This window comes from Streptomyces sp. NPDC053673, from assembly GCF_055585225.1.
In genome coordinates this window covers 1-50592 of record NZ_JBVJKN010000022.1, presented here as the reverse complement: position 1 = coordinate 50592, position 50592 = coordinate 1, and the positions used below count along the sequence as shown (strand labels likewise).

Sequence of the window (50592 nt, the reverse complement as noted above, 5' to 3'; positions counted from 1 at the left end):
ACGTACTCAAAGCGCACTCTCCAAGTCCGGATCAGGTAGCTGACTACCTATTCAGTCTGGCGAACTTCGAGCATACGTTGGCTGTGCGGCTTTGGGCTGAACATCGTGACGGCGATGCCGTCCCCGTGGCACGCGCAGCAGTGAGTGACTACCAGCAAGCGGCAGCAGCCCCTGGCGCGAGGGTGCTGGCGATTGCAGACTTGTTGACCTCGATGTCCGGAACACTTGCTGCCAACAATCACCTCGCCAACGCGATCACTGCCGGCACTGAGTCCTTCAGCATCCACGCTGTGCATGGCGACGACTCGGGCCGAGCGGGCGCCCTATCGAACCTCGCCGCTCTGTATACGCGTGCTCCCGGACTACGGATCATGCGCGTGGTGATGGAGACAGCTGATACGCATCTCTTGTCGTCGGTGCTGATGGAGTTCCGGCAGGACATCCATGGTGAAGGTGGTGTGCAACTCGGTCCCGACGGGGTGGCCCGCGTTGAGTGTTACGTCACCAATGAGAAGCTCGACATTTTGCGCACGAGGGGCGTCGGCGTTGCGGTCACGGCCGATCAGACGGCCATAGATCTGGCTCGACGGGATGTGGTCGTGCAGGGCAACAGCCTTGCTGACGGCACGATTCCGTTTGGTGTTGGAGTGAGGACTTGAGACGGTTATGGACCGCTATCTGAACGTCGAAGAAGCGGAGACCGCGCTGTCCAATCTGGCCGAGAAGTTCCCGTCGCTGTGCGAACTAATCGAGTTGCCGGAGCGGACATTCGACCACCGGACCTGCCATGCCATCCGACTGAGGAGCGGGGCGGCCGACAATAGGCCGGCCATACTCTTCACGGGGTGCCTGCACGGACGCGAGTGGGGCAGTTGCGAGATATTGATCAATCTAGCAGTAGACCTCCTCGAATCGTTCACTAGAAACTCGGGTCTGACCTATGGGCGCATGATTTTCACGCCGTCTGACGTACAGGCGATTCTCAAGCGAATTGACATCCTGATTTTCCCCCTGGTCAATCCCGATGGACGTTTCTACAGTCAGGCCCATTACCCCGGTGACGACAAATTGTGGCGAAAGAATCGAAATCCAGCCCACCCGGATGGCCACCCTGAATGCGTCGGCGTTGACATCAATCGGAACTTCGATTTTCTTTTCGACTTTGAAAACAAATTCTCACCCCAATCGGGGGTGGGTAATTTCACGTCGACCGACCCGTGCGACTACGACACCTACCACGGCTCAGCACCATTCTCCGAACCGGAGACCCGCAATGTGAAATTCCTGTTCGACTCCAACGCGACAATCCGTTGGTTCGTTGATGTTCACTGCGCTAAGCAGGTCTTCCTCTTCAGCTGGGGTGATGACGACAGTCAAACGACCGATCCGGCAATGAGCTTCAATAATTCCGCCTTCGATGGAAAGCGTGGCGTCAAGAAGGATTCAGCGTACAGGGAATTTATCGAATCAGCCGATCTCGAGGCTTCGATATCCATCGCGGAGACTTTCGTAAGCAGTGTAAGCGCAGTGCGTCACATATCGTACAGCGCGATCCCATCGTTCCAGCTTTACCCAACTAGTGGCGAGAGTGCCGACTATGCCAGCGCTCGGCACTTCGTCGACCCGAACCGGGGCAAGATACTTTCCTTCGTGGTCGAATGGGGGAAGGAGTTTCAACCCCCGTGGGATGAGATGCGGCTCATCGTGGCCGATGTGACGGCCGGACTCATCGCCATCTGTCGTGATTCTGCGCTGAAAGTGCCGCCATTGCCCCAGTCCGCCGGTGCCCGTGGAGTCCCCGCACTCATCCAAAGCAACTTTGGGAATCGAGGCAACTTCGAATGCGTGACCCCCCTGGCTAGAGGGGGCATCGGGCATGCGTTCCAGGACAACGATGGCTCTCATTTCTGGATGTTTGGAGCGCAGTTCGCCTCGGAGGTCGGAATTGTCGACGCGGTCAGCCTGATTCAAAGCGCTTTCGGGCAAGGAAACTTCGAAGCCGTGGCCCGTATAGGTGACCAACTGGTGCACTTCTCCCGTGCACACACATCGCCTTTCCCATGGTTCGGCCCAACCCCAATCGGCTCAGGGGTTAGTGGAACTCCCGCGCTCATCCAAAGTACTTTCGGACCGGGAAATTTCGAAGTCGTAACGCCTATGGTCGATGGTGGGATTGCCCACTTTTCTCGTGCAGCTCCCAGCACTCCGTGGCTTGGTCCAGCACGATTCGCTGAAGACGTTGGTCGTGTCGAGGCTGTCAGCTTGATCCAGAGCAACTTCGGACCGGGAAACTTCGAAGTTGTGGCCCGCATCGGTGGTCGGCTCGCTCACTTCTCTCGTGCAGCTCCGGGCACCCCCTGGCTCGGGCCAACGTTCTTTGCGGATGGAGTCGTTGGGAATCCAGTCTTGCTGCAAAGCAACTTCGGGAATCAAGGGCATTTCGAACTTGTGGCGCCACTGTTGACTGGAGGTCTAGGTCACTTCTCTCGGGACAACGATGATCCTCTTCTACCCTGGCTCGGCCCGACTCCATTCGGCACACACCTGGGACGTGTCCACTCGGTCGCTATGACTAAGAGCAGCCTGGGGCCTTCTCCCTCGGTAGTGTTGGAAGTAATCGCTCGTGTCGGCAGCACATTGCACGAATTCACCCGCGATGCTGGACCCGCGTTTCACTGGACCTCGGTTCCAGCTCCGGGCTTTTGACTGCCCGAGCCGCCACCCGGGCTCGGTGACGATGCTGCTACTGAGGTTTTAGGATTGTCGTCTGGTGGTGACGGTTCATGATCTCTGCGGTATGCCGGTGGTATGCGTTATCCGGAGGGTGGGGGCCTGACCGCTGAGCGTCGGGCGTTTCGCGAGGGGGTCCGGCTTCAGGTCGGGATGGCCTGAATGGTTATGAGAATTGAAAGGGAGCTCGCACTGCCACAGCCTGAATGAGCCACCGGTCGAACTATGCCAAACGGGTGACGCTGTGTATTACGGGTTGGGACATCGGAACGAAGACTGGTGCTAGAAGATTGTTGTATGTGGGTTCAGCGAGTGATCGAACTGACCGGGTGGGAGCCGCTCGGGATCTCCGTCGACTGGGCGGCGATCGAGGGAGAGCTGGGGGTTCCGCTGCCAGCGGACTACAAGGAGCTCTACGAGGTGTTCGGCGGCGGCGTCTTCAGTGATTCCGTCTACTTTCTGGGGCGCGACGAGGGCGTCTCGTTCGACTTCCTCACGCAGTGGCGGGTCTCCCTGTCAGTCGACCAGGACAGCAAGCCCGGAGACGTCTCCGCCGTCGATCCCTATGCGATCTACGCGCCGGGCGGCAAGGGGCTGGTTGAGTGGGGCTCCACCGAATGGGCCGACGAGTACTTCTGGCTGATCGATGCCGAGCAGCCCGGCGACTACCCCGTCCTTGCGCGGTCCAATGACGGCGGCCCATGGCACCGGTACGACATGTCCACCTCTGAGTTCCTCTACCGCATCCTTGCCGATGCCGATTTCCAACCTTTCGGGATCGCGCAGTACAACCTCGGCACGACGTTCAAGCCCGGCTCCGGCGACCCCTTCGACGGCCAGCCACTCTGACGAGAGGCTGGCCGCCCAACGTTCGTGAACACGACAGTGCCGTCGTTTCTCATCGAGATCCGTGAGCCACGGTGATCACCAACTGCCTCCGGAACCGATCGCCAAACGCTGTTCCTGGAGATCAACGGAGCCACCGTACGAGGTGACGGGCTTCCGCGTTCCTGGTGTTATGCCTCGGCGTACACCGGAAGCAGTCGTTCACGCAGCGGCACCCGGCGCCCGCTTCCCACAGGCAGAACCACCAGGGCCGTCAGCGTACGGGCGACGTATGATCGACGCTCGGCGAGGGTGATCCCGTCTCGGTGCCACTCCTCAGCCATGTCGACGGGCTCACCCTCGTCGGCGAGCGTTTGGCGCCGCCACGCGTTGCGCTCCCTCTTCAGACGCTGCTCGTCAGCCTCGTACTCGGCAAGGTCGGCGTAGTAGCGCTCGGCACTGATCTTCCGTGCCCTGCGTGCAGCCTTGAGATCATCGATGTCCTCGCCAATGATCTTCAGTTCTGCTTCGTTCGGCCACTCCTGCGGCGCCTTCACAGCCTGTCGCTTGCTGGCCTCTTCCTCGTACTTCGCGATCACCAACTTGCGGATCAGCTCGTCCGTCTCCGGGCCCGGGATCTTGACCCCGCCGCATCCCCTGCCTGTGGTCTTCGCCGGGCACACGTAGTAGAAGTACCCTTCCGGCTTCCCCCGGCTCGGCGCGGCCTTCATCGCGCGTAGCAGGGAACCGCAGTCCTCTTTGCCGCAGCGCAGAGTGCCGCTGCCCAGATAGACGCGAGCATTGTGGCCGCCTCCGCGCATCGGGCCGTCACCGATGATCTCTTGGATTGCCTCCCACTCGGATACCTCCAAGATTGGCGTCCACTGCCCTTTCACGGGCTTGCCCTCGTCATCGTGAGCGATCGTCAGGTGCCGGATCTCTCGGCCCGACTCCGGATCGATCTCGATCACGACGTGTGATCGATACCCGCACAGGCGCGGATTGCGCATCATGTCCCTGAGCGCGATCCACGTCCATGGGTTGCCCTTCGACGTGGTGATCCCCTCGCGGTTCCAGTCGGCAACGACCGCGTGCCACTCCGCACCGAGGACGAGTCGCTTGGCCGCGTCGCGGATGTGCTTCGCCTCGGTCTGGTTCAGGGTGCGCTTGTCTTCCTGCCACCCGAAGGGGCGTGTCCCTCCTACTGGTATGCCCCGGTCTCGCCGTGCCTTGTGGTTGCGGCGTACCCGGCGGCATGTGTCGGCGGACTGTTTGTTGGCCATGGCGACGAGCACGCGGGCCATGGCGCGCCCGTTGTCGGTCAACAAGTCCAGAGTGCCCGTGATGTCGATGATCGGCCGGTGGTAGTGCTCCACCGTCTCGATCGCGTCTTCAAGGTGGCGGGGGTCACGGGTCAGACGGTCGATGTCGTAGACGATCAGGCCGTCGATGCGCTCGCCGTTCGGGGCTTTCGCCTGCTTCAGGTCCTCCAACGCGCCCTCGTACACGGGCCGTACGACGCGGTAGCCGATAGTTCCGTCGGGCAGACGTACGCGCCTGCGCTTCCATGCCGACGTGTCGGGCTCCATGTACGTGTACACGTACCGTCCGCCTCGGCTCTCGACGAACTGTCGGCCGTCCCTCTCCTGCTCCTCCGTGCTCTTGATGTCCCTGCCGGTCATGAACCGGGCTCGGGACTCATCTAACCTGTCGTCAGAAGACAGTTCACCCTCTGCCTCCTCGGTCGACAGACGGGCCAATCCGGCCCAGTTCTGCCCTTCGAGGTTCCCCCAGTGCGCTCGCTGTACCAAGTCGTCAACCATGCAAAGAGGTTACGTTCGTGAGGGTGCTGTGTCGTCATCCACGCGACGCCGAACACCTCGATCGCGACACCGCTGATGAACATGACCACGAACAGGGCACTGATCGGTACCGGGACGGCGAGTGCCGCCGAGGGCAGCGCCAGTGGGAACACGCAGAGCGTGCCCACGAGCAGCATCCGCCGGGGCTTCCACCGCATCATCAGCAGGGCGCCGCCGAGCGTGCCCGCGCCGAACGCCGCCAGCGCGAGCCCCCATGGCCGTGCACCGCCGAGCGACTCCTCGGCGACCAGCGGGCCGTAGACGGAGTCGGCCGCGCCGACGACCGCGACCACCACCGAGAACTGGGCGACGATCGACCACAGCCAGGGCCGGCCGATGAACTCCTGCCAGCCGTCGCGCAGATCGGCGAGGAGCCCGCCGCCCGCTGCCCGCTCCGGTATGTGACTGACGTCGAGGAACGCGCGGAGCGCGCCTGCCACCGCGAAGGCGGCGGCGTCGACGGCGAGCACCCAGCCGGGGCCGACCGCGGCGATCATCGCGCCGCCGAGCGCGGCGCCGCCGACACCCGCGCCGTGCACCGCCATCCGGAAGAGCGCGAAGGCCCGGCTCGCCTGCTCACCGCTGACGCTGGACATCAGCATGCCCTCGGCGGCCGGGTTGAAGAACGCCTGCCCGGTGCCGCACAGCGCGGTCAGCAGCATCATCTGCCACAGCTCGGGATCCCCAGCCAGGACCAGGGCGGCGAAGGCCGCCTGCGAGACGCAGTTGAGAACGTTGGCGGCCACCATGACGCGGTGCCGCGGCAGCCGGTCCGCGATCGCCCCGCCGATCAGCAGGAAGAGGACGAGCGGGAGGGTGCGGGCCGCCGCGACGAGACCCACGTCCCCGCCGTCCCCACCGGACTCCAGCACCGCGAACGCCGCCGCGATCAGCGCACCATGGGTTCCCAGATTGGTGACGATCGCGGCGGCGGTCAGCAGTGAGTAGTTGCGGCCGGCCCATTCGGGACGGCGGCGGGGCGTACGGCCTCGGGCGACGGCGGGATTGTTCACCCCGGAACTATCGCCGTCGCCGTCGGCCCGTGCCAAACCGATTACGAGGCGGGCGTGGAGGCCAGCCGAACGGTGCTGAGGATCTGCTGGATGGTCGCCTCGGGGACCTCGCCCGTGACGCCCGTGTTGGCGTAGAGGATCCAGGACGAGAAGTCACCGTTGGCGGTCTTGAAGGAGAAGGCGATCGACTTGCCGTCCGTGTCGCACTTGTCCTCCTTCTTCACGCCGAGGGCTGTCGCCGTCGCCACATGGCCGCTGAGGCCGGACTTCGTCGTGTACGGCTTCGCCTTGGTGACCTTGACGGTGCCCTTCGGCTCCGTCTGGGCGTAGGCGGCCCACACCCAGTTGCCCGCCTCGTTGTAGGCGGCCTCGGCGGTGTCCTTGGCGCCCTGGCCGCCCTTGGTCCCCGTCCCGGCGAGCCCGGAGTCCTCGGCGCGGCCGTCCAGGTCGGAGTCGACCGAGCACCACTTGCTCTTGAAGTACGCGGGGGCCGACATCATGACGGCGGCCGAACCGTCGCCCTTCTTCTCGTCCTCGAATCCGGACCCCACACCCGTGCCGGCCACCTCCCAGGTCGCGGGGACGTCGAACTGCGTCCCGTACTTGGGGTTGGTGACGACCTTCCAACCCGGGATCGTCGGCTTGGCCGCGCCCGAACCGTCGCGCGGGTTGTCGGTGGGGGAGGGCGCCACGGTCGGCTCCGTGGCGGTGGCCGTGGGCTTCTTGCCGTCGGCCTGGTCCGACTTCTTCTCGTCGCCGCCGTTCATCACCACGACTCCGGTGATGACGGCTGCGGCGACGACGGCGGTGGCCGCCGCGATCGCGACGACGACCGTCTTCTTCTTGTCCTGGGGCGTGCCGGGCCCACCGGGCTGCGGCGGTCCGGGAACGCTGTACTGCGGCACGGTCGGCTGCTGGTAGGGGTTCGGCTGCTGGTAACCCGGCTGCGGCGGATACCCGGGTTGCTGCTGGTATCCCGGCTGCTGATACGGGTTCGGCTGCTGGTAACCCGGCTGGGTGTACGGGTTCTGGTCCTGCGGGTTCTGCTCGCCCCCGGGCGGCTGCTGTCCTGGCCACATGGCCAGTAACCATAGAGGTGCCGGGTGACCGCTGCCACGGCGCCCCCGTGGGGATGGCCAAGGTTGAGCTACCTGTGGGTAACATCCAATTGGTGAGCGCAGATCCGATGTCCGTCGGTGAGATGCTCGCCGCCACAGTTCCCATGGTCAGGACCCTCAACCTGGAGTTCCTCGAGACTTCGGCCGAGCGTGCGGTGATCCGTATGCCGGACCAGAGCGAGTACCACAACCACGTGGGCGGGCCGCACGCGGGGGCGTGAGGACCGATAACCACACGCCGGTGTTCCGTGCCGAGCTGGTGGTTCCCGCGCCGGAGAGGGTGCGTGACCCGAGGGGCTTCTTTCGGACCGGGGGTGGGGTGCAGGGGGTGGTCAGCGTTGCTACTCGCCGGTAATATAGAACTCATGACAGTTGACAGCGCCTCGATGGGCGAAATGCTGGCCACCGCGGTCCCGATGGTGCGCACTTTGAATCTCGAGTTCATCGAGGTGACCCCCGAGCGCGCCGTGCTCCGGCTCCCGGACCAGCCGGACTACCACAATCACCTTGGCGGACCCCACGCGGGCGCCATGTTCACGTTGGCTGAATCCGCCAGCGGTGCCATCGTTCTCACAGCCTTCGGCGACCAGCTCTCTCGCGCGGTGCCGCTCGCGGTGCGGGCCGAAATCGACTACAAGAAGCTGGCCATGGGGCCGGTGACGGCCACGGCGACCCTGGGCCGCCCGGCGGCCGAGGTCATTGCGGAACTCGACGCGGGCGGGCGGCCGGAGTTCCCGGTCGGGATCGCCATACAGCGCGAGGATGGGGCCGTCACGGGCGAGATGACGGTGGTGTGGACCCTGCGGCTGAACGGTTGAGGGGCCCGGGAGCAGCTGACTGGGAACTTCTGTCGGGTCGGGTCGAGCCTTCGGGCCCGGCCCGTCTTCGACTGCAGGCCGTCTGGGCCGGCCGGGTGTACGGTCCGGCCTGCATGTCGGTCACCGGCATCGACGCGGTCACCGCCGACGGCGAGCGGATCCACACCGACGAAACCCGGAACGCCGACCTGCTCTGGGCCGCCCGCGGCGCGGGCCCCGGTTTCTTCGCCGTCGTCACCCGGTTCCACGTCAAGCTCTACCCGCGCAAGCGGATCACGATGAACAGCGGCTACTTCTGGCCCGCCTCGGCCGCGCGGGACGTCTACGGCTACGTGCACGAGATCGGCCGCCGGACGCCCACAGAGATCAACCACATGTGCTACCGCGACCCGATGACGAACGACGAGCCGCTCATCTCCCTCAACGCCACCGCCTCAACCGACACCGAGGAGGAGGCCAAGGAGCAGCTGTCGATCTACGAGTCCTGCCCGGCACGCGCGCAAGTGCTCACCACACGGCTCAACGAGGTGTCGGACACCGGCACCCTGAGCCGGCTCGGCACCGATCCGCACTACGACGAGACCAAGCGCTATCTCGCCGACAACATGTGGACCCACGCCTTCTTCGACGCCCTGTGGCCCAAATTCGAGACCATGCTGAAGACCTGGCCCCGCACCGGCGCACATGGTGGTCTGCAACTGGGGAGGATGCGAGGGACAGCCCGAACGCCCGTCGATGGCCTACTCGGTGGAGGACGAGCTGTACTACGGGCTGTACGCGGCCTGGATCGATCCGGCCGGCGCTCAGCGGTACACGGACTGGGTGACGGACCACATGCGTGCCTGGGAACCGTACTCCAGCGGCATCCAGCTGGCCGACGAGAACCCGATTAACCGCCCCACCGCTTCGTGACCGACGAGAACCTCCGACGCCTCGACGACCTCCGCGCCACCTGGGATCCCGATGGGCTGTTCGTCTCCTGGCTCGGCCGCCCCGAGCCGGGTACGGGTACCGCGGGGGCGTCGCCGGGGTAACCCGAAAAGGGACGATGGGACGATCTTGGAAAGCCAGGTCGGGCGAAACAGCCCGCCGGAGGGAGGCAGACGACGGCTGCGCACCCTGGGAGGTCCCGGGCGAGTGGGCGTCTCGGTCGCCGTGGGCCCTTTCCAGCGCGTTCGGGTCCTCGGTGGCAGTGGCGGTGGCGGTGGCGCCCGGCCTCTGCGCTGTGCCCTCGGTGAATCCCGGCGTCGCTACGTAACCGCTGCCGGACGCAACTGTGAGAGGGCGTGTCTCGAGTGGGCGGCCCGGGAGGTTCCTCCATGACGCTCCAGGCGACCGGGCCCAGCAGGTCGGCCAACCGCTGGAACACGTCTATGAGCATGTCGTCCACGGTCAGGACGCCCACGACCCGGTGTCCGTCCAGTACGGGCAGGCGACGGAACCCGGATCTGCGGAACACCCGGTAGGCCTTGTGGATGTCGTCGGTCACGTCCACTGTGATCACGGGCGAGGTCATCACCGTATCCACCATCTCGTCCGCGTCCAGACCCGTTGCCAGCGCGCGCACCGCGAGGTCGCGGTCGGTGACAATGCCGCGGAGTGTCCCGCCCTCCGTGACCATCACGGAGCCGACCCCGTGGTCAGCCATTTGACTGGCCACCTGTCCCAGCGGCGTCCGCGTCGGAACGGACACCGCCGGAGAACTCATTGGCTCGGAGACCCTCATCAGCCGACTCCTAAAGTCCTTGAGAGAGGAGGAGTTCGTGCGCCAGCCGTGCGCCGCGGGCGGCCTGCTTCTCCATCTCCGTGTCCTCCGAGGGGATTTCCTCCAGCCCTTCGGCAAGTGCTCGGACGGCCTGGGCCAGAACCTGCACCTGGGACTCAAGGACGCGCAACCTTTCGTGCTCGTTCGGGGCGACGTTCTCAGTCATCGTGGGCCCTCCTCACTCTGTACGGCCGGCGAGGAAGTCGGCGCTGTCGGACAACGTGGTAAGTCGCGGTGTGTCCTCATCGTCGATGCGGACACCGGTCCGTTCGCTGAGGATCTCGACGAAGCTGAGGATCCTGCCCACGTCCTCGCCCATGAGGAAGACGCGGTCGTCGGAGTGCAGTGCCTCCCGCAGGGCCTCACGTATCGCTTCCCGGTAGGTGGTCTTCCTCTCCTCCGGCTGGGCGGTGCCCATGGTCAGCTCACCTCCGCCGAAGCACTGGTGACATGGTGGAGCAGGTTCTCGATCGGCTCTTCGGGTGCCTGCTCAGCTGCTTCGACGGCGCGGTCGATTTCCCCCGTGACCTGCTGCTCGATCCGGGCGAGCTCTTTGTCGTCCAGCTCGCCGTTCGTGCGCATGTGCTCGATGAGCCGGTTGATCGGGTCCCGGCCTTTCCACTGTTCGACCTCTGCTTTGTCCCGGTAGCGGTCGGGGTCGTACATGGAGTGGGCGCGGAAGCGGTAGGTGCGCGCCTCCAGGAAGTGTGGTCCGGCTCCTGCCCGGATGCTTTCGGCGGCTCGGCGGGCGGCCTGTTCGACGGCTTCGACGTCCATGCCCTCCACGGCCCAGGCGACCATGCCGTACGAGGCGGCGCGCATGGCCAGGTCGGTTTGTGCCTCGTGGCGCTCCATAGCTGTGCCCATGGCGTAGAGGTTGTTCTCGCAGATGAGCAGCAGCGACAGATTCCACAGGGCTGCGAGGTTCGCCGTCTCGTGGAACTCGCCCTCGGCGAAGGCTCCGTCGCCGAAGAAGCAGCAGGTGACGCGGGGCTGCTCGCGCATCCGGTCGGCGAGGGCGAGACCGGCGGCCAGGGGAAGACCGCCGGCGACGATGGCGTTGCCGCCGTAGAAGCGGCGGCTCGCGTCGCACAGGTGCATGGAACCGCCCCGGCCCCCGCTGCAGCCGGTCGTCTTGCCGTACATCTCGGCCATGACGGCGTCCGCCGGGATGCCGCGGGCGAGCAGCTCACGTTCCAGCACGGGCGTCGGTTCCGTGCCGGGCTGCAGCGACACGAACGCCTTGACGATGTTCCCTGCGACGGGGTCCGGCCGTCCGATCACGCCGGCCTCCGCGACCGCCGGGTGCTCCTCCGAACGGACCTGGTCGTAGTCGGCGAGATTCGGTGTGACGCCCGGTGAGGTGTCCTTGTGGATCGTCTCCCAGTGCATGGGGCGGCTCCTCCCGACGCCTGCCTCTGCCTCCAGAGTTGCCGAGCCTGCCCCGTGCCGCATTGCGACTGGCCCATCCGGTTTCGAGACGGGGCTGTGAGGGTGCACAACAGCGCATCTGACGGGTGGGGTCTCTCGGCACGGAAGACCCGGTGGTCCAGCCCGGTCGGGTGGCGGCAGGCTCCCGGCATCGTCGAGCCGAGGGCTGCCACTCTCCGCTTCCCCGTGTCTGCCGGGGTGCCCTCGGCTCAGTTCCATAGCACCACTACTCGTAGGCGAGAAGCAGGGCCGATCGGTGCAGATCGAAGGGCCGACCAGCCCCGTTCCCGTAGCGGGCCTGGCTTCCAGGGGGATCGTCACAGCCAGCAGAAACCGATCAGCCGGCACAACTTGCCGAGGGCGCTCGGGCCTGGGCCTGGGCGCGTCACTCGCGGTGCAGTACGACCTTGAGGGCACCAGTGTTGGCGCCCTGGGAGAAGACCTCGTAGGCATCTCCGTCTGCTGAGGCCGAAGGTGTGGGTGACGAGCTGGGAGACGTGCAGGCATCCGGATGGCACCAGCTCGATCAGCCAGGGGGTGGAGGAAGTGTCGGCAGCAGACCTACGGCGAGCATCCCGGTATGTACGGCGAGGAGCCGTCCGAGCCTGCCGTCCACGCCGCCACAGTCTTCCGCACCGCCGGTGCCCGGGAGGTGCTGGAGCCGGGCACGGCCGTGACGCGCTGTACTTCGCCCGCGAGGGCTTCACCGTGGTGGCCACCGACTTCAGCCCGGTCGGCCTGAAGTAACCGCCCGAGGCCGCCAGTGTCCAAGGCGTGTCCGAGCGGGTCACCACAGCGGTGCACGGCGTGCGCGAGCCGCTGCCGCTCGCGGACGCCTCGGCGGTTGCGCCCTCCACTCTTCCCACACGGTCTGGTCGACGCACTCGCCGCGGGATGGAGCCTTCACGAGGTCCAGGCCTTCGAGGAGGGCGGCCTGCCGCAGCGGCTGTGGCGCGTCACCCAGACCGTCCGTGGTGAGCGCGGCCCCGCCGCGGGCTGACCCGCAGCCGGGTGTGTCGCCGCAGGAGTGGGCCAGGGCATCGGGCGCCGGAGCGAGGGCGCCGTTGAACAGCAACGTCCGCCCGCGGCTGTCATGGCCCGGAAGTGCCCCCGGCGATACGCTGAAGACTCTTCGGAGGTGCATCGCAGCCGGTGCACGAAGAGCCAATCGCGGGGCGGCGGTCGCCATGACGCAGCAGTACCTCATCGGCGAGACATCGGTACTCCTTGCCCAGCTGCAGAGCGCAGCCACCGATCAAACACACCTGCGCGAGGCAGCGCGGCTGCGCCGCGAGGCCGAGGCCACGTCGCCTGCCGCACTCGGACCCGTACTGGTTCGCGCGATGGCGCTGACCGACGAGCTGTGCTGGGACTCCCTGGACCGGGGCGATGTCGCGGCGTTCGCCCGCCAGTGCGACTGTGGGGCCGCGCTGCACGAATTCTGCGGCTGCGCGGGACTGCTCGCGGACGGTTAACGGCCGGGCCGGCGCCCCGCCGCCGCGGCCATTCCAGTGGGAGGTCGAACCCATGGCAGCAGAACCACAGCCGCAGCTTTCCGAGGCACAGATCGCTGTCCACTGGCGCGAAGAGGACTACTACCGGCCGCCGGCCGCGTTCGTCGCCCAGGCGAACGCTGGCGACCCGGCCATCATCGAGCGTTTCGGCGAGGAGCATTTTCCCGAGTGCTTCCGGGAGTACGCCGACCTGCTCACCTGGGAGAGGTACTGGCATACGACGCTGGACACCAGCCGACCGCCGTTCTGGAAGTGGTTCGTCGGCGGCCGCCTGAACGCCTGCTACAACTGCGTCGACCGGCACCTGGCCACCAGCCGGAACAAGGCCGCCTTCATCTGGGTGCCCGAGCCCGAGGAGCAGGACACCCGGACGATCACGTACCAGGAGCTGTACCGGCAGGTCAACGAATTCGCCGCCCTGCTGCGCGGCTTCTGCGGCGTGGACGCTGGCGACCGGGTCACCTTCCACCTGCCGATGGTCCCGGAGCTGCCGGTCTCCATGCTGGCCTGCGCCCGGCTGGGCGTCATCCACTCCGAGGTGTTCGGCGGGTTCAGCGGCACGGCCTGCGGCGACCGGATCGCCGACTCCGGTAGCCGGGTCCTGGTGACCATGGACGGCTACTACCGCGGCGGCACCCTGGTCGACCACAAAGCCAAGGCGGACGAAGCGGTGGCGGCCGCCCACCGGCTCGGCCAGGAGGTCGACAAGGTACTGGTCTGGCGGCGCCACCACGGCCAGTACGCGTCGAAGAGTCCGATGGTCGAAGGCCGCGACTTCTTCGTCGACGAGATCCTGGCCGACTACCGCGGCCACAGCGTCGAGCCCGTCTCGATGCCCGCCGAGGCGCCGCTGTTCCTGATGTACACCAGCGGCACCACCGGCCGCCCCAAGGGCTGCCAGCACTCCACCGGCGGCTACCTCGCGTACGTCGCAGGCACCTCGAAGTACTACCAGGACATCCACCCTGAGGACACCTACTGGTGCGCCGCCGACATCGGATGGATCACCGGACACTCGTACATCGTTTACGGCCCGCTTCTGCTCGGCACGAGCAGCGTGCTGTACGAGGGCGTGCCCACCTACCCGGACGCCGGCCGCTGCTGGCGCATCGCCGAACGGCTCGGGGTGAACATCTTCCACACAGCACCCACCACCATCCGGATGCTGCGCAAGGTCGGCCCGCAGGAGCCCTCGAAATACGACTATCACCTCAAGCACATGACCACGGTGGGCGAACCCATCGAGCCCGAGGTGTGGCGCTGGTACCACAACGAAGTCGGCAAGGGCGAGGCAGCCGTCGTCGACACCTGGTGGATGACCGAGACCGGTGGCTTCCTCGGCAGCACGCTGCCCGCCCTGCAGCCGATGAAGCCCGGCAGCTGCGGCCCGGGGGTGCTGGGGATCTACCCGGTGATCTACGACGAGGACGGCAACGTCGTAGAGGCCGGCAGCGGCAAAGCCGGCAACATCTGCATCCGCAACCCCTGGCCCGGCGTCCTGCAGACCGTCTGGGGCCAGCCCGACCGCTTCGTGGACATCTACTACCGCCGCTACTGCAAGGACCCGGACAGCACGGACTGGCACGACTGGCCGTTTCTGTGCGGCGACGGCGCCGTCCAGGCGGCCGACGGCTACTTCCGGATCCTCGGCCGCATCGACGACGTGATCAACGTCGCCGGCCACCGGCTCGGCACCAAGGAGCTCGAATCGGCGGCCCTCACCGCCGAGGAGGTCGCCGAGGCCGCCGCTGTCCCGGTCATGGACGAGATGCGTGGGCGGGTCGTGGAGATGTACGTCGCGCTCAACCCCGGCCTCGCGCCGAACCCGGAGATCGAGCACAAGGTGGCGGCCGCCATCGAGCGGGAGATCGGGAAGATCGCCCGGCCGCGGAACGTGTGGATCGTTCCCGACATGCCCAAGACCCGCTCGGGGAAGATCATGCGCCGGGTGATCGCCGGGATCTCCAACTTCGCCGACGTCGGCGACGTCACCACCCTGGCCAACCCCGAGATCGTCGACGACATCCGCCACCACGTCCAAAGCGCGAAACTCGGCCGTGGCGAGGTCCCTCGCGAACTGTCGGCGCAGGAGGCCCAGGAGATCCGGGACTTCGGCAAAGCCGAATAGCCGCATCTCAAGGACCAGGTGGCGCGCTTGGGGGATTCGTCATGGACCGCGTCCCCCTGTGGTGGCCGCCTTCTGATGGATCCCCGGACTGAGGGCCGACGACTTTCCCCCTGGCCGCGTCACAGGAGCGAACTCAGCCGTCGCCGCTTCATGTCCCGCATCCAGTTACACCGGGTGTGCGGAGCCGTCACCTGGCTACTCGATTCCGCAACGGCCCCCCGCGCACGTGACGACTGGCGGGCCCACTCCGGGTTCGACGGGCGTCGACCGGTCGAAGCCGTCGTGTCGGCGGCCGGATTCCCGGGCGCCGCTCTGGACGGCCTGGTGTCCAAGGAGCCGGCCGGCACCCTATGAGCCACCGTACAGCAGGCGACGTGTGACTGGTTCCCTTCTCTCTGCCCGGCCGAGCTGGTCGCTCCAGCTCAGTCGAGTGCCGCAAGCTGTAGTCGCAGCGCGCCCAGGGGACAGGATTGAAGGGCCGTGACCGAGAGCCTGTCGGAGGCCGGCATCCCGACACGGACGGCGTTCGCTGATGCGGTGCTGCTGGTGGTCGGCGAGCTGGTCACCAACGTGATGCGGCACGCTGCGCACACTCCGGTGACCGACTCGGGATCACAACCGGCGCAGGGCAGCTGGTGATCGGCGTCGCCGACGCCGATCCTCGCCTGCCGTGCCTGGAACGGGACGGGCCGGGCCAGGGCTTGCGTGTGGTGGCTGAGCTGGCTGCCGACTACGACGGATATGTGAGCGCGGAGCCCGCTGTGGGCCGTGACGGCGAGGTGATGCTTGTGCGGTTCCAGATTCCTTCGCAGAGGTCCGACGAGAGGTATGGCTGTGAGTGAGGACATGACGGAACAGGCGGCACGCGAAGGGCGCGAGCAGAAGGATGTGGAGCGGTGGAAGGAGCGTGGCGTGATGCTGCGCGTCTTCGTGTATGTCTTCGCGACGCATCTGTTTGCCGGCTTCGTGCGGCTGCTGTTCTACGTCGGTGAGCACGCACAGAAGTAGTGCGCTGACCAGCCTGCGGGGCGCCTTGCGCATGGGGCGCATGGTCCCCGGTGATGGGCCGTGCGGCCCTCGACCGCGGCGCCCGCGGTTGGGACCATCAGCGCAGTGGGCTGTGGGGGTCGCGCTTCGTTGGTTCTCGCGTGCAGTCGTCCATAGTCCTGCCCGCAGGGGTGGCAGGGGCGCCAGTACAGAAGAGTAGGGGGCAGCGTAGGTGATCGCGGTGGTGGGTCATCCTGATCTCACGGCGCTGACGCTGGCGGTGCTTGAGGCCGAGCTGAGGTCGCGGCTGTCCCGATTCGCGCAGGCGGGGAGGGCCAGGGTGGTGCGGGCTGGTCGAGGGCTTCCGGTCGCGTTCGGGCGGGCAGCTTGGGCAGCTCGGGCAGCCGGACTGGCTCTGGTGACCGTTCTGCCCGCGAAGGCGCGCTTTCCGGTTCCCCTTCGGGAGGGGGATCGAAGGGCGGCTGGGGAGCTTCTGCTCCTGTCGGATCAGGCGCGTTTGCTGGAGTACGACCCGGCCAGCCGCGCTTCGTGCATCGGCGCGGACGAGAAGCTGCTCCAAACATGTACGCGGGTTCTGGCGGTGTGGGACGGCTCGGCGTCGAGAGGCCGTGATGTGACGGCCCATATGGTGGCCTTCGCATGCGGGCGTCGTATCGAGGTCGATGTGCTCTGGCCCGCGGGCGCGCGGCGGATGCCAATGGACGGAGGTCGGCCGTGACCTCCGGCCTGCGGCCCGGTGCCCGTATGGTGCAACTGAGCCGGGAAGAGGCCCTGGATCTGCTGGGGAGTGTGTCTGTGGGGCGTGTCGCCTTCTCCGACCGGGCGCTGCCGGCCATCCGGCCGGTCAACCATCTCGTGGACGACGGGAGCATCGTGATCCGCACGCATGAGGGGTCCATGCTGCTGGGCAGCACCATGGCGCCGGAGGTCGTGGCGTACGAGGCCGATGAGCTCGACCCCGCCTCCCGCACGGGCTGGAGCGTGGTCGTCACCGGGATCGCGACGCGAGTGTCGGATCCGGCGGACATTGCCCGCTACCAGGAGCATTGAGGCGCAGGAGTTGTTCGCGTACGTGCTGGCGTGGGCGTTGAGGACGGAGTGACCGACGTTGCGGAGCATGCCGAGGCCGGCGACGTGGTTGTGGAGGCGCTCCAGTTCCAGGAGCAGGGCGCGGGCGCGCTGCGCCTCCGACTGGACGTCAGGACCTGACGTCCACCAGGACTTTGCCGACCGCGTGGCTCTCGACCGCTCGGTGCGCGTCGGCGGTGCGGTCGAGGGAAAAGCGGATCAGGGGCAGGCCGTGCTCCTCGCCGACTGGCAGCGCGTCGTCGCGTACTGCGGCGGCGACGTCCTGGGCGGCCGCGGCGCGTGCCTCCGGACCGGCCGTGTAGAGCACCAGGAACTGGAGGCGCGTGTTCAGCACCATGTTCTGCAGCACGTTCAGTTCGACCGGCTTGCCACCGTCGTTGGCGTAGGTCGAGATCGTGCCGCGGGTTCGCAGCACGGCCAGGTCCAGTGCGAGGTTCGTGCCCAGCGCCACCTCTGCGACGATGTCGACGCCGTCCGGGGCGATCTTGCGGATCTCGGCGGCCGGGTCGCCCTCGCGGTAGTTGATCACGTGGTGGGCTCCGGCGGAGGTGGCCAGCCGGGCTTTCTCCGGGCTGCTGATCGTGCTGATTACGGTAGCGCCGGCCCATCGGGCGAGCTGGATCACCGCGTGCCCGACCGCTCCGGCCCCGCCCGCGGCGAGCACTACCTTCCCGTCGAGTGCCCCGGGCCGCAGCCGACGCGGCCCGTCCTCGGCGACGGTGAGCGCGCGGTGCGCGGTCAACGCGGGGACTCCGAGTGCGGCGCCGACGTCGAAGCCGGCCTCATCGGGCAGCGGCACGGCCTGTTCGGCGGGCACGACGGTGAACTCGGCGGCGGTGCCGGTGGGCCGCCCGGCGGCGGCCATGAACAGCCAGACCCGCTGACCGACCCGGCTCTGGTCGACCCCCTCACCGATAGCATCGATCGTGCCGGCGCCGTCGAGGTGCGGGGTGATCTCGGAGAAGTGCTTGGGGTGGCCGGCGCCGGAGCGCGCCTGCCAGTCGGTCGGGTTGACCCCGGACACGGCGACCCGGACGCGAACCTCGCCGGGGCCGGGCGCCGGCAGGTCACGGTCGACTAACTGGAGAACGTCGGGGGCGCCGTTGTCGCGGTAGATGATGGCCTTCATGATCCGTCCTTGGAGCCTGGTAGAGCGGGGTTTCCCGGCGTGGCCTGGCGGTTCGTCAGGGTGTCCGGCGTGGGGTGTGGTCGCGGCCCGGGCCGCGTTGGTTCCAGTCAGCCGATCGGGACTTCGTTGGAGCGGGACTCGATGGCATCGAGGGTGGCGCGGGTCACGGCGTCGAAGGTGATCTCGCTGACCGCCATGTTGGCCTCCAAGTGGGCGGCGTTGGCGGTACCGGGGATGAGCAGCACGTTCGGGGCGTGGTGCAGCAGCCAGGCGAGGCCGACCTGGGAGGGCGTGACGCCCAGGGACTCGGCCACGGCGAGCACCGTCGGCTCGTCGGTGACCTTGGGCAGGCCGGGGAAGGCCCCGCCGAGCGGGAAGAACGGCACCCAGGCGATGCCCTCGGCCACGCACAGCTGCAGCATGTCCTCGTCATCGCGGGAGACGAGACTGTAGGCGTTCTGCACGCAGACGATGCCGGCCGGCAGGGCGCGGCGCAGGACGTCGACGGTGATGCTGCTCAGACCGATCGCGCCGATCTTGCCTTCGTCGCGCAGGGCGGTCATCACCGCTAGCTGGTCGTCGAGGTCGACGACCTGGTCGCCCTCGGGACGCAGCCCGGGGCCGGAGTCGAGGCGGCGCAGGTTGACGACCGCGAGCTGGTCGACGCCGAGGCTGCGCAGGTTGTCCTCGACGCTTGCGCGCAGCTGCTCGGGCCGCTGCGCCAGACGCAACGGCAGCTGCCCTCCCGGGTCGGGGTCGGCGCCGACCTTCGTGACGACCAGGACGCCGTCCTGGGGGCGCAGCACCTCGCGGATCACGCCGTTGGCGAAACCGAAGCCGTAGAACTGGGCGGTGTCCACGTGGTCGACGCCCAGCTCGACCGCGCGGCGCAGCAGCGCGACGGCCTCGCCGCGGCAGTCGTGCAGACGCTCGAGCTGCAACGCGCCGTAGCCGATCCTGAGAACGGTGCGGGCGGCGAACGAAGCAGTCGCGGTGGTCATGACGCTGTCTCCTCGGTCGGTGTTCGCAAGGCGGTGTACAGCAGTTCGGCCTGGTAGAGCGCCAAGACCCGGTGGGCAATCGGGACGGCGCGCTCCCGGGCCTCGGCCAGCTCGTGGTGCTCGACCTTGACCAGCCACGCCGTGACGCAGTCGCGCAGCATTGCGCGCATCCGGTCGGTCATGTCGACGACGATGCCGTGGATGGCCGGGTCGGTGGTCGCCTCACCCCAGGTCTGCACGCCGACCCGGGCCTCGGCGGGGTCGATCGCGGCGATCAGGCGAGAGAGCAGTTCGTCGGGGCCGGGTGGGGCGTCGGCCGCGGCGTACTCGCCGAGGACGTCGGCGCGCTTGGCGAGCACCTCGCGGGCGGCGGCCCGGACCAGGTCGGCTTTGTTGCGGTAGTGCGCATAGATCGAGCCGGCCGAGAGGCCGGACTCGGCGGTGATGTCGGCGATCGAGGTCCGCTCCAGCCCGTTGCGGCTGAAACAACGGACGGCGGCCTCGGCGATCTGAGTACGCCGGAGCTCCTTGCGCGCGTCGGTGAGCCGAGGCACAACACCTCCCACAAAAGGAATCCACATTCTTCTTGTGGAGGACACTAGCAGAATCGCCGTTCTGTATGCGGTAGTTGCATCTCGTACGAGCAGGCCCGGTCGTCGACCGGGCCTGCTCGCGATGGTGGTTTGTCAGACGGACGGCAGGCGGTCGGTGCACGTCGGCTCGGCCGTCGAACTCTTCTGATCCCGCTCCGCCCCTTGCCTGCCCACCGGCGTTGACTCAGGAACGGCCGCACCTGCGCATCCTGCCCACCGACTGAGCCTCGCTCGCACAGAACGGTCCGGCCCGGGGGCGCAGGTGGTGGCTCCGGGCCGGACCGCTGTTCACCGGTACGGGCCCGCGGCTACCTGTCCTCGCCGTCGTCCGTCTCGTCGTCGCTGTACGGGTCGCGCAGTTGCCGCAGGCCCGGCGCCGGCGGCCGCGTGACGGCGTACGGGCCCAGGAAGTTGATGTGGTCGTACTGGAGCGGGGAGAGCCGGGCAAGCAGCTCGCCGGTGACGGGGAAGCCGTCGGCGGCCAGCTGCTTGACGGCGGCGTCGATGTAGAGGCTGTTGAACAGCACCACGGCGTTGAGCGCCGGACCGAGGGCGCCGATCTGGTCCTCCATGCCCTCGAGGTAGTGCTGGCGCAGTTCGCCGCGCTGCCCGAAGAAGATCTTCCGGGCGAGGCGGTGGCGGGCCTCGGTGATGGCCTTGTCGACCACGCCGTGCGGCAGGCTGGGGTTGGCGAACACCGGCCGCCGCCAGGAGCCGGTCACCAGGTCGGAGGCAACCTCCTCCGCACCGACCTTCTTCCGGCCGATCAGGTCCGGCAGCCCCTTGAGCGCCTTCACGACCGGGGCGGCGGCCTCGACCGCGCCGAAGTCGATGACCTCGACCAGGAGTCCGTTGGGGTGAGGCTGAGGCCGGATATCCTGATGGGATGAATGAGATTCTTCCGCCCTGCCCGAAGTGCTCCTGTGAGTACACCTATGAGATGAACGCCCTCGTGGTGTGCCCGGAGTGCGGCCACGAATGGGTTCCCGCCGAGAGCGGTGCGGAGGGCGGCGACGCCGCCGGCGAGCGGGTCGTCAAGGACGCCGTCGGCAATGTGCTGCAGGACGGCGACTCCGTGGTTGTGGTCAAGGCGCTCAAGGTCAAGGGGAGCCCCTCGGGAATCAAGGCCGGCACCAAGGTGCGCAACATCCGGCTGGTCGACGGAGTCGACGGCCACGACATCGACTGCAAGATCGACGGTTTCGGAGCCATGCAGCTCAAGTCCAGTGTGGTCAAGAAGGCCTGATCTGTGCCCTGTGCCGTGACCGGATTGGTTCACCGCAGGGGCTTCCACGCCGTGGCGCCCGGTCGATGGATCTCGAAGACTCGCAGACAACAAGGGCCAGCCTTCAGAGAGCCGCTTGACCCCGGTTGAAGGACAACGACGGTCCGACTTCCGCCTTAGCCCGGCTCCATGTAGGGCTGGCGGAAGACCGGGGCTTGGCCGGTGCCGTACGGGCGTACGGCAGCCAGTGCCTGGAAGACCGCAGCCTCCAGGGAGCCGCTGGTGTCGACCATGACGGCCTCTGTCCACGGCGGCTCCTTCTCCGCACAGATGCTCGCGCAGCAGTGAGCCCAGGGCGATGGGCTCACGACCGAGCAGGGTTGGTCAGTGTCGGGTCGAAGGCGGCGGATTCGCCGGCGCGGCTGGCGAGCGAAGATGCCCAACAGCTGATCCCGCTTCGGCGAGGACGCCGTTGCTCACCGCTGCCTGGTCGACAGGTGCGGTGGTCCTCGTGATGGCAGGGCCTGGTCAGACGTGTGACAGGCCTGGCCCAGGTGGCCGGGTGTGGTTTGTGGCGCGGGACGTGAGGTGTTCCCAGTTACGGTGCGCGATGTCGGCCTTCTGCTCGTCGGTGAAGGGGGCGTCCTCCAGGAAGGACCGGGCGACGCCGGCGCTGGTGTCCACGAAGGGGAAGCCACCGGGGCGGAACCCATAGGTGAAGGGGTAGTCAGTGGAGTACAGCATCCGTTCGGTCCCCACGACTTCGGCTGTCCAGCGGAGGTAGCGGGGGCTGACGGTGCCGCTGCCGGCGACCCAGAAGTTCTGCCTGAAGTAGTCGGCGAGCGGGCGAGCCAGGCCACCGGCGTCGGCGAAGAACCCGGTGTGGTCGAGATAGAAGAGCACGACCTCTCCCCAGTGGCCGGCGATCACCTGGAGATCGGGGTACCGGTCGAAGACACCGGAGAAGATCATCCGTAGGTACTGCACGCCCAGGTCGTAGTACCAGCCGATCGCGGGCCCTGCCAGCGCGGTCCCGATGGGGCCGATGTCGGAGTAGTAGGCGTCCATCACCGCCTGCACAGGCATCTGCGGATGGAAGTGGAGGGGGACCTGCAGCCGCTCCGCAGCGGCGTACAGGTCGTCGTACTCGGGGTCGTCGGCGAGCTTGGATCCGGTGCGCCCGTAGAGCATGGCGCCCGGGAAGCCCAGCTCGGTGACCGCCCGCTCCAGCTCCGCGGCCGCGGCCGACGGTGACTGTGTCGGGATCGCCGCGAACGCCTGGAACCGGTCGGGGTTGGCGGCCACAATCTCCGCGAGCTGGTCGTTGGTGTCGCGGGCCGCGGCGACCGCATCCGAGGCGGGCAGGTTCTGCACGCCCGGTGACGAGATCGACAGCACCGCCACGTCGACTCCCTGGTCGTCCATGTGCGCAAGCCTCGTCTCCGCGGTGTCACGCAGTCGCTGGGCGACGGGGCTGTCGCCGAACCCCAGGTTCGGCAGCTCCGCCACCCCGGACCGCGACCACGCCTCCATGATCGCGGGCAGGACGACGTGCTCTTCCAGTGCAATGATCCGCAGTCGGTCGGACATGCGATGCTCCTCTGCGCCCAGTTTCCAGTGGAATCATTCCAAGCGTATCATCGATACTAACGATGGAACCACTAATGCGGTATCGTTGATACATGTCACCACGTCCACCTAGCGGGAGCAGCGCTTCCGACGCTGCGGCCATCGGTCGCGAACAGGCCCGACAGCGGGTCATCGAGGCCGCCATCGACCTGCTGACGCGAGGGGGTCGCGACGCGGTCACCACCCGCGCGGTCGCTGAAACGGCGGGCCTGCAGCCGCCGGCCATCTACCGGCTGTTCGGCGACAAGGACGGGCTGCTCGACGCGGTGGCCGAGCACGGCTTCGCCGCGTTTCTCGCCACCAAGCACGTCGACCCCGACCCGCGGGACCCCGTCGAGGACCTGAGAGCCGGCTGGGATGTCGCGGTTGAGTTCGGCCTGGCCAATCCCGCGCTGTACACACTGATGTACAGCGAGCCCACGAGGGCCACCTCGGCCGCCTTCAAGGCTGGCGTGGAGATCCTGATGGGCCGTATCCGGCGCCTCGCCGCCGGCGGCTGGCTCCGCGTCGACGAGGAACTCGCGGCCCAGATCATCCATGCCACAGCGCGCGGCGCAGTGCTCACCTGGCTGTCCCTGCCGGAGCACCGGCGCAACCCGGCCCTTCTGACCACTCTGCGGGAGTCCATGGTCGCCGCCGTAACCAATCAACGGCCGTCCGTGCAGGACGCGGGCCCGGCGGGTGCCGCCCGCGCCTTGCGCGCAGCGCTGCCCGAACAGACGACCCTCAGCAGCGCGGAGCAACATCTGCTGAGGGAGTGGCTGGGCCGCCTCGCCGCCGACGGTTGAGGCGTCGGCAGCTCGTGCGTTCTCGCCAGGGTGAGGCTCCGCATGAGTAATGGCCGACGGATTGTCGGCTATCCGGTGAGTGCCTGGGTGCCTATGACGGCGAGGAGCGCGAGGCGTTCGGCGTCCTGGCTGCCGGGTTCGGCTGTGTACATCATGATGCGCAGGTCGTTGCCGGCGACGACGAGAACGTCGCAGTCCAGCGTGAGAGCGCCGACGTGGGGGTGGTCGATGGTCTTGCGGGCGGACTGGTGCTGGCCGACGGCACCGGATTCCCAGAGTGCGTCGAACTCGGCGCTTTTGATACGCAGTTGGGAGATGAGGTGCTGCAGTTGCTGATCGGCCGGGTAGCGGCCTGCTGTTCTGCGCAGGTCGGCGACCTGCGCGGCACGTAGTGCGCCCCGGGATTCGGGGGTGTGACGTACGCGGGTGCCGGTGCCGAGGAAGTTGCGCCACACGGCGTTGAGGTCGTTGCCGTGCCATTCCCCCATCAGCGCCGTGTACAGGGGGTTGGCGAGCAGCTGGGTCCATGCGGCGTCGAAGACCACGACGGGTGTGCCGGTGAGCCGGTCCAGCATCCGCTGGACGTTGGGCGTGATGTACGCCGGGACCTTCTCCGGGCCCGGGGGAACGAGACCGGCGAGCTGGAAGAGATGGGCGCGCCCGCTGCTGGTGAGCCGCAGGGCCCGGGCGAGGGCTTCGACGACCTGCGCGGAGGGGCTGGTGGCCCGGCCCTGTTCGAGACGGGTGACGTAGTCGACGGAGATACCGGCCAGCTGGGCAAGCTCTTCGCGCCGCAGCCCCGCGGCGCGGCGGTGGCTGCCTGCGAGAAGGCCCGCCGTCTCGGGTGAGACCTGGTCACGCCATCGCCGCAGGGCTGCGCCGAGTTCTGTCGTTGCCATACCGAACAGTCTTGCCTATGTGCCAAAAGGCGCGCCTGGTACTGGCAGTCCTATGAAGGCGGGGCTACTGCCTGTCCCTGTGTTCTGTGCCCATCGTGGAGGCATGACAGCGACAGAAACATCTGCCGCCCCCGCAGTGGGCTGGATCGGACTGGGCGACCAGGGCCTGCCCATGGCGAGGGCCATCGCCGAAGCCGGTTTCCCCCTGCACGCCTGGGCCCGGCGGCCCGTTTCCCTGGACGGGCTGAGCGGTGTGCCGCACGTCCGCCACAACAACATCAAGGACCTGGCCACCGCGAGCGACATCGTCGCCCTGTGCGTCGGCACGGACGACGACGTTCTGCGGGTGGCCGAGCAGTTGCTGGACGGGCTGCGTCCGGGGGCGGTCGTCGTCAATCACGGTACGGGCCTGCCCAGCGCCGCCGTGCGGCTCACCGAGGTGTGCGCCACGGCCGGCGTCGAGGTCCTGGACGCCCCGGTCAGCGGCGGCCGGCCGGCCGCTGAAGAGCACCGGCTGACCACCTTGGTCGGCGGACCGCAGCCGGTGGCCGAGCGGTGCGAGAAGGTCTTCACCTCCTTCTCCCGCCACGTCGTCCACCTCGGCGCCGCAGGGGCCGGGCAGACGGCGAAGCTGTTCAACAACGCGCTGCTGATGCTGAACCAGGCCGCCGTCGTGGACATCGTCGACCTGGCCACCCAGCTGAAGCTGAACGTGCCCCAGCTGGTCGAGGTGCTGAAACTGGGCAGCGCCTCCAGCGCCGCCCTGACCCTGCTGAACACCATGGTCACCCGCGACACCGTCGAGCACCTCTCCGCCGTCGAAGCGCTGGACATGGAGCTGTTCGACCAGGCCATGGGCGAGGCGGGTATCGACTCCGCCGCTGTCACCGCACGGGGATTCACCGGCGCCCGCGGGCTGCCCGACCTGTTGGGCCGGCTCAACCCCTGAAATCCCTCTTCACGTCACCCGTCGGCAAAGGACAAAAAGGCCCGTCATGAGCGCAGAAGAACTCGCGCAGCTGGTACTGCGTGAGCGGCAGAGCCGGGATCGCGGCTGGTACGAGGAGATGGCGGCCTGCTTCGCCGAGGACTCGGTCGTGAACATGAGCTGGTTCTCCGGCAGTGGCACCGGCTTCGTCCGGGCGACCCGGGACATGGCCGGCCGCGGCGACCTTGCGGTCCACCGCCTGGGCCCGCCAACCGTGCGCATCGATCAGGACCGCGCGCTGGTGGAGCTGCCGCTGGTCATCGAGCGTCGTATCGATGTCGACGGGGTCGAGGCCGACATTGCTTCCGCCTGCCGCTCGCAGTACCGGGCCCGGTACGGGGCTGACGGGGTGTGGCGCATCGTGCGGATCACGTCGATCTACGAGAAGGACTCCCTCACCCCGGCCCTGCCCAACACCCGTCTGGACATCGACCCGCAGGTCCTGGCCGATTGCCGGCCCTCCTACCGGTGCCTGGCCTGGGACCTGAACCGCAAGGGCTACCAGGTCGGCGACGACCACCTCGGCGACGACCGGCCAGAGGCCGTCCAGGCCCAGTACCGGGACGAAATGACCTGGCTCCACGAGAGCCGCACCCCGGCCACCACGACCGGCGGCCGAATGGACCGATCCGCATGAGCAGGGAACAGCGCGTCCGGGTCGACGCGATGCTGAGGCAGCCCCGCCCCGGGGGCCCGCAGTCGGTCGAGGCGTTCCGAGACCGATTCAAGTCGATGATGGCCCAGATGATCGTGCCGGGCGGCATCCGCACCACGCGGACGACGCTCGGCGACCGACCCGCACTGCACGTCGCGCCGGACAACAACCCGCGCCGCGGGACGATCCTGTACTTCCACGGCGGCGGCTGGGTGGCCGGCTCCCCGGAGACCGCGCTGTCAATGACGGGACACGTCGTGGCCAAAACCGGGTTCACGTCGTACTCGCTGGACTACCGGCTTGCCCCCGAGCACCCGTTCCCGGCCGCGATCGACGACGCGCTGAGCGCCTACCGCGCCCTCCTCGACAGCGGGCAGGACCCTTCGGCCATCGCGTTCGCCGGGGACTCCGCCGGCGGCGCCCTCACCGTCACCACCTGCCTCGCCGCCCGCGGCGCAGGGCTCCCGCTGCCCGCCGCGATCGTGGCCTTCTCGCCCTCCCTGGACGCCACTGGGTCGGGCGAGAGCATGGACACCAAGGCGGGTATCGACCCGATCTTCACCCGCGAGTACCTCAAGAAAACCATCGCGCCCCTGTACCTCGCGGGTCAGGACCCACGCCAGCCGATGGTGAGCCCGGCCCTGTCCGCCGACCCGACCGGCTTCCCGCCGATGCTCCTCCAGGCGGGCACGAACGAGGTCCTCCTGGACGACTCGACCCGCATGGCCGCCCGCGCTCGCACCGCCGGCGTGAGTGTGATCCTCGACATCACCGCCGACGTGCCCCACGTGTTCCAGTCCTTCGCCGGCGTTCTCGACGAGGCCGACGAGGCACTGGAGCGCGCAGCCCTTTTCCTTACCCAGCACGTCCGCAGCACCGAACCGGCGGCGGTGTCAGCGCGGCAAGGCCCGAAGCCGCCCGGCCCTCCAGCGGGCGGGCTCCGCTCCGGGCTGCTTGATGGCCCGAACAGTTGTCAATGACCCAGTGAGCTGGGCGAGCAAGGAAGGAAGACAGATGATCACCACATCGCCCCCGGAGGTGCAGACATGACCGCGCCGCGGCCTCACGTCCTCGTCACCGGCGGGTCCGGCTTCATCGCCGGACACTGCATTCTCCAACTGCTGGAGCAGGGATACCGGGTGCGCACGACCGTGCGCACCCTCCGGCGCGAGTCCGAGGTCCGGACGCAGCTCAGCGATGCCGGGATGGTGAACGCCGGCGCGTTGAGTTTCGTGACAGCGGACCTCACCCGTGACGCAGGGTGGGCTGATGCCGTCGCCGGTTGCGACTTTGTCCTGCATGTGGCCTCTCCCGTGCACGTGGAGCATGTCGAGAACGAGGACGATGTCATCGTTCCGGCGCGTGAAGGCACTCTGCGCGTGCTGCGCGCAGCACGCGATGCCGGTGTCAAACGGGTTGTCCTCACCTCTGCGTTCCACGCGGTCGCCTACGGGTACCCGCACACCGACCACCAGTTCACCGAGGAGGACTGGAGCGTCCTCGACGGGCCAGGTGCCACCGCGTACACCAAGAGCAAGACGCTCTCCGAGCGCGCCGCGTGGGATTTCATCGACGCCGAGGGCGGTTCGACGGAACTCACCACGATCCTTCCCGTCGCAGTCATGGGACCCGTGATGGGCAAGGCAATCTCCGGATCGAACCACCTCATCCAGCGAAGCCTCGACGGGGCGATGCCTGGCTATCCCGATCTGTGGATCCCGATCGTCGACGTACGCGATGTGGCAAGCGCGCACCTGCTGGCCATGACCACCCCTGAAGCTGCTGGTCAGCGCTTCCTCACCGCCGGCGGACCAGCGATCTCGATGAAACAGATCGGCGCCATCCTCAGAACCAACCTCGGAGACGCAGCCAAGCACGTGCCGGCCCGGTCCATCCCCAATGCCGTGATACGCATTGTTTCCCTCTTCAACAAGGAGCTCCGTACGGTCGTGCCCGATCTCGGCTTCGCCAGGAAGATGACCAGCGCAAAGGCCCACCGCGTACTGGGATGGCAGCCCCGCAACAGTCCCGAGGCCGCCATCGTCGCAACCGCCGAGAGCCTGATCAGGAAAGAACTCGTGAAAGCGTGACCTGGCGGCACTTCACCATGAGACCGCCGGCCCCGTGCTGGCTCGGGGTAGTCACCTTCTCCCCGATGGAGCGTGGTCTTCTAGCCGGAGCCATCCGCAGTATCGACGATCTGGCCTCCGCCGGTGCTCGATGTGCGTTGCCACGATTCTCCCCGTACAACATCACGGCCGCTGGTCAGAACGCGCCAACTCGAGCACCCCGAAGGCCACACACGCCAGACCCGCGACCAGCAACTTCACGATGCACGTCGCTCATCGGGTCATGGCGAGGCGATCAGGCTTCCTTCGCGGGTTCGTGGTGGGTGCAGTCGGTCAGTCCGGCCGCAGTCAGAGTGAGGTGCTGAGCCAGTACCTCGGCCGCGGTGTTGGCGTCGCGGGCCAGCGCCGCTTCCTCCAGTCGGCGGTGCTCGCCAACGTGGTCCCGGTCGGGGACGCGGCGTGCCGACCAGCGGCGGGCCAGCTCGCTTGCGGTCCACATCCGGTCGAAGGTCTCCAGCAGGACGAGGTTGCCGCACCCCTCCAGCAGGGTGCGGTGGAAGAGCCGGTGGGCTTCGGACCATGCGCCGCTATAGTGCTCGCCCTCCTCGGGCACGTACGCCGGAGTGCGGGCCAGACGGTGGTGGGCGGCTCGTACGCGGGCCTCCCAGTCGACGTCGCCGCGCTCGACGGACATGCGCAGCACGACCGGTTCGATGGTCCTGCGGGCCTCCGTGATCTCCTGCCAGCGGCGGTCGGAGAAGGCCGGGACGGCGAAGCCGCGGTTGGGCAGTCGGTCGGCGAGGCCCTCGCCGACCAGCCGCACGAGCGCCTCACGCACGACGGCCAGGCTCACGCCCTGTTCCTTGGCGAGGTCCTGCGGTTTGAGGGCGTCACCGGGGGCGTAGTGCCCGCTCATGATCGCGTCCCGCAGGCGGGCGTAGATCTGCTCGGAGAGCATCTGCTTCCCCGACGAGGTCGAGGTGTGAGCCGTCTGGGTCATGCCTGCAGCATAGACGATCCAGCGAATAATCGATTATTCATGTTATCGTCGATCCAGCGGTTGGTGAGATGGCGACGACGGAGCGGCTACGCGACGCTGCGAGCTGCCCGTCGGCCACATCACCACCACCCCACAGCACGGCATGAAAGGAACGACGCAATGAGCGCCAACGACCCCTTCGCCCGCCTCCCCGAGGCGGCCTCCTTCACCGTCACCAGCGCCACCATCACCGACGGCGCCGCCTGGTCGCCCGAGCAGTTCTCCGGCATCTTCGGCGTCCCCGACGGCAAGGACGTCTCCCCGCAGCTGTCCTGGAGCGGCGCCCCCGACGGCACCAAGAGCTACGCCGTCACCGTCTACGACCCCGACGCCCCCACCGGGTCCGGGTTCTGGCACTGGGCGGTCGCCGACATCCCCGCCACCGTCACCGTGCTTCCCGAGGGCGCCGGCGACGACACCGGCTCCGGCCTCCCCGAGGGCGCCTTCCAGCTGCCCAACGACGCCCGCGCAGCCCGCTTCATCGGCGCCGCCCCGCCGGCCGGGCACGGCCCTCATCGCTACTTCATCGTGGTGCACGCCCTCGACGTCGCTTCCATCGGCGTCCCGGCCGACGCCACCCCGGCCGTCCTCGGCTTCACCATGGCCGGCCACGTCCTCGGCCGCGCGGTCCTGACCGCCACCGCCGAAACCCCCGCCTGACCAACGGCATGTCCCAACTCATCGACACTACCGAGATGTATCTCCGCACCATCCTGGAGCTCGAGGAGGAGGGCGTGGTCCCCATGCGCGCCCGCATCGCCGAGCGCCTGAACCAGAGCGGCCCCACCGTCAGCCAGACCGTCGCCCGCATGGAGCGCGACGGCCTGCTGCACGTCGCCGGCGACCGGCACCTGGAGCTTTCCAAGGAGGGCCGGCGGAACGCCATGCGCGTGATGCGCAAGCACCGGCTCGCGGAGTGCCTGCTCGTCGACGTGATCGGGCTGGAGTGGGAGCAGGTCCACGCCGAAGCCTGCCGCTGGGAGCACGTGATGAGCGAGGCCGTCGAACGCCGCCTCCTGAAGGTGCTGCGGCACCCGACCAAGTCGCCCTACGGCAACCCGATCCCGGGCCTGGAGGAACTCGGCGAGGAAAGCACCGCTGATCCCTTCCTCGACGAGAGCATGGTCAGCCTCAGCGACCTTGAGCCCGGGCCGAACGGCGCGAGCGTGGTCGTACGGCGCATCGGGGAGACGATCCAGACCGACCCCCAGCTGATGTACACCCTGCGGCACGCCGGGGTGCAGCCCGGCGCGGTCGTGAGCGTGAGGCCGTCGCCCGGCGGCGTGATGGTCGGCAGCGGCAAGGAGGCCGCCGAACTCCCCACGCAGAGTGCCGCGCACGTCTTCGTGGCCAAGCGCTGAACCCAGCTGATTGCTGCTCGTTGCCGTGGCCCGTGCGGGCACGAGGATGGCCCTGGAACACGATCGTGATCCAAGGCCATCCTCGTTGCGGCAACCCCACGATGTCACCGCGACCAGGGGCGCGACGCCCCGGATTCAGCGACGTCTGCGATATGACCAGGGCCTTTCACCGGAAGTACTCCAACGCTTCCGTGGCAAGTGCCCCAGTGACTTCATTGAAACAACTCATGAGCAAGGCCAGCTTCCCCGGGCGAAGAGGGCCTGTTCAGTCGATGACCGCGGTGGCTTCGATCTCGACCAGGTGCTCGGGTACGTCCAGCGCCGCAACGCCCAGCAAGGTGGCCAGGGGTGCCGGGGTGACGCCCAGTTTCGTGACCGCCGGGGTGATCCCCTCCATGAGCAGGGGCATCTTGTCAGGGGTCCGGTCGACGACGTAGACCGTCAGTTTCGCCACGTCGTCGAAGGAACCGCCGACTTCGGCCAGAGCGGTGCCGATGTTGAGGCAGCACCGTTCGACCTGAGCGGCGAGGTCACCCTCGCCGACCGTGACACTGTAGGCATCCCAAGCGACCTGGCTTGCGATGAAGACCAGCTTCGTCATGCTGCTGCCGCCTTGTCGTCGTCGCCGAGCATGCTGGAGTCGACGTCCAGGCGGGTGTCGTAGGCGTCGGGGGTGATGCCGAGCTCGTGGGTGGAGTACTCGCCGAACCGCTTGATGTGCTCGGTCAGGTACGGGGAGATCTGCGCGAGGTCGAGCGGGTCGACGACCGGGCTTTCGGCCTGCAGTTCGCGCACCACGTCGGCGATGTCCAGGGTGTTGTGGAAGATCACCAGGTTGGCCAGCAGGGAGGTGAACTTCACGTCCTTTTCGGCTCTTCGCAGTTGAGGGTGTAGCGCCGAGAATGTAGAGCTGTTGGACGGTTGGATGTGAGTCGTCAGGAGGTGCGAGAGTTGTAGCTCTCGCGGTTTGCGAGGACCTCGGCCATGTGCGTCTGCGCCCAGTTTCTGAGCCCGCGCGTCATGTGGTGGAGCGAGCGGCCGAGGTCGGTCAGCTCGTAGGAGACGGTGACGGGGACGGTTGGCGTCACGGTACGGGTGAGCAGACCATCGTGCTCCAGCGATCGTAGCGTTTGGGTCAGCATCTTCTGGCTGACGCCGGCCAGAAGACGAGCGATCTCGGAGTAACGCATCGCCTTCGGAGCGTCTGCGTGTGCTGCACCGGGCTGGCCAGGGCTGTTGTCGCCGCCCAGCGCACACAGGATCAGGACGACCCACTTGTCCGAGATTCGGTTGAGTAGCTGCCGGCTGGGGCACCCTGCCAGGAACGCGTTGTACTCCACCTTGGCCGTAGCCCGCTTCTGGGCTGCCTTCATCGTCGTCACTGATCGCACCTCTCACCGATGGGTGGGTTACGCACTCCCAAGTGCCTACTTCCCGACAGGAAGTTTCTCTCCAATGCTGATGCAGGGAGGCAGCAGGCGCCACCCCCAAGTGCACGACGAAAGGCAACACGATGAGCAGACCCTCCCTCTCCCTTCCCGGCGGCATCTGGACTCTGGGTGACCTGACCGTCACCCGGTTCGGCTACGGCGCCATGCAACTGGCCGGCCCGTGGGTCATGGGGCCGCCCGCCGATCGCGATGGTGCCCTGGCCGTTCTGCGTGAAGCGGCCGACGTCGGTATCACCCACATCGACACCAGCGACGCCTATGGGCCGCGCGTCACCAACGAGTTGATCCGCGAGGCACTGCACCCCTATCCCGAGTCGCTGCACATCGTGTCCAAGGTGGGCGCGACCCGCGACGAACAGGGCGGCTGGCCTACGGCCCGGCGACCCGAAGATCTGCGCCGCCAGGTCCACGACAACCTCACGTCCCTCCGGCTCGACGCACTCGACCTGGTCAACCTCCGACTCGGCAACGCCGAAGGGCCCCAGCCCGGCTCGCTCGCCGAGGCGTTCGAGACGCTCGTCGGACTCCAGCAGCAGGGCCTGATCCGCCACCTCGGGGTCAGCAACGCCACCGAGGAGCAGGTCACCGAGGCACAGAGCATCGCGCCGATCGTGTGCGTGCAGAACCTGTACAACCTCGCCCACCGCCGCGACGACAAGCTCGTCGACCGGCTCGCCACCGACGGCGTTGCGTACGTGCCCTTCTTCCCTCTCGGGGGCTTTACCCCGCTGCAGTCCTCGGCGCTCTCGGCGGTCGCCGCTCGACTGCAGGCGACACCGATGTCCGTCGCACTGGCCTGGCTGCTGCAGCGATCACCGAACATCCTGCTCATCCCCGGCACCTCATCGACGGCACACCTGCGCGAGAACATCGCCGGCGCGGGACTCTCCCTCTCGCATGAGGACTTGACCGAGCTGGACGACATCGGCCGCTGAACTCCCCAGAGCTGAACGGCTCACAAGCCAGGACCGAAGCCACCGTTCGACTTCCGGCCCCGGTCACCTTCGCTCGACCGGGGCCGAAGCAGGACGATTCGCCCTCACCTGGCTGATTTCAGATCATCAACCGTCAGGAACTTGTGTCCACCGGCGATGGCAGCTCACCGGCGGTGGCTGGGGTAGGCGTCGAGGTCTCCCGAGGACGGGGGTTCCTACACCAAGCCATCCGGAAGACCTCGACGTTGCACGACGCTACCCCTGAGGCGGGCTTCGCCCGCGCTGACATGAATACGTTCTGCCGCCTTGACGAGTTCGGGCTCGAAGCCACCGGTCAGCGACTCGCCCCGGATCGTGCGGTTCTCGCGTGCCGGGTCGTCGAGTCCGATCAGTGGTGCCGCCGCTGCGGTTGCGAAGGCACACCGCGTGGCACCGTGCCCCGGCGACTGGCGCACGAGCCCCTAGGCTGGCGGCCCACGATCCTTCACGTCACGATCCGACGGTATCGCTGCATCGGCTGTGGGCACGTGTGGCGGCAAGACACCACCAAGGCGGCTGAGCCGCGTGCGAAGCTCTCACGCCGCGGGCTGCGGTGGGCGCTTGAAGCCATCGACTGCCAGCACCTCACTGTCGCCCGAGTCGCCGAAGGGCTCGGGGTCGCCTGGAACACCGCCAACGACGCTGTCCTGGCCGAGGGGAGGCGCGTCCTCATCGACGACACCGGCCGGTTCGACGACGTCACCGCGATCGGCGTCGACGAGCACGTGTGGCGCCACACCAGGCGTGGCGACAAGTACGTCACCGTGATCATTGACCTGACCGGCAACCGCGACGGCTCCGGCCCTGCCCGGCTGGTCGGCATGGCCGAAGGCCGCTCCAAGCACGCTTTCAAGGCCTGGCTCGCCGAACGCGAAGAGTCCTGGCGCAACCGCGTCGAGGGCCGCGTGTACCGCTCCGGGCCGCCAGCCCGCGACCCCCGTCTCCGGACGTCAGGACGGGATTCCGGTACGCATCGTCGAACGCCTCGCCCGGTCGCCGTCACGGCGCGGCCACGCGTACCGCCGTGACCTTGTACTCGGGGCAGGACGTGACGGTGTCCGCGTGGTCGGAGGTGAGACGGTTCACCCCGCTCGCCGGGAAGTGGAAGGAGCAGAAGACCTGGCCGGGGGCAGTCTGCTCGCCGATCCGGGCGACGAGCGAGGCCCGGCCGTGCCGGCTCTCCACCGTGACCGGCTCGCCGTTGGCCAGGCCGTACTGGGCAGCGTCATTGGGGTGTAGGTCGAGGAAGTCGACGGGATCGAGGCCGAGGTTGCCGCCGCGGCGGGTCATGCTGCCGGAGTTGTAGTGCGCCCAGCGCCGCCCGGTGACCAGGACCAGCGGATAGTCGTCGTCAGGCTGCTCACCGGGCGGGAGATAAGGGGCGGCGGACAGATGGGCCCGCCCGTCCGGCGTGGCGAACCGCTCCCGGTACAGCTTGGCCTCTCCTGGCCGTTCCGGGTCCGGGCAGGGCCACGGCACAGCGCCCTCGCGGTCCAGCCGGTCGTGGGAGAGCCCGGCGAAGAGAGGCGCGAGTCGTCCGCACTCGGCCAGGGCGTCAGCCGGGGTCGGGCACCCGAGGTCGACGCCCATGGCCGCGGCGACCGCGTGCACGACCTCGAAGTCGCTACGGGCCTCGCCCGGCAGGGGGACGGCGGGCCGCACCCGCTGAAACCGGCGGTCGAAGTTGACGAAGCTGCCGTCCTTCTCCAACCAGGACGCGACCGGCAGCACGACGTCCGCATGACGGGCGGTCTCGGACAGGAACAGCTCGTTGCAGACGACGAGCGGACAGGCGTCCAGGGCCTGGGCCACCCGGTTCGCGTCGGGGTCGGTAGCACACACGTCCTCGCCGATGACCCACAGCGCCCGGAGACCCCCAGCCCGAGCGGCGGCGAACTGGCTCCAGGTGACCGTTGCGACGCAGCAGGGGCCGGGTGAGCCGTTCCGGGGAAGTGAGATATCCGTGGGCGAAACGGCCCTTCACGCACGCGTGCCCGCGGTTGACCGGGCCGTCCCGGGCGGGCAGCACCGCCGTCACCTCGCCGTCGCGGGTGGCGACATCGAGGGAGCAGCCGACTCCGCAGTAGCCGCAGGTGGTGCGCGTCCGGGCTGCCGCCGGGCGGGTCGTGGAGGTGAGCCCGCGCGCCGGACCGGGTTGGATGATCGCCCCCGTGGGGCAGGTGTCGACGCAGCCGCCGCAGGCCACGCAGTCGGACTCGGCCCAGGGCCCTCCGGTGCCGGGAGCGACGACGGTTTCGGAGCCCCGGCCGACCAGGGTGAGGGCGAAAGTGCCCTGTACCTCGGAGCACATGCGCACGCACCGGCCGCACGCGATGCACAGAACCCGGTCGAGGTGGACATACGGGTGGGACTCGTCCGTGCCCCGGCCGCCGGCACCCCGCGCCGCCTCGGGGCCGATCCCCAGTGATCGGCAGGCGGCCGCCAGCTCGCTGGGAGCGTCGGCGAGGGCACGGGGCGGCAGAGCGGAAACGATGACCTCCACCGCGTCCCGGCGCAGCTGCCGAAGATCCTCGGTTGCCGTTTCGACCCTCGCTCCGGAGGCGGCCGGGGTGACACAGGCCGCCACGATCCTCCCGTCGGCCCTTACAAGACACGCACGGCAGGAACCGGCGGGGCTGAGCCGGTCGTCGTCACACAGCGCGGGCAGCTCGACCCCGGCCTCACCCACCGCCGCGAGCAATGAGACGCCCTCGGGCACGTCGACGCCCGAGCCGTCGACCTCGATCCTCATCCCGGTCATGAGTCCCACCCCGCCAGCTGGTCTGCGTAGGCGCGGGCGAGGCTGCGCACCGCAGGAGGGATCCGCCGTCCGAAGGCACACAGGCTCGCCTCGGCCAGGAGACGCGACAGCCGCTCCCACTCCTCCCCGGGCGCCGTGCCCGCCGAGGCCATCTCCAGGCCCCGACGCGAGCCCACGCGGCAGGGCGAGCACGCGCCGCAACTCTCGGCGGCGGCGAACTCCCATACGTGCCGCAGAACATCCTCCGGTGCCACACGCCGGTCGAAGGCGACCAGCCCGGCGTGGCCAAGCGCGGCGCCGCGGGCCGTGAGGTCGGCCTCTGTCAGCGGTACGTCCAGCGCGGCGGCGGCGAGGAAGCCACCCAAGGGCCCGCCGACCTGGAGAGCAGCGAGCTCGGCGCCGTCCTTCAGGCCGCCGCCCAGCTCTGTGACGATCCGCTGCACCGGGGTGCCGAGCTCGACCTCGTACGCTCCTGGCCGGGCGAACCGCTCGGACAGGCAGACCAGCTTCGTCCCGGTTTCCTCGGTAGTCCCGCGCCGGGCGTACGCCTCGCCACCCCGGGAGACGATCCACGGGACGGCCGCCAGGGTCTCGACGTTGTTCACCACGGTCGGCGCATCCCACAGACCGCGCTCGGTCGGATACGGCGGGCGGGGCCTGGCACATCCCCGGCCGCCCTCCAGCCCAGCGATCAGCGCGGTCTCCTCACCGGCGACGTAGGAGCCGGCGCCTTCGACGACCTGGATGTCCAGGGCGGTGGCCGTTCCATGCACGGAGGGGCCGAGGTGATCGTCGGCGTACGCCTGCCGGACCGCCTCGCGCAGCTGGGCCAGCGCGCGGGGGTATTCGGAACGGACCAGCACCACACCCCGGCGGGCTCCGCAGGCGAAGCAGGCCAAGGCCAGGCCCTCCAACACCCGCGCCGGGTCGCCCTCCATCAGCAGCCGGTCGGCGTACGAGCCCGGATCACCCTCGTCACCGTTGGCGACGACCACGGTGTCGGGATGACGCCCTGCCGCCGCCCATTTCGCAGCCACCCGGAAACCCGCGCCGCCGCGCCCCCGCAACCCGGAGACTGCCACCTCCTGATGTACCTCGTCCGGAGTGCGCTCCGTCACCGTTTCCGGCCAGACCTGCCACGCGGGATCACCGCAGATCACGCCGCCCAGCAGAACCGGGTCACCGGTGTCATCGACCGCCGGGATCTCCGGAGCCTGCGGCGGCTCCCGACCAGCGAGCTGACCCGCCAGGGTCGCGCCCGTGCAGGGCGTGTCGCCGTCGAGCGCCGCAGGTCCCGTGTAGCAGTACCCCAGACAGCGGACGGCCTGCACCGACATCTCCCCGCCTGTTGCGGCGGTACCCGCGGTGACGCCCAGCTCGCGCTCCACATCGGTGAGGTGCCGCCCGGCCTGAGCGGCGAAGCATGCCGTCGCGGTGCAGACCCGGACGTGACGGTGGCCGTGCGGAGCTGCGAGGTCCGCATAGTAGGCAGCGGGTCCAAGCGCGGCGGCGGCAGGCAGTCCGACACGGGCGGCGGCAGGCGGCGCCCAGACCTCGGGGCTGTCCGCGGTCTCCGCCCTGGCCTCGGCCAGCGACTGCATCAACCGCTCTCCGGGCCGCCCACGCCGGTTGGCCAGGGCCCGAAACGCGTCGAAACGGTCGGCAGGACCGACGGGAGCCATGCCCTCATCGTGGAGGCAGCCAGAGGAGGCCGCAATCCCGCCGACACGCAGCAGGGCGTCCGCAGCCGTTCCGTCGTACGCGTGCCCGTTACTACCGACGGGCCCGGCAGGGGCACTGCTGTCTGCCCCGATCGTCACCTCGTCCGGGTACGGGACATGGGACACCTGGCTGCCAAAGTTACCCATTCATTCCGTTTCCATACGGTCCCCGCACGAGGGTGGCTTTGCGGGCTGCCTCGATGCCACCGCCTACCTCAGCGGTACCCAGGCAGTGCAGCAAGGGCCGAACGGCCCCGCTCCTTGTCCCCATGGCCTCTGGTGGCGCCCGGGGGCGCTGGGCAGCATCGCCCTCAGCTGCGGGCGCGTCGCACGGATGGCCGGGAAGGCACGCGCCAGCATCGTGAGCGAGCCGAAGAGCGGGGCAACCCGCCCTGGGAAGGAGAAGTTCCCTTGAGCCGCACTTCAACGCCACAGACAGGTGAGACGGCCGAATCCTCGCGGTCCACGCGGATGCTTGCTCTGGCCACGGTGGGGTTCATGCTGTGCTTCTGGGCGTGGGCTCTGCTGGCGCCGCTCGGCCCGACCCTCCGTGACGACCTGGACCTGACCTCCTTTCAGCAGTCCCTCGTCGTTGCAGTACCCGTGATTGTCGGCTCGCTCGGCCGGATCCCCGTGGGCGCCCTCGCCGACCGCGTCGGCGCCCGCCGGATGTTCCCGCTCATCGCGGGACTCACCGTCCTGCCCGTCCTCTACCTCGGCCACCTGGCCGACTCGCTGGCCGAAGTGCTCATCGGCGGGTTCTTCCTCGGTCTGGCTGGCACGGGGTTTGCTGTCGGTGTGCCCTTCGTCAATGCCTGGTACCCGCCCGAGCGGCGGGGACTGGCGCTGGGGATCTTCGGTATCGGCACGGGCGGCACCGCCCTGTCGTCCTTCACCACCGTGCAGCTGGCCGATGCCGTCGGGCGCGCTTTCCCCTTCGACCTGGTGGCCGGCCTCCTGGCCGTATACGCCGTCGCGGCCCGTCTCTTCCTTCGCGACAAACCTGGCCGTGCCGTGCCGGCCGGCTCCCTTCTCACACGCACCACAGCGACCTTGCGTATGCCTGCCACCGTGCAACTGGCCTTTCTCTACGCCGTGGCCTTCGGCGGATTCGTCGCCTTCAGCGTCTATCTGCCCACGTACCTCACCACCGCATACGCCCTCGGTCGGTCCGACGCCGCCCTGCGCACTGCTGGATTCGTCGTCCTCGCAGTCGCCATGCGCCCGTTCGGCGGATGGCTCTCCGATCGGCTGCACCCCGTGCCCGTGCTCATCGCCTCGTACGCGGCCGTGGGTGTGCTAGCCCTCCTGGCTTCCTTCGAGCTGCCGCTGATCCCGATCGGAACGCTCGCCTTCCTCGGCATGGCGGCTGCTCTTGGCGCGGGATCGGGTGCCGTGTTCGCGCTCGTCGCCCGACTCGTGCCCCCGGAGCAGGTCGGCTCGGTCACCGGTGTCGTCGGGGCGGCCGGAGGACTGGGCGGCTTCTTCCCGCCCCTGGTCATGGGCACCATCTACGGAGCCACCGACGACTACACGTGGGGATACGTGCTGCTGGCGGCCACGGCCGGGGTCACCGCGGCGTTCACCGCCACGACCGTGCGTCGCCAAGCTCGGTGAAGCACTGCGAGTGGCGTACTCGGGTCACGTAACAGCGGTGGGTCGGTCAGAGGCGGACAATGACCAGGGCGATGTCATCCGCGGGCGCGCTGCTGAGGCCGAGGCGGACAGTGCGTCGGCCAGGTGCTCAGGGCCGAATCGGCCGTAGCGGGACAGGGCGTCGGTCAGGCGGCTCAGGCCGACGTCGATGTCTTCGCCACGGCGTTCGATGAGCCAGTCGGTACAGAGCACCAGGGTGTCGTCTGGTCGGTACGTGATGCCGGCCCGGGGGCGGGTCAGGTGCTCGGGGCGGGCGCCCAGTGGCGGGTCGGTGGCCTGGTCCAGGAACTCATGTGTGCCGTCGGGATGCAGGAGGATGGGGGCAAGTGGCCGGCACTGCTGTAGGTGATCACATGACTGCTCGTGTCGATCAGCACCTTGACGGCGGTAGCGGCCAGTGCGCCAACGACGGAGCGCGCGTACAGCCCGAGAACCTCCAGCGCCTGGGCGGGGCTCTCGACGGCCCGTATGGCGGCAGACAGCCTAGGCGTCGACCGGGACTCCGAAGCCCTGGCCGAGGTCTTCGACGAACGCGACCCCGCCGTCACCCGGAGCATCGAGACCCTCATCACCAGAGCCCACGCCGTCGGCCGGCGGGTCGGCCTGTGCGGTCAACGTCCCAGTGGCGACCTGGAGTTCACTGAGTTCTTGGTCCGTGCCGGCATCGACTCGATCTCTGTCGCACCGGACGGTTTCGCCGCGGTGAAGCGCCGTTTGGCTGCCGCCGAACAGGAACTGACTGCACGTACGAGGGCCGGTTGGCCCCACGACGGGACTGAACGCCCCAAGACGGCGGCCGGGCGGGCGGGAGATGGTTGACAGGTAAGGACAACGATCCCGCGACGCCCCGGCGCCGGAGAGGAGACCACCGTGTCTGGATCGCACCACGCCGTACAGCGGAGGACCCTCCTGCCGGATCTGCTGGACTGGTTCGGCCCCGATTTCCCGGGGTTCCCGTTCCGGCGGGCGACTGCTGACGTTCATCCGATCGCGATCGAAGTGACCACGGAGGACGGGCAGTACGTCCTGCGTGCCGAACTGCCCGGCGTGGACCCCGAGCACGACATCGAGATCACCGTGGAGGGAGACGTGCTCACCGTACGCGCCGAGCACACCGAGAGCACACAGACCAAGCAGCACTCGGAGTTCCGCTACGGCTCGTTCCGGCGCGCCGTACGCCTGCCCGCCCCAATTCCGGAGGAGGGCGTCGAGGCCGACTATCAGGACGGGATCCTCACGGTCCGCGTCCCGTTCAGGAAGGAGGCCGACACAGCGGCTCGCAGTATCCCCGTGAAGCGCGCGCAGGGCGACGAGAAGCAGGACGCGTCATGACCACCAAGCGTGTGCTCGTCGCCTATGGCAGCAAGCACGGTGCCACCGCCGGCATCGCGGACGAGATCGGCCGGGTGCTCGGCGACGACGGGTATGAGACGGCCGTGCTCCCGGCGCGCGACGTCAGGGACGTCAGTGGCTACGACGCCGTGGTGCTCGGCAGCTCCCTCTACGCGGGACACTGGCACCGCGACGCCCGGCGCTGCGCCAAGCGCAACGCCGAAGCGTTGCGCCGGCGGCCCGTATGGCTATTCAGCAGCGGACCGGTGGACAGCTCGGCCGAGCAGCGGGACATCCCGCCGGTTCCCGGTGCGTCCAAGGTGATGGAAAGTCTGCACGCCCGGGAGCACGTCACGTTCGGCGGCAGCATCACCGCCACGACGCCCGGCTGGATCGCCCGGACCCTCGTGCGCCACGGCGAGGCCGGCGACTACCGCAATCCCGAACGCATCCAGCACTGGGCGCATCACATCGGCTCGGAACTCACCACAGCCCCGTGACACGAGGCCACGGCCCGGGCGGAGATGTCTCCATGTCTCACCACGACTCCTCGCAGCCTACGGGCCGCCCGTCGGACACCACACTGCGGCGGCATCTGCGACGCGCGCTGGGCCGTGACCCGAACTCGCTGATCGGGCGGGCCGACCGGTCCCGCAGCTGCGCGGTCCTCGCGCTCGTGGTGTCCCTGCTGTGTCCCTGGTCATCGGGTCGGCCATCTGGCTTTCCACGTGGGATCTCAGAGCCCTGAGGCCCGGAGCGCGGCACAGCACCGGCATTCGGTCAGCGCGACGACGGTGACCAAGGCCGTACGGGACGAGGCCGTGAATCGCACCGGGGTTCGGCGGTCGGACGACGCCGGGAGATCAGCGGAGTCGCGACGGGTACGGCGTTCTCGTCGTCGTTGTTCCACGACGCGGGGAACGGCGAACTGCCGCTTGGGCAGCAGACTGATGGCGATATTGTCCTCGTCCTTGCCAGTGGCGGCGATCAGTGTCCGCGCCGTCGGGCGACGGCGCAGTCCGGCGTCAAGGAAGGGTCTGCTCGGTCCAGATGGTCTTGCCTTGCTGGGTGTACCGGGTTCCCCAGTGCTCGGCGAGCTGGGCGACGATGAACAGGCCCCGGCCGCCTTCGTCGACGGTGCGGGCATGGCGGAGGTGGGGGGCGGCGGGGCTGGTGTCCGAGACCTCGCAGGTGAGGGTGTGGTCCTTGATGAGGCGTAGCTCTACCGGCGGTGCGCCGTGGCGGATGGCGTTGGTGACCAGTTCACTGACGATGATCTCCGTGGTGAGGGGATCGCCCGGGAGCTTCCAGTCGGCGAACTGCTGGACGGCACGGGCCCGCGCGGTGGCGACTGCTTCGGGATGGTCAGGGATGGGCCAGGTGGCGACCTGCTTCTCGTTGAGGATCCGAGTGCGGGCCAGGAGCAGGATGGCGTCGTCGCCGATGCGCGGGACGGGCTGAAGGGTGTAGACGGCGTCGTCGCGCAGGTCATCGAGCCGACGGTCATCACGGGACAGCACATGCCGAAGGCGCTCCAGTGTCGTTGCGGCGCCGGCGCGAGAGGCCTTGAGGAATCCGTCGGTGTACAGCGCGAGGATGCTGCCCGGCAGGAGCCGGAACCGTGCGGCGGCGAAGGGCGCCCCCTCGTCGCCCAGGGGCGGACCGGTGGGCACGTCGGGGATCTCGGTGGTGCCGTCCGGGTGGACGAGTACGGGGGATGGGTTTCCGGCCCTGGCGATGGCGCAGTCTCCGGTGAGCGGGTCGTAGACCGCGTACACGGAGGTGGCTCTCACGGGTTCGTCGCGCAGCGGATCGGCGGGCGGCAGGGCCGACCGTTCCCCGGCCAGGCGGACCACGGTGTCGTTGAGGTGGGCGAGCAGGTCATCGGGACCCAGGTCCAGTGCGGCCAGAGCGTTGATGGCGGTGCGCAGCTGGCCCATGGTGGTGGCGGTGTGGATGCCGTGTCCCGCCACATTGCCGACCACGAGAGCGATTCGGGCGCTGGAGAGTGGAATGGCGTCGAACCAGCCCCCGCCTGCTTCGGCGGGCAGGTGGCAGTGAGCGACTTCGGCGGCCATCTGAGAGCCGGGACCCTGAGGCAGGAGATGGCGCTGCAGGGTGAGGGCGATCGTGTGCTCGCGGGTGTAGCGGCGGGCATTGTCCAGGCACACGGCGGTGCGTGCTGCGAGTTCCAGGGCCAGAAGCAGATCGTCGGGGGTGAACGGATCGGGCCTGGCCGAGCGGTAGAAGCTGGTCATCCCCAGCACGGTTCCGCGCAGGACGAGTGGGGCCACGATCATGCTGTGGACCCCGCCGGTGTGGATCGCCTGTGCGCGTTCGGGGTCAGCGGCCAGCCACGGGGTGGTCTCGTCCACGGTGACAAGGCGAGGTTCGAGGTCGTGGAGGCTCTGCGTGTACGGGGTGGGGAAGGGGAACCTGCTGGTGCTTCCCAACGGGTATGCCTGCGGCTGTCCGGTTCCGGTCTTGAAGGCGGTGCGCCGCATGGGTTCATTGCCGAGGAGCGGCCCCGGCGGTGGTTCCTCCCCGCGTACCACCGTGTCCAAGATGTCCACCACCGCGGTGTCCGCGAATCCGGGTACCGCTACGTCCACCAGTTCACGGCACGTCGTGATCACATCCAGAGAACCACCGATTCCCTGGCGCGCGGCGTTGCGCACGGCTGCGCGTGCCCGCCCTCGCTCGCGTTCGGTGACATCCACCAGGGAGGCCGCCGCCCCCAGCACACGACCGCCGGCGTCCTGCAGGCGGAAGACGGAGACCGTGTAGGTGTGCTCGGGGCCGGAATCAGCGGGCGGGCGGCCGCGTACGAGCCGATCGAGAACTGGTACACCATTGTCGAGCACTGCGCTGACCATCGCCTTCACCCCGTCCGGGTCGGCCATGGCGAAGGCCTCGGTCACCGGGCGGCCGAGCAATTGCTCGATCGGTGCACCGCGCATGCCCTGGGAGGCGGTGTTGATACGCACGATGCGCAGGTCCGCGTCCACTACCAGAAGACCCACTGGTGACTGCGTGAACAGAGCATCCAGCAACGCCGAGCCCAGTTCGGCAGCTTCTGTGCCGCCCCCACGGGCCGGCCACACACCCCAGGCCACCGTGCCGTCCCTGCGCACTACCGGCTCGACGCGCAGATCGAGGCCCGCCGCCCCGCAGGACACCTGCGCGCCGCCCCACCCGGACCCCACGGAATCACCACCGGCACGCGCCGGTCCTTCGACCAGGGCCGTGGCAGGCAGCCCCACCGCCTCGTCGGCGGTGCGCCCCAGCAGGCGTTCGGCGTCCCGGCTCCACTCCGCCACCACACCGTGCGCGTCCACGATCACCAAGGGTTCTCGCTGCGCCATGGGTCGATCACCTCCGCTTCTTCGGCTCCTGTCCGCGGGTGGCTCTCCTGCGCAGCGCCGTCTCGCTGCCTCCACACGTCTGCTGCAATTGCTCGTGTAGTCGTGTGCGGAGCATCTCCTTCCAGCCTGCCCTTACCCTTGGTGACGCGCTAACGCGTCGCCGACTGGGCAAGGCATGCGGTTCACAGGGCCGCTCGGTACCCCGGCAGGGGACCGCTGGCCCCTCCGCCCACACCGAGGGGCGAACGGAACCCCATACCAGCCCCCCATCGTCGTTTCGAGGCCCCGGACACGTTTCGTGCCGTGATTGCTGTGCTGGATGAGCCGCCCGAGAGCGGGCGATCTGGGCGGCGCGGGAAGTACAGCGCTGCCGACTTGCACTGAGGCTCGTCCACGTCTGGGAGCGGCTCGCCCGCGGGGTGCGACAGCCGGAGATCGCATGTCCTGCGAACGGCCCCGTACGGCTGTGTCCGGAGCGGGCACCTCACCCGGGAAATCAGTGTGCGGTCCGTTCGCGCGGCGTCGGTGGGGCGTCGTCGCCGCGTGCGGTGAGGCGGTCTTTCACCGACACCACTCCGTCCAGCTGTTCCGTCAGCCGGAGCAGGACCGGGATCTCGCCGCGCTTGTCCAATTGCCCGTCGAGCGTGACCACTCCGTCGATGACATGGACGTCGACCGCGTCGGGTGCGAGCCCCAGCGTGTCCACGATGATCTCTCCGATGACCCGGTGGCGGATCTCCGGGTCCGGGCGCAGGAACACCTGGAGGAGATCGCGTCGGGTGACGATGCCGACGAGGCGGTCCTCGTCGTCGACGACCGGCAGCCGTTCCACACCGCGCCGGAGCATGGTCCTTGCGGCCTCGGCAACTGTGTCGTCGGTGTGCACCGTGACGGCGGGCGCGGACATGAGCTCAGCCGCGGTGGGGGCGGCCCACGTGTCGTGGCCCGGGCCGGAGCCGGCGGTGCCGTGCCTCGGCGGCTGCCGCACGTCCTCCGTTGGCCCTGCCGAGGCCTGCCGCGCCAGGAGATCGCTCTCGGAGATGACGCCGATCACCCTGTCGTCCTCGTCCAGTACGGGGAGGCCGCTGATGTCGTGTTCGGCGAGCTGTTTGGCGATGGCTTTGAACGGTGTCGACGGGACGACCGAGATCACCTCGCCCACCATCAGGTCTCCGACCTTCCTGTGCTTCATCTCCCACTCCTGTCGTCGCGGTCCGAGGGTCACGATCCATCGGTCTGCGGGACCGGTTCGAGGGCTGAACGGGTCCTGTGCCCGGGGCCTTGAGAGCCCCAGGCACTCATCGGGAGACCGGACGCGGCGGCTCCCCGGCGAACACGAGCCGGCCCTCGGGGACTCGGACCTTGCCGTCGAACTCCAGGCCCAGCAGGGACTCCACGTCCCGGACCGGTCGGTGGAGCACATCGGCGAACTCCCGGACATCCTCCGGACCGATACGGAAGCCGGACAGGTAGTCGAGAGCAGGTTCGAGCCCGGCGGCGACCAGGAAGCCCCGGTCAGGGGGCAGTTCCCGTACGAAGGGGCTGAACGTGGCTGGCCCACGCATCCCCTCACGCAGATGCGACATGGCCATCGTCACCTCGTACAGATCGGTGGTGGTCATGTCAGACATGGTGACCGCGGCCCTCTGTGACCGGGTCCGCCGACTCGTCGTCGTCGGCGTCCCACGCGTAGGTGAGCCGGTCAATGACATCCACGACGCCGTCGACACTTTCGCACAACCGCACGATGACCGGGATGAGGCTCCTGCGCTCCACGGTGCCGCTGAGAGTCACCCTGCCATCGTTGACATCGACCGTCAGGGCGGCCGGCGACAGCCGGAGTGTGCGGGTGAGGACGTCCTCCACGATCTCCTCCTGGATCGCCCGGTCGCGTCGCAGGAACAGCTGCAGCAGGTCACTGCGGCTGATCACACCGATCAGGCGGCCGTCGCCGTCCACTACCGGCAGCCGTTTGATTCTGTGCTTCTCCATCACCCTGGCCGCCCTGATCACACTCCATCCGGGCTGCGCCACCACAGCGGGGCTCGACATCAGCCCTTCGGCGGTGCCGGCGCCTCCCTTGGTCGTCTGTCTGCGCAGCAGGTCCGCTTCGGACACCACACCCACGGGCTGCTCGTCGTCATCGACCACCGGCACGGCGGTAATGCCGTACTCGTCGAGCACACGTGCGATCTCCTTGAACGTGGTGCCGCGCTGGACGGCCACGGCCTGGGGTGTCATCAGGTCGGCAACACTGCGGTGCCTCATCGCATGCCGGTTCCTTCCTGGCGTCCAGGGAACAACTGCCTTCGTTCACCAGCGTGGGACCGACGCGGCGCTGCCGCACAGGGCCGAGCGGCCCTGCAGGTGGTCCGGACGGGTCACAAGCGCAGGTGCCAGGGACCTTCGGGCCCAGCCGCGGGCCCCGGCGGCCCCTCACACGGGCCCGGGGGCAGTGGCACCGTGAGGGTTGATCTGCGCTGGGGACTCGGCGAGGAGGAGCCATGGAGAGCAGCGCGACGGGCGCCTCGGAACTCGGGACGGTCGTGGTGGGCGTGGACGGTTCGTCCCACGCGGCGGCCGCGGCACTGTGGGCCGCGGCCGAGGCGGACCGCCGCGAGCGGCCGCTGCACATCGTGTACGCCACGGACACCGACAGCCGGGGTCTGTACGCTCTGCCCGAGATCATCGAGCGGATACGGGACGAGGGCCGTGACCTGCTCCAGGACACCGCGGCCAGGGTGACGGAACGCTTCCCCGGGCTGCGCGTCACCACGGAGCTGAGCAGGCGGGAGCCGGTGGCGACCCTCCACACGGCGGCCGGTGTCAACGGCACCATCGTCGTCGGCAGCCGCGGCCTCGGTGGATTCAGCGCGCTCCTGCTCGGCTCGGTCGGCCTTCGCGTGGCGGCCGGTGCGAGAGTGCCCGTAGTCGTCGTGCGGGAAGCCGAGGAACGCGCGGAGACCGGGGTGGTGCTGGCCGCGGTCCGTGACGAAGCCGATCTCGACTGCGCCCGGCTCGCCGCACGCAGTGCAGAAATGCGCAAGGCGTCGTTGCGGCTTCTGAGCATCTGGAACCTGCTGGAGCGGGTGCGGAACGAGGACGACCTCCTGCTGGACCACGTCGATGAGCTGGTCCGGCGGCGTCAGCACGAGGTCGGGGGCGTCGCCGACCGGATCCGGGAGGAGTTTCCCGGCCTCCCGGTGACCGCGCACATCGACAGGGAAGCATCCGTCGCCGGAGCACTCGTCGAGGCCTCGCGCGACGCCGACCTGCTCGTCATGGGAGGGCGACGGCCGCCCAGGGTCCTCGGGGCCACGCTCGGCTGGGCGACCCATGCGGCGCTGCACCACGCTCACTGCCCCGTCGAGCTCGTACCGCGGGACGAGGAACGGACGCAGGCGGAACGATGACGGGTCCTGCCGATCGCCGAGATCTGCAGGTCGGCGTCGAGCCACAGGACGGGATGCCACCGTCGTCGGCTGGGGCGCGCCCTGCCGGACGAAGGGACGACGTGACGCCCCGTCCAGCGCAGACCACGCCGGCATCCATGCACGACGAGCCGTTCCCCTGCACGCGCGCGTAGCGGCCCAGTTGCGTGACCCGCTGATCATGGTCCTCCTCGGGGTCGTGGCATTGACCGTCGCGATCGGTGACCATGCTGACTCGGTCGACATCGTCCTCGTGATCATCGTGAACACCACCGTGGGAGTGGCCCAGGAGTTCAGGGCCGACAACGCAGTTGCCGCCCTGTCGGCGATGTTCGCCCCCCAGCGCACGGGCGCTGCGCGGTGGCTCCGAGAGGGAGGTGACCGCCGCGGAGGTCGTGCCGGGAGATGTGTTGCTGCTGGGCGAAGGAGACATCGTGCCCGCCGATTCCAGACTCGCGCAGGCGTCGGCGTTGCTCGTCGACGATCCGGATGAGGGAACGAGGCCTGCACGACAAGGCCCGTGCTGAAACCGCCGAGATTCTGATGACCGCCCCGGCCGTCACCGTGTTCCCCGGCTCGACGGTCGCGGAAGCGGCCTGGTTGGTGTCCTCGTCCCGCCTCAAGCGTCTGCCGGTGACGGACCGTGACGGCCGCCTGGTCGGTGTCGTGCACAGGAATGCACTGCTCAACGCCCTGATACGCGATGACGCCAGGATCCGCGAAGAGATCGGGTCGAGGATCCTCGCCGAGGACTTCCCCGCTGCCCGGAACACCGTCGAGATCACCGTGCGCAACGGCGTCGTGGACGTCAGCGGTCGGATGGCGGAAGCCGATGTCCCGCGGCTCCTCGCGGAGATCCAGGGCATCGATGACGTGACCGAAGTGGTCGATCACCTGGACGGTGTCACAGGGTGACGCCGGAATCCCGACTTCCCTCGGCAGGCACGCGATCCATGCTCCCGCTGTCCGGGCTCACGATCGACCGGCTACCCGAGCTGTTGCCCAGCATGATGGTGATCTCGGGAGGGACTTCGAGCGTGTTCTTGACGGTGCAGTGGGAGATCACCGCCTGGAACGCCCCGGCGCGGGACGGGGGCAGTTCCGGGACGTCCACGGAGATGGTCAGCGAAGCGACCCGCGCCGGGCGCTCGGAATCCATCGAGTAGTCGGCGGCGACGCGCAGTCCCTCGCGGGGGATGCCGTGCCGGTCGAGGAAGCGCCCGGCGTAGTGCGCGATGCACGACGTCACCGCGGCCACGAGCAGTTCCACCGGTGTGGGGGCGGTGTCATGGCCACCGTCCGACACGGGCTGATCGACCGTCAGTACGTGTCCTCGTACCGTGACTTCATACGCGTCGCCGGAGATGGGGGCGGCCTCGGCATGTCCCGGCACGCCCGGCTCCGGTGGCGCGACGGCCTCGGCCTGGAACAGCAGAAGACCGGCGATGCGCCTGGCCTCCTCGGGCGTCAAGGAGGCCCAGACCTCGCCTCGGTCAAAGGGCTCGCACACGGTGTCCAGCACCACGCGGCCCATCGCGGCGGGCAGCCCCTCGGATACGAATCTGGAGACGCTGATCGTGCGGCCACACCCCGTGTGCACGAATTCCGCCTGCGTAGCCTGCTGCTTCTCGGACACGATGTCACCATCCGGAACCGTGAGTTCTTGCCTTGTGCCGGTGGGCTTCAGCGCACCGGTAGCCCGACGTCGAGCTGCGTGTCCACGTCCACGACTCCCGGCACGGCGCGGGCCAGCCGGACGAGCACGTCGATCAGCGAGCCGTCGGGGACGGTGCCGGTCAGGGTGACGGCGCCGTCCTGGACGCGTATGTCGATGGCTGAGGAACCGGCCGGGATCAGATGAGCGACCAGTTCTGTGCGTACTTCCTCGGCGATGTCGGTGTCCGGGCGAAGATAGATCTTCAGCAGGTCGCCCCTGCTGACCACGCCCTTGAGGCGTCCCTCGGCGTCCACCACGGGGAGCCGCTTGAGATGGCCTCGGGCCATCAGACGTGCGGCGCCGGCGATCGTGGCGTCCGACGGAACCGTGACGGCCGGGACCGTCATCAGCTGGCCGGCCGTCACGGCGCGGGAGGCGTCCTCACCCTGCGCCTTGAGCAGCAGATCAGCTTCGGACACGACTCCGACGACGCGGCCTTCGGCCGAGAGAACGGGCAGGGCGCTGATCCGCCACTGCCGCATGGCCTCCACGATCTCGTTGAACGGCGCGTCGCGGCCGACTGCGATCACTGCGTGGGTCATCACGTCATCAACGGTCCGCAACTGCTTCATGACCACTCCTCACCGACGTGCATGTCTCCCAGTTCCGAGGGTGGCTGCCGAGTCAACCCGCAGACAGGGCCGAGCGGGGCTGACTGGGGACCGTTGGACCCTGGTCAGACCGCGCGCCGGGTGCGCATCAGCCGCGCGGTCGTGGCGGGGTCGAGCATCGACTGACCGGTCCCCACGGTGCGTACGGCGGAGACGAGATCGGTGCCCTTGATCTGCTTGAGTACGTATCCGGCGGCTCCGGCCATGATCGAGTCGAGCAGTGCGTGCTCGTCGTCGAAGGACGTCAGCATGAGGCAGGCGAGGTCCGGCACGTGGGAGCGCAGGTCCCGGCAGACGGTGATGCCGTCGCCGTCCGGGATCCGGATGTCGAGGACCGCGACATGGGGGCGCAGCGCGGGTCCCCGGGCCAGCGCCTGCTCGGCTGTCCCCGCCTCACCGACCACCTCGATGTCGGATTCGGCGTCGAGCAGGTCGTGCAGGCCCTCTTGCCCCGGCCGGCCGGAGCAAACACTCGGCCTTCGAGGCGGACCGGATCACGACGTGCGTGTTGCGGGGGAGTTCAGGTCCAGGCGGATGTCCACCACGCCCTCGACCGCACGGGCCGCCCTGGCCAGCAGGGGCACCAGAGTCCGGTCACGGAGATCCCCGCTCAGCGTCGCCACACCGTCCGTAACGGAGACTTCCATCTGCGCGGCGGGCGGCAGGTCCTCGATCACGGTGCGCCGGATCTCGTCGGCGATGTCCTCGTCGGTCCGCAGGAACACTTTCAGCAGGTCGCTGCGGCTGACGATGCCTTCCAGCATGCCGACGTCGTCGACGACGGGCAGGCGCTTCACCCGCCTGCGTGCCATGATCCGCGCGGCCTCGGCGAGGGTGGCGCTCGCGTGGACCGTGACAGCCGGGGCCGACATCAGTTCGCCGGCGGAGACCGCCCC

53 protein-coding genes and 7 pseudogenes are annotated in these 50592 nt (G+C 68.5%); 31 read left to right on the top strand and 29 right to left on the bottom strand.

Features of this window, described 5'->3' with window-relative positions; genetic code table 11:
- The 3 genes from ACZ6ZQ_RS26870 to ACZ6ZQ_RS26860 all read left to right on the top strand — a co-directional run.
- On the top strand, positions 1-659 hold a 659-nt coding region (locus tag ACZ6ZQ_RS26870; RefSeq protein ID WP_469771073.1), incomplete at its 5' end, for a hypothetical protein.
- Positions 660-666: 7 nt separating this feature from the next.
- Complete coding sequence (locus tag ACZ6ZQ_RS26865) at positions 667-2706, top strand: M14 family metallopeptidase (RefSeq protein ID WP_469771072.1); 2040 nt, start codon at positions 667-669, stop codon at positions 2704-2706.
- A gap of 321 nt (positions 2707-3027) precedes the next feature.
- The gene (locus tag ACZ6ZQ_RS26860) at positions 3028-3579 is read left to right on the top strand and encodes an SMI1/KNR4 family protein (RefSeq protein ID WP_469771071.1); all 552 of its coding nucleotides are present in this window, start codon (positions 3028-3030) and stop codon (positions 3577-3579) included.
- A gap of 167 nt (positions 3580-3746) precedes the next feature.
- Here the strand turns inward: ACZ6ZQ_RS26860 and ACZ6ZQ_RS26855 are convergent, their stop codons facing one another.
- The 3 genes and pseudogenes from ACZ6ZQ_RS26855 to ACZ6ZQ_RS26845 all read right to left on the bottom strand — a co-directional run bounded on the left by ACZ6ZQ_RS26855 (position 3747) and on the right by ACZ6ZQ_RS26845 (position 7509).
- Complete coding sequence (locus ACZ6ZQ_RS26855) at positions 3747-5378, bottom strand: recombinase family protein (RefSeq protein WP_469771070.1); 1632 nt, start codon at positions 5376-5378, stop codon at positions 3747-3749.
- Between the two features lie 23 nt (positions 5379-5401).
- Positions 5402-6430 (bottom strand): annotated as a pseudogene (locus ACZ6ZQ_RS26850) (MFS transporter); the annotation flags it as partial.
- A 41-nt stretch (positions 6431-6471) separates the two neighbouring features.
- The gene (locus ACZ6ZQ_RS26845; protein ID WP_469771069.1) at positions 6472-7509 is read right to left on the bottom strand and encodes a DUF8017 domain-containing protein; all 1038 of its coding nucleotides are present in this window, start codon (positions 7507-7509) and stop codon (positions 6472-6474) included.
- 92 nt (positions 7510-7601) lie between these two features.
- On the opposite strand from ACZ6ZQ_RS26845, the gene ACZ6ZQ_RS26840 reads away from it, so the two are divergent.
- From ACZ6ZQ_RS26840 to ACZ6ZQ_RS26825, 4 genes are all read left to right on the top strand, one after another.
- The gene (locus ACZ6ZQ_RS26840; RefSeq protein WP_469771068.1) at positions 7602-7769 is read left to right on the top strand and encodes a DUF4442 domain-containing protein; all 168 of its coding nucleotides are present in this window, start codon (positions 7602-7604) and stop codon (positions 7767-7769) included.
- 144 nt (positions 7770-7913) lie between these two features.
- Positions 7914-8366 (top strand): DUF4442 domain-containing protein, encoded by a 453-nt coding sequence (locus ACZ6ZQ_RS26835; protein WP_469771067.1) that lies wholly within the window; start codon positions 7914-7916, stop codon positions 8364-8366.
- Between the two features lie 113 nt (positions 8367-8479).
- Complete coding sequence (locus tag ACZ6ZQ_RS26830) at positions 8480-9259, top strand: hypothetical protein (protein WP_469771066.1); 780 nt, start codon at positions 8480-8482, stop codon at positions 9257-9259.
- Positions 9260-9274: 15 nt separating this feature from the next.
- Positions 9275-9400, top strand: coding sequence for a hypothetical protein (locus ACZ6ZQ_RS26825; protein WP_469771150.1), 126 nt, complete (start codon positions 9275-9277; stop codon positions 9398-9400).
- A 353-nt stretch (positions 9401-9753) separates the two neighbouring features.
- Here ACZ6ZQ_RS26825 and ACZ6ZQ_RS26820 read toward each other — a convergent pair.
- The 4 genes and pseudogenes from ACZ6ZQ_RS26820 to ACZ6ZQ_RS26805 form a co-directional block, all read right to left on the bottom strand.
- Positions 9754-10074: pseudogene (locus tag ACZ6ZQ_RS26820) on the bottom strand (CBS domain-containing protein); the annotation flags it as partial.
- Positions 10075-10102: 28 nt separating this feature from the next.
- The gene (locus ACZ6ZQ_RS26815) at positions 10103-10297 is read right to left on the bottom strand and encodes a hypothetical protein (protein WP_469771065.1); all 195 of its coding nucleotides are present in this window, start codon (positions 10295-10297) and stop codon (positions 10103-10105) included.
- A gap of 12 nt (positions 10298-10309) precedes the next feature.
- Positions 10310-10549 carry an acyl carrier protein gene (locus ACZ6ZQ_RS26810; protein WP_469771064.1) on the bottom strand — a complete coding sequence of 80 codons (240 nt, stop codon included), beginning with the start codon at positions 10547-10549 and terminating at the stop codon, positions 10310-10312.
- Between the two features lie 2 nt (positions 10550-10551).
- On the bottom strand, positions 10552-11523 hold the full coding sequence (locus ACZ6ZQ_RS26805) for a thiamine pyrophosphate-dependent enzyme (RefSeq protein ID WP_469771063.1): 972 nt from the start codon (positions 11521-11523) through the stop codon (positions 10552-10554).
- A gap of 883 nt (positions 11524-12406) precedes the next feature.
- Between ACZ6ZQ_RS26805 and ACZ6ZQ_RS26800 the strand changes: the two genes are divergently transcribed.
- The 7 genes from ACZ6ZQ_RS26800 (at position 12407) to ACZ6ZQ_RS26770 (ending at position 17262) form a co-directional block, all read left to right on the top strand.
- A complete protein-coding gene (locus ACZ6ZQ_RS26800) occupies positions 12407-12562 on the top strand; it encodes a hypothetical protein (protein ID WP_469771062.1) in 156 nt (51 codons plus the stop codon).
- 187 nt (positions 12563-12749) lie between these two features.
- Positions 12750-13037 (top strand): hypothetical protein, encoded by a 288-nt coding sequence (locus ACZ6ZQ_RS26795; protein ID WP_469771061.1) that lies wholly within the window; start codon positions 12750-12752, stop codon positions 13035-13037.
- Between the two features lie 52 nt (positions 13038-13089).
- Complete coding sequence (gene acs, locus ACZ6ZQ_RS26790) at positions 13090-15204, top strand: acetate--CoA ligase (RefSeq protein ID WP_469771060.1); 2115 nt, start codon at positions 13090-13092, stop codon at positions 15202-15204.
- Between the two features lie 480 nt (positions 15205-15684).
- Entirely contained in the window at positions 15685-15843 is a 159-nt protein-coding gene (locus tag ACZ6ZQ_RS26785) for a hypothetical protein (protein WP_469771059.1), read from the top strand.
- A gap of 207 nt (positions 15844-16050) precedes the next feature.
- Positions 16051-16212, top strand: a complete 162-nt coding sequence (locus ACZ6ZQ_RS26780) for a DUF6126 family protein (RefSeq protein WP_469771144.1) — start codon at positions 16051-16053, stop codon at positions 16210-16212.
- A gap of 211 nt (positions 16213-16423) precedes the next feature.
- The gene (locus ACZ6ZQ_RS26775) at positions 16424-16930 is read left to right on the top strand and encodes a hypothetical protein (RefSeq protein WP_469771058.1); all 507 of its coding nucleotides are present in this window, start codon (positions 16424-16426) and stop codon (positions 16928-16930) included.
- A complete protein-coding gene (locus ACZ6ZQ_RS26770) occupies positions 16927-17262 on the top strand; it encodes a pyridoxamine 5'-phosphate oxidase family protein (protein ID WP_469771057.1) in 336 nt (111 codons plus the stop codon). The genes ACZ6ZQ_RS26775 and ACZ6ZQ_RS26770 overlap by 4 nt, the downstream gene beginning before the upstream one ends.
- A gap of 148 nt (positions 17263-17410) precedes the next feature.
- Here ACZ6ZQ_RS26770 and ACZ6ZQ_RS26765 read toward each other — a convergent pair whose 3' ends face one another.
- From ACZ6ZQ_RS26765 to ACZ6ZQ_RS26750, 4 genes are all read right to left on the bottom strand, one after another.
- Positions 17411-18430 (bottom strand): NADPH:quinone reductase, encoded by a 1020-nt coding sequence (locus tag ACZ6ZQ_RS26765; protein ID WP_469771056.1) that lies wholly within the window; start codon positions 18428-18430, stop codon positions 17411-17413.
- 107 nt (positions 18431-18537) lie between these two features.
- Complete coding sequence (locus tag ACZ6ZQ_RS26760) at positions 18538-19431, bottom strand: aldo/keto reductase (RefSeq protein ID WP_469771055.1); 894 nt, start codon at positions 19429-19431, stop codon at positions 18538-18540.
- Positions 19428-19985 (bottom strand): TetR/AcrR family transcriptional regulator, encoded by a 558-nt coding sequence (locus ACZ6ZQ_RS26755; protein ID WP_469771054.1) that lies wholly within the window; start codon positions 19983-19985, stop codon positions 19428-19430. The genes ACZ6ZQ_RS26760 and ACZ6ZQ_RS26755 overlap by 4 nt, the downstream gene beginning before the upstream one ends.
- A 347-nt stretch (positions 19986-20332) precedes the next feature.
- Positions 20333-20821 (bottom strand): Tn3 family transposase, encoded by a 489-nt coding sequence (locus ACZ6ZQ_RS26750; protein WP_469771053.1) that lies wholly within the window; start codon positions 20819-20821, stop codon positions 20333-20335.
- 89 nt (positions 20822-20910) lie between these two features.
- Between ACZ6ZQ_RS26750 and ACZ6ZQ_RS26745 the strand changes: the two genes are divergently transcribed.
- Positions 20911-21270 (top strand): zinc ribbon domain-containing protein YjdM, encoded by a 360-nt coding sequence (locus ACZ6ZQ_RS26745; protein ID WP_469771052.1) that lies wholly within the window; start codon positions 20911-20913, stop codon positions 21268-21270.
- Positions 21271-21777: 507 nt separating this feature from the next.
- Here ACZ6ZQ_RS26745 and ACZ6ZQ_RS26740 read toward each other — a convergent pair.
- Entirely contained in the window at positions 21778-22839 is a 1062-nt protein-coding gene (locus ACZ6ZQ_RS26740; RefSeq protein WP_469771051.1) for an amidohydrolase family protein, read from the bottom strand.
- 92 nt (positions 22840-22931) lie between these two features.
- Here ACZ6ZQ_RS26740 and ACZ6ZQ_RS26735 point away from each other — a divergent pair, with 92 nt between their 5' ends.
- Complete coding sequence (locus tag ACZ6ZQ_RS26735; protein ID WP_469771050.1) at positions 22932-23666, top strand: TetR/AcrR family transcriptional regulator; 735 nt, start codon at positions 22932-22934, stop codon at positions 23664-23666.
- A gap of 68 nt (positions 23667-23734) precedes the next feature.
- On the opposite strand, the gene ACZ6ZQ_RS26730 is transcribed toward ACZ6ZQ_RS26735, so the two are convergent.
- Positions 23735-24565 carry a helix-turn-helix transcriptional regulator gene (locus tag ACZ6ZQ_RS26730; RefSeq protein WP_469771049.1) on the bottom strand — a complete coding sequence of 277 codons (831 nt, stop codon included), beginning with the start codon at positions 24563-24565 and terminating at the stop codon, positions 23735-23737.
- A gap of 103 nt (positions 24566-24668) precedes the next feature.
- On the opposite strand from ACZ6ZQ_RS26730, the gene ACZ6ZQ_RS26725 reads away from it, so the two are divergent.
- From ACZ6ZQ_RS26725 to ACZ6ZQ_RS26710, 4 genes are all read left to right on the top strand, one after another.
- Entirely contained in the window at positions 24669-25514 is an 846-nt protein-coding gene (locus tag ACZ6ZQ_RS26725; protein ID WP_469771048.1) for an NAD(P)-dependent oxidoreductase, read from the top strand.
- 46 nt (positions 25515-25560) lie between these two features.
- Complete coding sequence (locus tag ACZ6ZQ_RS26720) at positions 25561-26190, top strand: nuclear transport factor 2 family protein (protein ID WP_469771047.1); 630 nt, start codon at positions 25561-25563, stop codon at positions 26188-26190.
- Positions 26187-27188 carry an alpha/beta hydrolase gene (locus ACZ6ZQ_RS26715; protein ID WP_469771046.1) on the top strand — a complete coding sequence of 334 codons (1002 nt, stop codon included), beginning with the start codon at positions 26187-26189 and terminating at the stop codon, positions 27186-27188. The genes ACZ6ZQ_RS26720 and ACZ6ZQ_RS26715 overlap by 4 nt, the downstream gene beginning before the upstream one ends.
- Positions 27189-27254: 66 nt before the next feature.
- Complete coding sequence (locus ACZ6ZQ_RS26710; protein ID WP_469771045.1) at positions 27255-28298, top strand: SDR family oxidoreductase; 1044 nt, start codon at positions 27255-27257, stop codon at positions 28296-28298.
- Positions 28299-28572: 274 nt separating this feature from the next.
- On the opposite strand, the gene ACZ6ZQ_RS26705 is transcribed toward ACZ6ZQ_RS26710, so the two are convergent.
- Entirely contained in the window at positions 28573-29277 is a 705-nt protein-coding gene (locus ACZ6ZQ_RS26705; protein ID WP_469771044.1) for a GntR family transcriptional regulator, read from the bottom strand.
- A gap of 159 nt (positions 29278-29436) precedes the next feature.
- Here ACZ6ZQ_RS26705 and ACZ6ZQ_RS26700 point away from each other — a divergent pair, with 159 nt between their 5' ends.
- Together ACZ6ZQ_RS26700 and ACZ6ZQ_RS26695 are read left to right on the top strand one after the other, a co-directional pair.
- Positions 29437-29976, top strand: a complete 540-nt coding sequence (locus tag ACZ6ZQ_RS26700; RefSeq protein ID WP_469771043.1) for a YbhB/YbcL family Raf kinase inhibitor-like protein — start codon at positions 29437-29439, stop codon at positions 29974-29976.
- Positions 29977-29984: 8 nt separating this feature from the next.
- Positions 29985-30677, top strand: coding sequence for a metal-dependent transcriptional regulator (locus ACZ6ZQ_RS26695; RefSeq protein WP_469771042.1), 693 nt, complete (start codon positions 29985-29987; stop codon positions 30675-30677).
- 265 nt (positions 30678-30942) lie between these two features.
- Here the strand turns inward: ACZ6ZQ_RS26695 and ACZ6ZQ_RS26690 are convergent, their stop codons facing one another.
- From ACZ6ZQ_RS26690 to ACZ6ZQ_RS26680, 3 genes are read right to left on the bottom strand one after another with little or no spacing between them, the layout of a single operon-like run.
- Positions 30943-31278, bottom strand: coding sequence for a RidA family protein (locus ACZ6ZQ_RS26690; protein ID WP_469771041.1), 336 nt, complete (start codon positions 31276-31278; stop codon positions 30943-30945).
- Positions 31275-31559, bottom strand: coding sequence for a Tn3 family transposase (locus ACZ6ZQ_RS26685; RefSeq protein WP_469771143.1), 285 nt, complete (start codon positions 31557-31559; stop codon positions 31275-31277). Before ACZ6ZQ_RS26685 ends, ACZ6ZQ_RS26690 begins: the two co-directional genes overlap by 4 nt.
- A 53-nt stretch (positions 31560-31612) precedes the next feature.
- The gene (locus ACZ6ZQ_RS26680) at positions 31613-32050 is read right to left on the bottom strand and encodes a winged helix-turn-helix transcriptional regulator (protein ID WP_469771142.1); all 438 of its coding nucleotides are present in this window, start codon (positions 32048-32050) and stop codon (positions 31613-31615) included.
- A gap of 140 nt (positions 32051-32190) precedes the next feature.
- Between ACZ6ZQ_RS26680 and ACZ6ZQ_RS26675 the strand changes: the two genes are divergently transcribed.
- Positions 32191-33063 (top strand): aldo/keto reductase family oxidoreductase, encoded by an 873-nt coding sequence (locus ACZ6ZQ_RS26675; RefSeq protein WP_469771040.1) that lies wholly within the window; start codon positions 32191-32193, stop codon positions 33061-33063.
- 287 nt (positions 33064-33350) lie between these two features.
- Positions 33351-34001 (top strand): annotated as a pseudogene (locus ACZ6ZQ_RS26670) (transposase); the annotation flags it as partial.
- Between the two features lie 100 nt (positions 34002-34101).
- Here ACZ6ZQ_RS26670 and ACZ6ZQ_RS26665 read toward each other — a convergent pair.
- The 3 genes and pseudogenes from ACZ6ZQ_RS26665 to ACZ6ZQ_RS26655 all read right to left on the bottom strand — a co-directional run bounded on the left by ACZ6ZQ_RS26665 (position 34102) and on the right by ACZ6ZQ_RS26655 (position 37731).
- Positions 34102-34944, bottom strand: a complete 843-nt coding sequence (locus tag ACZ6ZQ_RS26665; protein ID WP_469771039.1) for a molybdopterin oxidoreductase family protein — start codon at positions 34942-34944, stop codon at positions 34102-34104.
- Between the two features lie 172 nt (positions 34945-35116).
- Positions 35117-35854, bottom strand: a pseudogene (locus ACZ6ZQ_RS26660) (2Fe-2S iron-sulfur cluster-binding protein); the annotation flags it as partial.
- A gap of 5 nt (positions 35855-35859) precedes the next feature.
- Positions 35860-37731 (bottom strand): NAD(P)H-dependent oxidoreductase subunit E, encoded by a 1872-nt coding sequence (locus ACZ6ZQ_RS26655; RefSeq protein ID WP_469771038.1) that lies wholly within the window; start codon positions 37729-37731, stop codon positions 35860-35862.
- 324 nt (positions 37732-38055) lie between these two features.
- Between ACZ6ZQ_RS26655 and ACZ6ZQ_RS26650 the strand changes: the two genes are divergently transcribed.
- Positions 38056-39201, top strand: coding sequence for an MFS transporter (locus ACZ6ZQ_RS26650; RefSeq protein WP_469771141.1), 1146 nt, complete (start codon positions 38056-38058; stop codon positions 39199-39201).
- 46 nt (positions 39202-39247) lie between these two features.
- Here the strand turns inward: ACZ6ZQ_RS26650 and ACZ6ZQ_RS26645 are convergent.
- Positions 39248-39722, bottom strand: a pseudogene (locus ACZ6ZQ_RS26645) (PP2C family protein-serine/threonine phosphatase); the annotation flags it as partial.
- Between ACZ6ZQ_RS26645 and ACZ6ZQ_RS26640 the strand changes: the two are divergent.
- The 3 genes from ACZ6ZQ_RS26640 to ACZ6ZQ_RS26630 are packed head-to-tail and all read left to right on the top strand — an operon-like array spanning position 39709 to position 41072.
- Complete coding sequence (locus ACZ6ZQ_RS26640; protein WP_469771037.1) at positions 39709-40059, top strand: putative PEP-binding protein; 351 nt, start codon at positions 39709-39711, stop codon at positions 40057-40059. The pseudogene ACZ6ZQ_RS26645 and the gene ACZ6ZQ_RS26640 overlap by 14 nt on opposite strands.
- Positions 40060-40110: 51 nt before the next feature.
- Complete coding sequence (locus ACZ6ZQ_RS26635; protein ID WP_469771036.1) at positions 40111-40572, top strand: Hsp20/alpha crystallin family protein; 462 nt, start codon at positions 40111-40113, stop codon at positions 40570-40572.
- Positions 40569-41072, top strand: coding sequence for a flavodoxin domain-containing protein (locus ACZ6ZQ_RS26630; protein WP_469771035.1), 504 nt, complete (start codon positions 40569-40571; stop codon positions 41070-41072). The genes ACZ6ZQ_RS26635 and ACZ6ZQ_RS26630 overlap by 4 nt, the downstream gene beginning before the upstream one ends.
- 525 nt (positions 41073-41597) lie before the next feature.
- On the opposite strand, the gene ACZ6ZQ_RS26625 is transcribed toward ACZ6ZQ_RS26630, so the two are convergent.
- From ACZ6ZQ_RS26625 to ACZ6ZQ_RS26610, 4 genes and pseudogenes are all read right to left on the bottom strand, one after another.
- Entirely contained in the window at positions 41598-43937 is a 2340-nt protein-coding gene (locus ACZ6ZQ_RS26625; protein WP_469771034.1) for a SpoIIE family protein phosphatase, read from the bottom strand.
- A 496-nt stretch (positions 43938-44433) separates the two neighbouring features.
- Positions 44434-45129 (bottom strand): CBS domain-containing protein, encoded by a 696-nt coding sequence (locus ACZ6ZQ_RS26620; protein WP_469771033.1) that lies wholly within the window; start codon positions 45127-45129, stop codon positions 44434-44436.
- A gap of 127 nt (positions 45130-45256) precedes the next feature.
- Positions 45257-45568 (bottom strand): annotated as a pseudogene (locus tag ACZ6ZQ_RS26615) (nicotinate phosphoribosyltransferase); the annotation flags it as partial.
- Positions 45561-46205, bottom strand: coding sequence for a CBS domain-containing protein (locus ACZ6ZQ_RS26610; RefSeq protein ID WP_469771032.1), 645 nt, complete (start codon positions 46203-46205; stop codon positions 45561-45563). The pseudogene ACZ6ZQ_RS26615 and the gene ACZ6ZQ_RS26610, both read right to left, overlap by 8 nt.
- Positions 46206-46441: 236 nt before the next feature.
- Here ACZ6ZQ_RS26610 and ACZ6ZQ_RS26605 point away from each other — a divergent pair, with 236 nt between their 5' ends.
- The 3 genes from ACZ6ZQ_RS26605 (at position 46442) to ACZ6ZQ_RS26595 (ending at position 48283) form a co-directional block, all read left to right on the top strand.
- On the top strand, positions 46442-47350 hold the full coding sequence (locus ACZ6ZQ_RS26605; protein ID WP_469771031.1) for a universal stress protein: 909 nt from the start codon (positions 46442-46444) through the stop codon (positions 47348-47350).
- Positions 47351-47745: 395 nt separating this feature from the next.
- On the top strand, positions 47746-47895 hold the full coding sequence (locus ACZ6ZQ_RS26600) for a P-type ATPase actuator domain-containing protein (protein ID WP_469771030.1): 150 nt from the start codon (positions 47746-47748) through the stop codon (positions 47893-47895).
- On the top strand, positions 47858-48283 hold the full coding sequence (locus tag ACZ6ZQ_RS26595) for a CBS domain-containing protein (RefSeq protein WP_469771029.1): 426 nt from the start codon (positions 47858-47860) through the stop codon (positions 48281-48283). The genes ACZ6ZQ_RS26600 and ACZ6ZQ_RS26595 overlap by 38 nt, the downstream gene beginning before the upstream one ends.
- On the opposite strand, the gene ACZ6ZQ_RS26590 is transcribed toward ACZ6ZQ_RS26595, so the two are convergent.
- From ACZ6ZQ_RS26590 to ACZ6ZQ_RS26575, 4 genes and pseudogenes are all read right to left on the bottom strand, one after another.
- A complete protein-coding gene (locus tag ACZ6ZQ_RS26590) occupies positions 48273-49004 on the bottom strand; it encodes an OsmC family protein (protein WP_469771028.1) in 732 nt (243 codons plus the stop codon). The genes ACZ6ZQ_RS26595 and ACZ6ZQ_RS26590 overlap by 11 nt on opposite strands.
- A 47-nt stretch (positions 49005-49051) precedes the next feature.
- The gene (locus ACZ6ZQ_RS26585) at positions 49052-49657 is read right to left on the bottom strand and encodes a CBS domain-containing protein (protein WP_469771027.1); all 606 of its coding nucleotides are present in this window, start codon (positions 49655-49657) and stop codon (positions 49052-49054) included.
- Positions 49658-49770: 113 nt separating this feature from the next.
- A pseudogene (locus tag ACZ6ZQ_RS26580) lies at positions 49771-50145 on the bottom strand (response regulator); the annotation flags it as partial.
- Between the two features lie 45 nt (positions 50146-50190).
- Positions 50191-50592, bottom strand: a 402-nt coding sequence (locus ACZ6ZQ_RS26575) for a CBS domain-containing protein (RefSeq protein ID WP_469771026.1), incomplete at its 5' end; no start/stop codon positions are given.

Coding starts and splice junctions, on each gene's coding strand:
- ACZ6ZQ_RS26865 (WP_469771072.1), top strand. CDS start 667: ATGGACCGCTATCTGAACGTCGAAGAAGCGGAGACCGCGCTGTCCAAT.
- ACZ6ZQ_RS26860 (WP_469771071.1), top strand. CDS start 3,028: ATGTGGGTTCAGCGAGTGATCGAACTGACCGGGTGGGAGCCGCTCGGG.
- ACZ6ZQ_RS26855 (WP_469771070.1), bottom strand. CDS start 5,378: ATGGTTGACGACTTGGTACAGCGAGCGCACTGGGGGAACCTCGAAGGG.
- ACZ6ZQ_RS26845 (WP_469771069.1), bottom strand. CDS start 7,509: ATGTGGCCAGGACAGCAGCCGCCCGGGGGCGAGCAGAACCCGCAGGAC.
- ACZ6ZQ_RS26835 (WP_469771067.1), top strand. CDS start 7,914: ATGACAGTTGACAGCGCCTCGATGGGCGAAATGCTGGCCACCGCGGTC.
- ACZ6ZQ_RS26830 (WP_469771066.1), top strand. CDS start 8,480: ATGTCGGTCACCGGCATCGACGCGGTCACCGCCGACGGCGAGCGGATC.
- ACZ6ZQ_RS26815 (WP_469771065.1), bottom strand. CDS start 10,297: ATGACTGAGAACGTCGCCCCGAACGAGCACGAAAGGTTGCGCGTCCTT.
- ACZ6ZQ_RS26810 (WP_469771064.1), bottom strand. CDS start 10,549: ATGGGCACCGCCCAGCCGGAGGAGAGGAAGACCACCTACCGGGAAGCG.
- ACZ6ZQ_RS26805 (WP_469771063.1), bottom strand. CDS start 11,523: ATGCACTGGGAGACGATCCACAAGGACACCTCACCGGGCGTCACACCG.
- ACZ6ZQ_RS26795 (WP_469771061.1), top strand. CDS start 12,750: ATGACGCAGCAGTACCTCATCGGCGAGACATCGGTACTCCTTGCCCAG.
- acs (WP_469771060.1), top strand. CDS start 13,090: ATGGCAGCAGAACCACAGCCGCAGCTTTCCGAGGCACAGATCGCTGTC.
- ACZ6ZQ_RS26780 (WP_469771144.1), top strand. CDS start 16,051: ATGACGGAACAGGCGGCACGCGAAGGGCGCGAGCAGAAGGATGTGGAG.
- ACZ6ZQ_RS26765 (WP_469771056.1), bottom strand. CDS start 18,430: ATGAAGGCCATCATCTACCGCGACAACGGCGCCCCCGACGTTCTCCAG.
- ACZ6ZQ_RS26760 (WP_469771055.1), bottom strand. CDS start 19,431: ATGACCACCGCGACTGCTTCGTTCGCCGCCCGCACCGTTCTCAGGATC.
- ACZ6ZQ_RS26745 (WP_469771052.1), top strand. CDS start 20,911: ATGAATGAGATTCTTCCGCCCTGCCCGAAGTGCTCCTGTGAGTACACC.
- ACZ6ZQ_RS26740 (WP_469771051.1), bottom strand. CDS start 22,839: ATGTCCGACCGACTGCGGATCATTGCACTGGAAGAGCACGTCGTCCTG.
- ACZ6ZQ_RS26735 (WP_469771050.1), top strand. CDS start 22,932: ATGTCACCACGTCCACCTAGCGGGAGCAGCGCTTCCGACGCTGCGGCC.
- ACZ6ZQ_RS26730 (WP_469771049.1), bottom strand. CDS start 24,565: ATGGCAACGACAGAACTCGGCGCAGCCCTGCGGCGATGGCGTGACCAG.
- ACZ6ZQ_RS26725 (WP_469771048.1), top strand. CDS start 24,669: ATGACAGCGACAGAAACATCTGCCGCCCCCGCAGTGGGCTGGATCGGA.
- ACZ6ZQ_RS26720 (WP_469771047.1), top strand. CDS start 25,561: ATGAGCGCAGAAGAACTCGCGCAGCTGGTACTGCGTGAGCGGCAGAGC.
- ACZ6ZQ_RS26715 (WP_469771046.1), top strand. CDS start 26,187: ATGAGCAGGGAACAGCGCGTCCGGGTCGACGCGATGCTGAGGCAGCCC.
- ACZ6ZQ_RS26710 (WP_469771045.1), top strand. CDS start 27,255: ATGACCGCGCCGCGGCCTCACGTCCTCGTCACCGGCGGGTCCGGCTTC.
- ACZ6ZQ_RS26705 (WP_469771044.1), bottom strand. CDS start 29,277: ATGACCCAGACGGCTCACACCTCGACCTCGTCGGGGAAGCAGATGCTC.
- ACZ6ZQ_RS26700 (WP_469771043.1), top strand. CDS start 29,437: ATGAGCGCCAACGACCCCTTCGCCCGCCTCCCCGAGGCGGCCTCCTTC.
- ACZ6ZQ_RS26695 (WP_469771042.1), top strand. CDS start 29,985: ATGTCCCAACTCATCGACACTACCGAGATGTATCTCCGCACCATCCTG.
- ACZ6ZQ_RS26690 (WP_469771041.1), bottom strand. CDS start 31,278: ATGACGAAGCTGGTCTTCATCGCAAGCCAGGTCGCTTGGGATGCCTAC.
- ACZ6ZQ_RS26680 (WP_469771142.1), bottom strand. CDS start 32,050: ATGAAGGCAGCCCAGAAGCGGGCTACGGCCAAGGTGGAGTACAACGCG.
- ACZ6ZQ_RS26675 (WP_469771040.1), top strand. CDS start 32,191: ATGAGCAGACCCTCCCTCTCCCTTCCCGGCGGCATCTGGACTCTGGGT.
- ACZ6ZQ_RS26655 (WP_469771038.1), bottom strand. CDS start 37,731: ATGGGTAACTTTGGCAGCCAGGTGTCCCATGTCCCGTACCCGGACGAG.
- ACZ6ZQ_RS26650 (WP_469771141.1), top strand. CDS start 38,056: ATGCTTGCTCTGGCCACGGTGGGGTTCATGCTGTGCTTCTGGGCGTGG.
- ACZ6ZQ_RS26640 (WP_469771037.1), top strand. CDS start 39,709: ATGGCGGCAGACAGCCTAGGCGTCGACCGGGACTCCGAAGCCCTGGCC.
- ACZ6ZQ_RS26630 (WP_469771035.1), top strand. CDS start 40,569: ATGACCACCAAGCGTGTGCTCGTCGCCTATGGCAGCAAGCACGGTGCC.
- ACZ6ZQ_RS26625 (WP_469771034.1), bottom strand. CDS start 43,937: ATGGCGCAGCGAGAACCCTTGGTGATCGTGGACGCGCACGGTGTGGTG.
- ACZ6ZQ_RS26620 (WP_469771033.1), bottom strand. CDS start 45,129: ATGAAGCACAGGAAGGTCGGAGACCTGATGGTGGGCGAGGTGATCTCG.
- ACZ6ZQ_RS26610 (WP_469771032.1), bottom strand. CDS start 46,205: ATGAGGCACCGCAGTGTTGCCGACCTGATGACACCCCAGGCCGTGGCC.
- ACZ6ZQ_RS26605 (WP_469771031.1), top strand. CDS start 46,442: ATGGAGAGCAGCGCGACGGGCGCCTCGGAACTCGGGACGGTCGTGGTG.
- ACZ6ZQ_RS26595 (WP_469771029.1), top strand. CDS start 47,858: ATGAGGGAACGAGGCCTGCACGACAAGGCCCGTGCTGAAACCGCCGAG.
- ACZ6ZQ_RS26585 (WP_469771027.1), bottom strand. CDS start 49,657: ATGAAGCAGTTGCGGACCGTTGATGACGTGATGACCCACGCAGTGATC.